This is a genomic window from Limnohabitans parvus II-B4, from assembly GCF_003063455.1.
GTDB lineage: Bacteria > Pseudomonadota > Gammaproteobacteria > Burkholderiales > Burkholderiaceae_C > Limnohabitans_A > Limnohabitans_A parvus.
On record NZ_NESN01000001.1, the window covers coordinates 913829 to 969621 of the forward strand.

Sequence of the window (55793 nt, forward strand, 5' to 3'; positions counted from 1 at the left end):
TCGCTGTGGGTTCGGGCATTGCGTGCGTAGGGGACGAGCGCGTCCACTGGGACCATTCGGATCTCAGGATGATTCATGGGGGTGACCGGTAAAATCGACAGCAAAACGAGAATGTTCTGCCGTGCAAATCAAAGTAGTTCGCGGGGTTCTGGCCCGCAAAAGCCCGACTGAGGCCACAGCATCCGGAGCAGGCTTTACGCCGCTGATTGCTGGGACCTACGAAGTGGGATCAGAAATTCATAGCCGTCTGGAAGTTCTCCGCGAGGGAAAACCGACTGTGTACCTGCCACTTGAAAAGCTGGTGGAGTACGAGGCCGCTGGAGAAATCGAAGTACATCGATAGGAGTCGGACAACAGTCAGTAGACGTCGATGTCATCGACTGTCTTTGACTCTTTCTCAACTTTTTTTCGACTGTTTCCGGGAAGTTTCGAGGTGTCATCGACTGTGAGTGACTGTCATCACTCTCTCTGCGCTCGTTTGTCCACCGTAGATGAAAATGTAGCTGCAAATCGCCGAAATGTTGCAGCGTGTTTTGGCCCCAAAAACCGCGCATTCACGCTTGAACGTCAATAGCGCCGCGCATGACCGCCAAAACACGCTAATTTCCTCTCCTGATCACAGGCCTCACTTTTTCAGTGGCTGCGCCTGCCTGTTGAGCAGATCGGCCACCACCTGCATGTCCCGCTTCCAGCGTCTCCACGCCGTGGTGCGGTCACAGGCAAAGCGCTTGCTGATCTCCACCCAGTCAAAGCGCTTGGCCCGCATCCACACCAGGTGCCGCTCATCGAGCTCGAGCAACTGCACCCAGCGCATCACTTCGAGCATGCGTTCCACGTCCTGAGGGGACGGGGGCGGTAATCGGTACACCTTGTGCGGATCCGGGTAGGCATCACTTGGCAGGATCACGATGGGCCAGGTGCTGGCGTAGCCCTGCACCATCACGCGTGGCAGGCGCCTGGCCGTTCTGGCCGCATCGACAAATCGGTCTGCCACCGTCTCGACTGTCCAAACTTCAACCATGGCCACCTCCCATGGGGTGGCCCTGGCCAAGACTCTGACCGTAGAGCCGCTCGCCAATGCTGCGAATGAGCTGGCGCTCCAGAAAGTCCAGGCGCTCGTCATCATGGGAGATGACCAAGATGTGCTGCTCTCGCCATCCTTGGCGCTTGGTGGCCTCCACATCCATGGGAGTGGCCTGCATGCGTCCAAGGGGCGATGGGTATCGTGCTGGAGGGATCTTCATACCTGCCCTCCAAACGAAATATTCCGGTGCGCCGCTGGGAAACAGTCAAAACCGGAACACATCGTCATTTCGGCCGGTTTTGACAATGTGACTGACGCTTTTGCCGCACTCAAACATCTATGACTCTTATCTGCATACGCGTATACGCGTAAAGAACAAATGTTCAATAGAGTCAGTTGTGTCAGAGAACTGGCCATCAGCTTGATTTTTGAAATATTTTTCATTGGGTTTGTCTCTCAATCGTCGTTGTAGGGATAGGCACGTGAAGGCAGCGAGGTGGGCTGTTTGAGGTCAAGGCCCACGTAGCCGCGCACGCCCATGGAGTTGCGCCACTTCTCCAGACGCCTGGTGAGCAAGGCATCCGAGAACCTGCGCTGTGTGCCCACGTACTCGCCACTGAGTTCGGCCCACTGCTTCCAGTCGTTGAAAAGAGTGGCCGTGAGAGCCTTGTGGCTGGGCCCTTGGTTGCAACGCTCAGCGATCCACCGGCCCATGGCGTCCTCGGCTTCGAAGTACTCCTCGGTGGCCTCGGCCACGCTTTGGGGCTGCTTGAGTCCCAGCTTCTTCCACTGCAAGCAGCCCTCCAGCGCCCAAGCCAAGATGCCGTCACGCTCGGCCAGCAGCTTCTCGGTCAGGAGCGGATCACGCTTTTCTGGAGGGACCGTGATCGTGAAGGGGATCAGGTGCATGCGGCGGCGCATGGCCTCATCGATGTTGCGGATCGCTGGCTTGTGGTTACCGGCAATCAGGAGCTTGAACTGCGGCCTGTAGGTGAAGAAGTCCTGGTGCATCAGGCGGGCCGTGATGTCGTCACCACCCGTAATCGCCTTGATCTTGGACTCGTTCCAGCGCCTGCCCTGCTCGGTCTCAGTGGCCGAAACGAAACGGGCACCGCGCAGACCGGCCAGATCGGTGGGGTGACGATCGGTGCGTGACTCCATGAAGGTGTCCATGGGCGCATTGGCCGCATAGTCGCCCAGCACCGTGGAAATCACGTTCACGAACACCGACTTGCCATTCGCCCCCGTTCCATAGAGGAAAAAAAGCGCGTGGGTGCTCAAGTCGCCCGTGAGGCAATAGCCCACCACGCGCTGCAGATAGTCCTGCAGTTCTTGATCGCTTCCCGTGACGTTGACCAAGAAATTGCGCCAGACCGGGCACTCACCTTGCGGCGTGGCCGTGGTCACCTTGGTCATGCGGCGATCGCGGTCGTGCGGTCCACGCGCGCCAGTGCGCAGGTCCACAATGCCGCCGGGCGTGTTGAGCAGCCAGGCATTGGCATCCCACTCGTCAACGGTGGCGCTTTGCCGGGGGTCAGATCGCACAAGACGCTCTACGGCCGAGATGGTCGCTGCACTGCCCATGCGGGCTTTCATGCGCGGTGTCTCAGCAAACATGGCAGCGCTGCGGCAAACCGTGCGACTCAGATGCATGATGTACAGCTGCTTGTCCACGTTCCAGCGCACGCCATTCCAGACCAACCACTTCGACCAAGGGGCGCAGTATCGCCAGTCCTCAGCGAACTGGTGCGAGAACGCCAAAGCGAGTCCATCTTCGGTGGAATAGTCGATCCCTTCGATGGGCACTGCGATGTCCTGCGAACCGAATTCACGCGCCACTGGCACGCGTTCACCCACGGCCAAAAACCCAGTGATGTCAAAGCCGTCTATCACGGCGTCGGCCACATCCCAGCCTTCTGGCTTTTCTGCGGGCGGCTGCAAGATGACGCATGACTTAGCCCCTGCCTGCAAGATGACCTGTGAGGCCTGGTCGGCGTACAGCCAACCGGGTTTGTCGCGATCCGGCCAGATCAAAACGTGCTTGCCTGCCAGCGGCGTCCAGTCGGTTTTATCAACTGGCGCATTGGCACCGTGCATAGCGGTGGTGGCACACACCCCGAACTCGATCAAAGCCTGGGCACACTTCTCACCTTCAACCAGCACCACCTGCTCGACCTTGAGCATCCCGAGCTGGTTGTACAGCGGGCGCGGCTCAGGGGGTGCCATCTTGCGGCGGCGCACATCCCATGGCCGGAACTCTTTGCGCCCTGGCTCTGGGTCGTAGCGGTAGACCACGGCAATGAGCTTGCCGCTGGCATCCTGGTAGTCCCACTTGGCTGTGGGTGGCCCCAGCTCATCGACCACTGGCGCTGTGGCCTTGCTTGCAGCCACAGCGCTCTGGGGCATGGTCGAAACACGGCCGAGCCAGTCCTTGGCTTTCTCAAGCACTTGAGGGAATTGGGTCTGCACATTGAGGCTGTAGTAGCGAGCGATCAGATCAAAGATGTCTCCACCCTCGCCTGTGGCCCGATCGGTCCACAGCCCAGCCTTGGGGCCAGAAAGCAGTAACTCCAGACTGTCGCCCGGACCGCCCATGACATCGCCCACCAGGTATTTGTTCTGACGGCGTTTGCCTGAGGGCCAGATATCCAACACCAGAAGGGCCAATTGGTCACTCAGGGCTGTACGGATTTCGGCTTTCTCGCGATTGGCGTCGACGGCATCCCCCGCTGCTTTGCGGGCGTTCGAAGTGGGTGCATCGTTGAAATCAAGCATCCGTCCCTCCCTCGTCGAGCGCTGCATTTTTTTCTTCCTGCAACTTTTGGGCATAGGCAAGCTGCCACTGATGCAGCTCACCCAATCTGAAGCGGACCAAGCGATTAACGCAGTAGAACGGCAGCCCCAGGGCTTTGCGTTTTGCGGTCTTGATGAAGTAGTACAGCGGCAAGTTCAGTGCCTTGGATGCACGATTAGCCGTGAGCAGTGGCTCATCGCTGAAGTCGTTATCGCCTGCGGCATGCAGACTCAATGGCGAAGCCAAAGATTCAGGTTCATTCATGAAATAGTCTCCCCTGCAGGTGATCTGGTACACCCGCATCGGTTGGTAGAAGTTGGAATCCGCAGGACGCTGCGTCCTGCGGTGGATTCAGGACAATCGACTCAAAGTCATCTCTATGGCGATTGATCCAGTTGCATGCGAACAGGTGGGTACTTGCTGCGCTCGTGTTCTTGAACCATGGCCTCGACATAGGTCGTGACCACGACATTGATCAGTGCCAGGGCCTCTTGCTGGGTGTAGCTCAACAGTGGTCGGTCCATACCGATCTCACCAGCGGCTTCGCCCAACGGCTTGAGGCACTGCTGCATGGCTGCCAGTTCGGCGTCAGTTGGATCAATCACACCCGGTCCTTTTGGCAAGGTTCCCTCGCGCTCTAGTGCCCGCACACCGGCCGCGTACAGCCGGTGGAAACAGACCTGACAGCGCAGTGAGCAAAAGATCCAGTCGATGGGGTACCGCTTGGGGTGCCCCACCTTGAAGCGAAGATCCACATGACCGAAGCCTTTGGCCTGGCGGGAACACACCCAGCATTTCATGCACAGCCGCCATCACTGCGCCCATGCAGGCCGAGCCTGCGCATTGCCAGGACGGGGTGTGTAAGTGGTCCCCGGCTGGGGGGCTGGTGCCGCCGATGCTGGAGAGGCCATTGCCGGAGCTCCACCGGAGCCCCCACCAGAGCCTCCGCCCATGCCACCATCGCGTTGCAACTTGGCCTGCATCAGCTCTGCGTACTCTTTGTGATCGGGCTCGATCACCAGCCGGATGATGTTGCGGTACTCGCCCTGGCCATCCTTCTCAATACCGATCCGGGCGGAAAATTCGGCACCATCGAGGTCACCGAAGCTGCGGATCTGGCGGGCACGCTGCGCCTCAGGGGAGCCGTCATCAGGGTGGATGTTTCGCGAGCTGTTGAGCACCGCCTTGATGAAGCTGCGGCCCATCTGCGCCCAGGTCGGGCCCTTGTTGGAGTGCAGACCGACATTGCTCCAAATCTTGCGTTTGGCAAACGGGCCGGTGAGCAGCACAAATTCGCAGGACAGGAACACGGCGCCGGTTTCATCCGATGCCGTGGCATAGCCACCCGTCCAGCCCCTGCTGGCATCGTCGTAGCCGCCGGGTTTGATGGCCATCCGCACCAGGGCCTGAGTGCCTTTAGGGATCAAGTTGAACTCGCCTTGCTGGGCATCGGCATCATTGAAGTCACACCATGCACCCGGGGCGCCGTGGGTTGAGGATTGGCCGTAGGTTGCGGCCTGGTTGTAGCTGTCGTGGTTCATTGAAGGTTTTCCTGTTGTGTGGGGTTGCGTTCTGGTTTGTCCGAGTGGCCGTCCGCTCAAAGCTGGACTTCGCCGACCCAGCGGATCTGAAAGGTGGGCTCGGTGATCAGCTCTTTGCGGGCTGGCTGGAAGGCTGCGCGCAGCAGTGGGTGCCAGCGGGCGTAGTCCTGCTCGGCCACCGAGAACTGGACCTGCATGAAGTCCTGCACCCGGTCACCGGCCACCACCATCCGCTCAGCGATCTGGGACAGGTGCTGTTGGTCCCAGACGATTTCCTTGGGGTTTGAGACATCGATCTGCAGGTCACCGTCATCGATGCGGAACCTGGCCGCCTCCTCCTGGCCAAGGCATTCGGCATGGCGGATCTGGTCGGCGTAGCGGATTTCCATCGCTCGGTTGATCCGGCCGCGCATCTGCACCGTCCAGTCGTTGAGCTGCTGCACCGCGTTGCTGAAATGGGCCAGCTGGTCTTTGGGAAGACGGCTGATCTGGCTCACGGAGAGGTCCGGCAGCGCAGCTTGCTGCAATTGCAGGTGGTTCATGCCGCACCTGCCTTTCCGGGGATGCGCTTGGAGGTCGAGACATGTTGGACGCAGTTCTCGAAGGCAATCACGGCGTTGAGGGGGTAGCTCACCCGTTTGCCCAGCTTGAGATAGGTCGGCCCTGTGCCAGTCATACGCCAGCGCTGCAGGGTTTTAGGGCTCATGGCCCATCGGGAGGCCAGGTCAGCCTCGGTCAGCACCAGCTGCTTTGGCATGGTGGATTCAGGGGAAGTAGCGCTCAGGAAAACTGGCGCCTCGAGTGCTGGTGTTGCTAGCAGCATTGGTAACTCCTTTCGAAGAGTTGGGGGACAACGCTGCTATTTCAGGAAATCAATAAAGAACTGATAAGGAACTGAATAAAGAACTTTGGCGATATCTCCAGTTCTTTAATCCCCCAGTTTTTAATCCTGTGTGGCCGTGTTCAGTCTTGCGCCGTATACGATTCGAGGGCACTCATGAGAGGCCCTTGCCAAATGCGCCGTAAACGCCTGGACCTGGCGAAATCAGCTGTGCCCACTGCAAAGATCCCCAAATAAAAAGCGCTTGATCAGAAAAATATCTTTGATTTTTGCTCGATTCATGCATAATGAGACTTTATTTATTGACTCTTGAGTGAAAAAATGCTGATCGAGTTTCGGGTCAAGAACTTCCGCAGTCTGCGTGATGAGCAGGTGCTAAGTCTTGTTGCGTCTAAGGACAAGACCCTGCAAGACACCCACACCCAAGCAACTGGCATCAGCGCAGCACCGGCTCTGCTGCGGAGTGCTGTGGTCTACGGTGCCAACGCGAGCGGGAAATCCAATCTCATCAAAGCACTGCAATACATGCGCGGAGTGGTGACAGAGTCGGCGACAGCGATCCAGCCCGGTCAGACCTTTGCCGTTCAGCCATTTAGACTTGATGCTGACTCTGCCAGCCAGCCCTGTGAATTCGAAATCACATTCCTGCTTGACGGTGTGCGCTATCAATACGGATTTGCCATGACGGCTCAGCGCATCATCAGCGAACACCTGTTGGTTTACAGGGCTTTCAAGCCTCAACGCTGGTTTGAACGCCGCTATGACATCGAAGCTGGCAAGGACGTTTATGACTTCGGTCCAGGCCTCAAGGGCCCCAAGAACCTGTGGGAAGGTGCTACGCGACCGAACTCACTGTTCCTGTCGATGGCCGTTCAACTAAACAGCGAGGCATTACGCCCAGTATTCGATTGGTTTGTGAATCGGCTAGTCATCTTCAACGAACAAAACCAGCTCAATCCACAAATCTCAATCCAGATGCTCAAGCAGGCCGATGGGCGCAAAGAGATATGTAACTTCCTTTCTTCCGCCGACATCAGCATCGCTGACATCGATGTGGAAACTCGCAAGGTGCCGGGACAAGCGGTCCACTTCGATTTGGTGGCTGGAAAAACCGAAGTGCGCACAGAAGAAATGGAGGAGCACAAGCTACGCTTCCATCACATCACCGAACAAGGCAAAGCCGTGTTTGATTTGATGGATGAATCCAACGGTACGCGCAATTTGTTATTTCTTGCAGGCCCCGTGTTGGACATCCTTAGAAAAGGACTGACACTGGTCATCGACGAACTCGATACCAGCCTGCACACTTTGCTGGTTCGCGAAATGGTGCGACTGTTTCACAGCCCGGAAATTAACACCGGTGGCGCGCAGCTGATCTTTACAACTCACGACACCTCATTGCTGGATGCGCCTGATCTGTTCCGGCGTGATCAGGTATGGTTCGTAGAGAAAGACCGCGATCAAACTTCGACATTGGTTGGTTTGTCCGAATTTAGCCCGCGTAAAAACGAAGCGCTGGAGCGTGGCTACCTCATGGGGAGATACGGAGGAGTGCCATTTCTCAGTCATACCCTCGGGCTGAAACTCTGATGGCTCGCGATAACTCACCGAAAGAGCGCCAGAAAAAGCAGCTGGAGCGTAAGCTAGATCGACGCGCGAGTTACGACCGCATCCTGATCGTTTCCGAAGGCAGCAAGACGGAGCCGAACTATTTTCGGGAAATTCGTGCTGCCTATCGTTTGCATACGGCTAATGTTGAAGTCCGTCCTAGCGAATTGGGCACTGCGCCGATTCAAGTTGTGCAATATGCACAGTCGTTATTCGAAGGTGGCGACCGGCACAGGAACATTCAGCGCCGCGCGTTTGAGAAGGTCTACGCAGTTTTTGACCGCGATGATCATGAAAGTTATCACGACGCATTGGCACTAGCGGCCTCATTGGATGGAAACCTCAAGAACGATGCCAAGCAACTGATCCGTTTTCAAGCCATTGCTTCCGTACCCAGTTTTGAGCTTTGGCTCTTGCTGCATTTTGAGGACATTCAGGCTCCGTTACATCGTGACGAAGTAATGCGGCGTCTGAAGACTCACATTCAAGGCTATGACAAAGGTGCGGGCAATGCGTTTGCAATCACAGGTGCACACTTGGCAATCGCCACGCATCGTGCCGAGCAGTTGGCAAGGCGGTTTTCTGCGCACACCGATCCAGAACCATTCACTGCCATTGTCGAATTGGTGAAATTGCTGACAATGCTTCGTGGCTGACCTTGCAGTCATCAGCACCGCAGTTGTTTTGCAAAAACATACGTCATAGTGGCGTTAATCGATATAACCCTTGACGGCGCTGACGCACTACTAGTTCTTCATATGCGTGCAATGGCCCCTCATACCGTGGGTCACCTCGATTAGATGTTTTCAACTTGAAGACATCTATCGGACGCTCACTGCCCAGTCCAGCCTCTCTCATGAGGAACTCGGCAGGCTGCGCTAGGTGACGATGCTTCCAGAGTGCCGCAAAAAGTTTCGCCTGGGCCTCGGTCAAACGAATGGGACCGTGCGGCCAGTCATCCAGGTGCACCCAGGCGAAGTCTTCACTGAAGGGCCCATGGACAGCCACGCTCGGTATGCCATCTTGCGGGACATCGGCTTTTTCGCCTTGGTCCGGATCAAGCAATCTCAATGCCAAACCGTGCAAGGCGAACCGGTCTTCCAGTTGCCACCACTCAGCCGTCCCGGCCAACGGCTCCAGTGGTACCCGCACCAAAGGCCGTGGCGTGATCACCCAGCTTTGACTGCGTGGCTCAGGTCCATGAAAAATCCGCAGCCCATGGCGCTCCACCAAGTCGATACGGCGAGCCAGAACCACCGGCCGCTTCTTATACCGGCCAATGTCCCACACCCCATCGACGATCTGAGTGGTGGTTGCGTGCGGCGAGATGTCCAGTGCGCCGCGCAACTTGCGGATCAACCATTCGTCGTCCAGTCTCCAACTGCGCTGACTGGCCGGATCCAGTGCAAACGGCCCACAGTCCGGGCACTGCACCATGAGCCCTTCATCACTCCTGAAGATCGGACCACGGTACATGCCGCAGAAAGCACAGACGGCATCGCGGCTGTTGACCACCCCAGGCACAACCGCCTTCGCCTGCTTGAGAAGCTCCAGCGCTGCCATTTCCTCATCATGCAGGCTGCTCTCAAAGGATGCGCTGCCCCGAACGAACATCAAAGCGGTCAAGCTGATGGCTTGTTGATTGGGTGTCAGCTCCATTCACACCTCACTCGAACAAGCTGGTAGCTACGGCCTGGGGCTGTTCCTGCTCCCGGTCGGGTTTAAGCACCTGCTGCGCCTTCAGGATGCCAATCTGAACCAAATAGCCCTCGAGTTGGGCACGCAGCTTCTCATCGAACTTGTGCAGGTTCAATCGCCCCTTGCTGGTGATCTCCACACTGACCACCTGACAGCGGCTCTTACCCTGCATCGGGGCCAGATAAAAATTGAGGACAGCAGCCTGAATGGCCCAGCCACGTGCGAGCGGGTTTTCTGCACCGAAGTAGTCCTGCAGCAGGTCCGTCACGCAGCGCTGATCGCTGGCGACACTGGCCGTGCATTCCATTTTGAGTTGCCCGCAACCGCTGACCACGGTCACGCTCTTGACCTGCAGGCCAACGAATCCGTCATCAATCGCCTGCGGAATATTCAGCCCCAAGCGGAGCGTGGACAGGTTCAGGCGTGGCGTCTGGATCCGCTGGGCATCGGCATCCACGCCAAGCAAGTGCCTGGCAAACGCCTCACAGAGCATGGCGTGGTATTTGGCCCCGCCACGGATGATGGTGCGAGCCACGCCGGTGGCCTGAGCGTACTCGAGCACCATGTGAATGTTCGGGCTGCCCACCCGCCGCTGTAACTGACTGCCCTCGAACTCCAACTTGGCCGTGGCCAGGTCCTTGGCATGGATGGAGATCAGCTGCGTGCCGCGCGCCCGGTCCAGCAAATTGACCACGCACACCTCGCCGCACCCCAGCTCCCGCTGGTAGAAGCCTTTGATGGCGTCACCGAATGCGGCGATCGACACCTCGTCACGCTTGATGGTCCGTTTGAGGCCCAGGTCGTGCTGCTGGGCTTGCTGGCCATGGTGGTCCAGGTATTCGATTTCCGCCGCTGCCTCGAACAGTGCCGGGTGGTGGACATACAACCAGAAGGCACGGTGCAGATCGCTCTTGCAGGCAATGAGGCCCACCAGTTCGGCCGGTCGGTCATGGGCAGCTTGGAACATGGCCTGTTTGCCCAGTGGGTGGGCCAGCAGCGTGCAGGCATGCAACCCCGCCACGATGCGGTCTCGCATGGCTACCACAGGGTGCGCCTGAATCAGCCCGATCAGTCGTCTTGAAGTCTGGACCGTGTCGCTCCATGCCCAGCCCTCGGGCATGGGCAAAGCATGGCGCTCGATGAAGGTTTTGAGGGTGTCGTCGACAGGCAGGTTCAGCAATATGTCGGCGTAGGTTTGGTTACGGCTCACGAATATCTCCTTGTTGTTTTTCGTTGGGCAATGAGGCGTCTGAACCCCTGGTCCTTCGTCCTGGGGCTTTTGTGGGTTTTCGCCGGATTGCTGTATAAATATACAGCCTTTCGGAAATCTGTCAAAACCGTCGCTCCAGGCCGCACGGTTGCTGGGAGGTAGCAGAAAAAGTCAGGATTCATGCGGGTTTGTGCTCTCAAGCGCGTTGATGGGCCTCTAAAACAACGACTCGAATTTGGGTGTTTTGGCTACGATTTCCGAGGTCAGATTTGATCAATCAAAGCACCTCGATGAACCACTTCCAAACCCCTGTCCAAGGCAATCCGGCCGAGAAAAGTGGGTATCTCTCCCTCTCGCAAATCGCTCACCTGATCGCACAAGCGGTCGTCGATCAACACCAGGTCCTCACACAGGCGCATAGCAGTTGGGTATATGCGACTGATCGAGACAAGTTCCTCGACTTCCATGCCTACCAGAGCGTCAATGCAAACCCGTCTACCCACATGGAATCACAGCCTTGAAAAACACAGCCCCGCCGATGCGCGACATCCTGCGCACCGGCCAAATATCCGAACAACTCCACGCGCTCCCGAACATGAAAATGCCCGAGCTCTGGGCCTTGTGGGATCAATTTTTTGTGCACCGACCTGCTCGCCCTAATCGCACGCACATCGAGTCACGCTTGATCTACAAGCTGCAAGAGCAGGCCTATGGCGCACTGCCCAGCGGCACCCGCAACATGCTGGCCGACTACGGCGCCCGGTTCTCGAAGATCAAAACCGCTGCCCCATCCACCCGGACACTGCTTCCGGGCACCACACTCTTGCGTGAATTTGATGGCCACAAATACAAGGTCACGGTGCTACCCACTGGTGGCTATGAATTCGACGGTCAGCGGTACAAGAGTTTGTCGGCCATTGCCAAGTTGATCACGGGCACGCAATGGTCCGGACCGGCCTTCTTTGGACTGAAAGGCAAGAAGGCATGAGCGAGACGCAACAAGTCACGCCCAAGCGCTGCGCGGTGTATTGCCGCGTCTCTTCGGACGAACGGCTGGATCAAACCTTCAACTCCATCGATGCACAGCGTGAAGCTGGCGCAGCATTCATCGCCAGTCAGCGCGCCGAGGGCTGGGAACAAGTCGAGGACAACTACGAAGACCCGGGGTTCACCGGCGGCAATATGGACCGCCCGGGCCTCAAGCGCCTGTTGCAAGACATCCAGGACGGCAAGATCGACATCGTGGTGGTCTACAAGATTGACCGGCTTTCGCGGTCACTGGCTGACTTTGCCAAGATGATTCAGCTCTTTGATCGGTACAAGGCCAGCTTCAGCTCCGTCACCCAACAGATCAATTCGGCCACGTCCATGGGACGTCTGATGCTCAACGTGCTGCTGTCTTTCGCTCAATTCGAACGTGAGGTGACCGGCGAGCGCATCCGCGACAAATTCGCTGCCTCCAAGCGCAAAGGCATGTGGATGGGCGGACAAGTGCCTATGGGCTACTGCGTGGACAACCGAAAGTTGGTGGTGGTGCCAGAGGAGGCCGAGGTGGTGCGGCAGATCTTTGACTCCTTTGTTGCAACACGTTCAACCACCCTCATGGTCAAGCAGCTTGTAGAGCAAGGCGTCACGAGCAAGAACGGCAAACCACTGAGCAAGCAGGCTCTTTACACCATCCTGCACAACCGCCTGTACATGGGTGATATTGGGCACAAGGGCGACTTTTATCCGGGCCAACACAAGGCCCTGATTGACCAGTCGCAATGGGACCGTGTGCAAGAGATCATGGCCCAGAACAGCCGGGAGAGAGCTCGCGACACCTTCGGTCAGAAATGCAGGCATGGCTTCTTGCTGCGCGGGATGATGTTCACGGCCGATGGGGACCTCTACCTGCCGATGGCCACCCGCAAGACCAGCGGCAAGCTTTACCGCTACTACGTGGTCAACAAGAACCAAAAGATGGGGGCTGGCACCGTGGAATTTGCCAATCTGCCTGCCGCTGGCATAGAGAAATCCGTGATGGAGAAGGTGCTCGAGGTACTGCGATCCGGCCAGATGGTCCACAAATGCTGGGAGCAGGTGTGCAGCCTCAACCCCAAGCTGACCGAACCTGAAGCCATGGTGCTGTTCTTCAGAAACACGGCTGGCATATGGGATCAGTTGGCCACGCAAGCCAAACAAGACATCGTGCGCACGCTGATCAAGCGCATCACCGTTGCCCCGGAAGGCCTGCATGTGGACTGGCGATTTGAGGCCTGGGGCGCACTGATCGGCCTTCCGCCAAAGAACCTGGCCGGATATGAACAACTGGAATATGACCTGCGTGAATTGGAGATTGCATGAATAACGCACAGTCGGTGGGCAACAGCGTGGCCAGCACCCCAAATCATGTGGAGTTCAGCACGTTCATCCCACTGAAGTTCGTCAAACGCGGTGGCCGCAGCGTTGTTGAGCCTCCGAAAAACGTCGCCCAAGTGATCAAAGACCAAGCCCTGCTACCAGACACCAAACTGGTTGAAGGGCTCACACGGGCCTTTTACTGGCAGCGGCTCATCGACGAGGGTATCGTGCGCAGTGGCGTTGATATTGCACGGCAGGAAGGCCTGGATCAGGCCACAGTCAATGAATGCATGCGCTTGACGCTGCTGGATCCCAAAATCATCGATAGCATCCTTCAAGGCACCCAGCCCAAGGGGCTGAACCTGCACTGGTTCACCAAACACACCATTCCGGCCCTGTGGAGTGAGCAGCTCGCAAAGTTTCAGGCCATCGCCGAAAGCCAATGAGTCGGTGAGTTGGTGTGCCGAGGATCCGGGCGACGTCCTGCACCTTCAAATTCACGCGCGAAGCGAATGCACCAGTAGAAACGGCCCCGAAGGGCCGTACATCCGAGCAAGTCAGATCACTTCTTTTTGTTCACGGCAGCTTTGAAGGCTGCACCTGCGCTGAACTTGGGCACGGTGGCCGCTGCAATCTTGAGCTTCTCGCCAGTGCGGGGGTTCTTGCCAGTGCGGGCAGCGCGCTTTGCAGCCTTGAAGGTGCCAAAGCCAATCAGCTGGACGTCCTGCTTCTTGGCCACCGTCTTGACGATGGTGTCGATCACGGCATTCAGGGCACGGGTGGCACCAGCTTTGGACATTTCGGTTTCTTTGACCAATGCTTCGATCAATTCGGCCTTGTTCATTCAGTTACTCCTCGGTATTGAATTAACACTTTTGACAAATCAAGCTTCAGCAGGCTCGCCCAGCTTGGCGGCGACTGCACGCTTGCCCAATTTTCTGACGGCAGCAATGGCTGCCAGCTGGCTGGCCCGGGGCTTTGTTTTGCCCGTTTCCCAGTGATACACGCTCTGGGCGGACACGCCCAACAGCTTGCCCATTTCAGCGGCGCTGATGTTCAGTTTTTTGCGCAGTGCAGCAAAACCAGCCACGCGGAAACGACGCGAGGTGCCAGACTCCTCATCTGTTTTCTCGGCAGCTTTGACACGGACCGCACCCTTGCCCTGTTTCTTGATCTGCGCTTCCAGACCGGCAATCCGACGCTTGAGGGCAGCAATTTCGCTGCGGTATTGTGTCGAAGCCTTCTTCAAGGCTTGAGTCTCCGCTCGGACTTCCTTCTTGGCGAGTCGGCTGATTTCGCTTTTGAGTTGATCGGCAAAGGTGGTCATATGGGGTAACTTTTCTGAGAAGGTAGTTGACATTACGATGCTGTTACCAAGTTTGCAGCAGCGGTTCAAACAATGTTCAAATAGCACTATCTTGACATGACCTTCCGGGAAACTTGTCCAAATCTGGCAACTTAAAGCCGACCGCCTCATGGTACCCACCACGAAGAATCTTCCGTCGGACATGCCGTAATCTTTTGTTACGATTCCCGAATGCGCCTGTTACACCTTTCTGACATCCATTTCCGCGAGCCGGAGTGCCTCCAGCCAGACACCGATGTCAACAAGCCTACTCGGACAAGATTGCTAGCCGACATCGTAGGTCTTTGCCGCGAAAAGCATGTAGATGCCATTCTAGTTGGCGGTGATATTGCGTTCAAAGCGCACCCAGATGAATTCGCAACCGCCACGATTTGGCTAAAAGACCTCGCGGACCGAACCGGCTGTCGCCAGGATCGCATCTATGTCGTGCCAGGGAATCATGATGTGGACCGGTCGGTTTGCAGGAATTCGCGGGCTGTGGCCAATGCTCAGGGTGCGATTGTCGGCGCATCGCGTGAGAACATGGAGACGGAATTGAGGGCGCAATTGCGAGATGCCGATGCCGGCCCCGCGCTTTTCAAACCACTGGCCGCGTACAACGTGTTCGCATCGCCGTTCGCGGGCTACGTCAGTCCGAGCAAGCCGTTCTGGACTTCCAACCTGGACGACGTCCTCGGCGGCGGAGTGACTCTGCGCCTTCACGGACTGACGTCCACTATCATTTCTGGACTTGAAGATCGCGATACCGTACCTGGCAGGCTATATCTCAGCCCCATGCAGACGGTGCTGGACCCGGAAGCTGACGTTCTCAACCTAGTGATGGCGCACCATCCTCCTCATTGGTTTATCGACCATGAAGAGGTAGAAGATGCCGTAAACGACAAAGCGCCATTGCAGTTTTTTGGCCATGCGCATCGTCAACGCTGCACGCAGACTCCATCCTACGTGCGCTTTTGTGCAGGAGCGCTGCATCCTGATCGCGGTGAGCGCGACTACCGCCCTGGTTACAACCTGATCGATTTAGAAGTGATCGGCGCGGCCCAGGACCGTGTCGTGCGAGTTCAAGCTCACGTCCGACAGTGGCAACAGAACCCGGACCGCTTCATCGCTGTGCAAACAGCAGGGGGCCAAGATGTTTGGGAGTCGAACATTCTGTTTCCAAGTCACGCAACGCGCGTCGTTAACACTGCTGAAGCGTGCCAAGCTGCTGCGGCAGCTTCCTCCGCCGTCCCGGCAGAGCCGCAGCCAATGGCATCGCCCGAGGAGGTCGCTATGAGCAGCCCGAGTACAAAGGACCTAGTATTCCGGTTCTTCAGTTTGGAAGATAGCAAGAAGCGCGATCTTCTACTTAGACTCGAACTCATCACCGAGGATGACCTGAAACTCAGCGACGAGGAACTTTACAACGGCGCTTTGAGACTTGCTGCTCAACGAAGCCAGCTGAAAAATCTGGCATACGAGATTGAATTACTCAAACAACAGAACTGACACCCGAGCCGAGGAAGACCATATGAAAGCTGAATTTTTACGCTGGTACGAAGCTGTCTCACTGCAATTGGACCCTGACGTGGTCGACTCTCGCTTGCTCGCCGTCAAAGACCTCGCCAAGTCAGTAACGCCCGATGAACTGGAAGCTCTGATTCGAGCTGCATTTCGATCAAAACAATCAACCGCCGCCATGACGGGGGCCATCCGCACAAAGTTAGCTAGCGGAGATGGTGTGCTTGGGGATGAGGAGTTTGGACTACTGGCTGCTGCAGTCTTAACCTATGTTCTTCGTGCAAACGACAATTCGTCGGCATTGGCCGCCGCAATGGTTAGCACGGCATCCTTTTACGGCCTGCGAACACTGCGGCAACCAATGGACATCTCGGGTCTAGCAACCACCGCCCGCACTGCACTTGCCCAGAGCACCCGACGACGACCCGTAATGCGCATGTCCGCTATCCCATCGCTGACTGTCGATCCGGAAAAAGCTGTCGCGACCGAAGACTCCGATGAAGCACTTCAGCTATTGGCGGCTGCGTGTTCAGAGGCCATCAAAGCACTGGCAGATCGACAAACTGAGTTCGAAAAGCTGACGCAGCGTTACATTAGTATCCAGGACGAGGAACTAAACATGCTCTGGTGGCTCCAGGGTGGGCACAGCCACACACTTGGCCAATCATTTGCCGACATACCACGCGACCAGCGGCCAATCGTATTGGCCTGCGAACTGGCCGAGGCAACGTTCGCTATCCCCGGCGCGGCATCAGTCCAGTCCTTGCTGACAAGGGCCGGAATAGACTATCTGGAACCGCTGACCATAGCTGCTGCCGTTCAGTCCTTACCAACCAAGTGGCTCAGGGACGTTTGCCCTGTTGAGCTTGAGGCCAGAATTTCCCCTGTAACAACGCCACTTCATGAAGCTTTCAAACGTCGGCTTGAGGTCGATGGGGACAGTTGGATTCCTAGCTGGGCGTCGGTTTGTGAGATTGATTCGGGTGCAAAGCTCAGTCCTTTACAGTTGGCTGATCTCTGCTATTGCGAGCAACTTGTCCTCCGCAAGTAGTTATGGAAACACCTGCATTGAAAGATGGCGCCGCTGACCGGTGCTCGAACCCTGACTGCCGCGTCGCGCAAGATGGACGCTGCATAGAAGGATTCGGTAACAAAGCGGAATGCCCTCAATTCGGCAAGCTCCAAATCGTGCAGATGAAGGACGTCGCGGACAGTAGCTTGGCGTCCATGCATGGTGTGGCAATGCCAGCTTCGACAACATTGACAGTTGAAGAAGCAGACAACGTCATCAAGAAACGTGAAGCCCGCGTCATTGCAATAACTGGCCCGTTTGACGCAGGCAAGACCAGTCTCATTGCGGGCCTATACGATCTCTTCAACTTAGGCCCAGTTGGAAGTGTGGCGTTTGGACAATCCTATTCGCTTCAGGCTTTCGAGGAGGCTGCACATGACTCTCGCGCTACATCACGCAGGGAATCTCCCGAAACGAACCGCACTCCTAGGGGTGAAGTCCGTTTCTATCACTTTGAACTGTTCGACAGCTCCACAGGCGCATCCCCATCGGTGCTCCTGGGTGATCGCGCAGGAGAAGAGTATCTTGAAACCCGGAGCAATACAGATTTGGCCAAGGGATTCCCAGAGTTACCTAGAGCAGATGTTTTAACGATACTCATCGATGGACAGCGGATGCTGGACGCTGGCCAACGCCACAATGTGCGCTCTGAGGCTCGCCAGACCATCCAGGCCTTCGTGGAAGCGGATGTGGTGAGAGATACGCAATGCCTGGCCGTTGTACTGACCAAGCTTGATGCCGTTCGCAAATCTGAAGATAGTGGCAGCCAGGCAATGCATGATTTTGCAATTCTCGTGGAGAAATTGCGCTCAACATTCGGTATGAGATTCACTGCCATCGAGTCGTTTGCAGTGGCCGCACAACCGAAATCCGATGGAGCCAAACAGGGCGAAGGCTTAGAAAAACTACTCGCCTATTGGATGATGGAACCTCGTCGCTACCAGCCTACGCAAGTCACAGTTGAGTCAACACAGACCGATCGCTACTTTGCCTTGCTGCCCATACCCCAAGTCGGAGGTATCAAGTGACCGATCAATCAGTCGTCGTCATGGGGCTACCCGAGTCTGGGAAAACCACCTTCTTAGCTGCGCTGTGGCATTTGGTCAGCGAAGACGAAGTGGCCTGTAAGCTGAAGTATGTGACCTTGAAGGCTGGCAATGTAGACCATCTTCACGAGATCGCATCCCGCTGGCGCGAGGCCAAGAAGCAGGAACGCACATCGGTTTCCGGAGACAAGATCGTCTCGATGGTTCTGAAGACCGAACGGGGCGAGCCACAAACGATCACATTTCCCGACGTTGCCGGTGAGGCCTTCCAGCAAATGTGGGAGCGGCGTGAATGTGACGAGGCGGTGGCTGAATGGCTCAAGGCACCAGGCGTGCTTCTCTTCGTCCATGCCGACAAGATCGTCACTCCGAGGTGGGTTGTCGTCGAGAAAATTTTGGCAGAAGCCTTGGATGTTGAGCGAGAAACGAAGGAAGTCATCGACTGGTCGCCAGGTCTGGCGCCGACTCAAGTCCAACTGACGGATCTGTTGCAACTGTTGCAGTCAGCCCCCCTAAACGTCGGCCCTCGTCGCTTGGCGATCATTCTGTCCGCTTGGGATAAAGCGGCAAAGCTTGAACTCACACCAGAGACGTACCTGGCAAAGAAACTACCCATGCTTAGCCAGTTTCTAAAGCACGGACTCAACCCTCTTTGGGAGTTACGCGTATACGGAATCAGCGCCCAAGGTGGCGAATACGACGATAAGAACAGCTCATTGCCTGAGGCCAAACGACTTCGTGAAGTGAGCTTACCATCCGAACGGATCCAGGTAGTCTATGCAAATAACACGTCACACGATCTGACGGAACCCCTTCAATGGCTATTGATGCAGTCTCCCCCTTGAACATCACACTCCATCAATCGCTGCACGGATATTCGGGCGGTCATCGGCAACTTGCATGTTCCACCAAGCTTTCGCAAGACGATGCGAAATTGGTGCTGACGATGAGCGACGTTTCTGGGTCGGGGATAGCCTCCGAGGACAACAGCTACTTGACCGGCTACCCGCTCAAGGATGTTGCTATGTATGCTCTGGCAAAAACTTGGTCAGCGCCGGAGATGCCTCGGCCTGGTTGTGTTTGGACCCACACCATCTACATCGAATTTGCTGATTTAGCCACCATCATTGCGCCTTCACGATTGACTAAGTTATTCAATCGACCGGAATCGACAGGTTGGTCCAGTTACGGCGTGCCAACGTCCATGAACGTTTTGGACTTCAACGAGCAGGAACTTAGATTGTCATTGTCGGGCGAGCAATGGTTAGCCTCCGTTCTGAAGGCGCTGTATGACTCCCCGCGCGAACGTGTGGCGACAAAGCGTGACCCATCCGTTTCTGTTGATACGCTTACATTGCAGATCTGGAATCAACAATGGCCACGTCTACGCCGTTCGTTTCGTTTCTGTACTTTGACAACCAAGGACAGGTCCGCTCTCGGGGCCCCGTTTGACTTGCAAGTGTTACCCAATGAAGAATTGGCAGGTCGGATGCGGCATGCGGGAGTACTGACGACGATGCCATTGTCTGATGTACACCAACCCGATTGGCTAATAACACTGCTCGACGACGTGCGACAACCCAACCTCGGTGGACTTCGAGAAACCCTCAAAAAACTTGGTGCAGATACGCTTGGTGGCCGAGAAGCGATGCCAACACTCTGTATGTTCCATCGTGCCACCAGTCGTTCGTCTTCACCAGAAGACTTGCAGCAAGCGATAGCTATGCTGGACAAGCCGGGGCCTCTCGCCCGATCAGACGCAGCACGCGCTCTACTCGTTGAGCACATCCTGACCGTGTTAGGAGACGCAGATGACCTCACTGTGACGTTCCTTTGGGAAAATTGGCAATTCCTCGATACCAAGCGGCTTTGCGGTGGCGATAGTCAGTTGGCGCTCAAGCTTTGGCGCAGATTCCCTGAACGACTGCTGATGGCATTGTGCGGTGACAGCCCGGAGAAGGCGAACTGGGCAGCTGCGGTAATCAGTTCCTTGAACGCGAAAGATCTTGTTGAGGCATGGCCAGACACAGATGTGCCGCTGAGCTTCGTGCTTGCCATCCACCTCGAGCTTCTCGATATGCCAGCTTTCTGGAAACGTCTAACAGTTCAGTCATCTAGCGATTTACATGGGATCGAGTTGTCTGATAAAGCCGTGAGCGCGCTAATTAGTGGGATGGAGCGAAGCTCTGCTATGAGCATTGCTGTTCAGTGGCTAGGTCCGCTACGCGTGCTGAACGTATTGCAGACTCGGACACAGCATACGGATTGGACACCCAACGACCTGCGGTGGATTTCTTATTGCGTCAGAGACACATCCATTGTCGCGGAGTTTCTCAGTCGAACTCAAGCGCCATCCGTACAGGTCGTACAAGCACTCGCTCACGAACTGAATCCGGACAGTGTGCCGAACCAGTACGGAGACGACCCATGGTTCACGACCTTGCAGAATCTCAAGGAGATGCATGGGTCTATACCAATGGGCTTGGCAGCCTATGGATTCGCTCGCGCGTTGGGCTGGAGTTCACGCAGCGTCGCCGAGTTACTGCAGATGACGTTTGAGCAGCTTCATAGTGCAGTGTCTGACTCTAGACTGAACGACGAAGCATGGAAATTGATTGAACAACGACTGTCGTGGGTCCCAGAAGACATGCGGGGGAATCGAGGGAAAAGATTAATAAAAATAGTGGCCGAGGTATTCGTGGCTCGACGACTCTGGCCATTTGCGTTCGCTTGGATGGCAAGCAACACGGATCTTTACATTGCTTTGTTGGAAGAGGCTGCTGATCGATGGGGCGGAAAGCGCTTCTTAAGGAGCGTCGAGAAATCGCTTGAGAACGCGGACGCTGCCACCGAGGCCAGACGAGAACTGATCCACAGGTTCTTGCGTCAGGATCGCCTATTGTGATGTGACATACCGGCCATGCGCTAGGCTCGTTCGGGATTACAGAGCTAGATGGCCAAGGGGTGGGTGAACTTGTACAAGACTGCTCCGTGCTTCAGACTTATTCGAACTGGGAAGTTTAAATCCATGCCCCCGTTTGCAGCGGTTCCGTCCGTCATCTCGCTGATGCCGATGGGCTGCCCTATGCGGCATTCCGATCACTCGCGACTGGCAGGTAGGCTTCTATGGCTGGTCGGCGTAAATTCCAGCATCACGAGTACAAGGTATTCTGAACAAATACCCCGAACAATTTCAGCCCACTCGAAGCCATGAACAAAAAATCGAAGGCGCTCAAAGCCCTGCTCGAAAAATTATCCAAAGGGCTGCCTGAAGTTCCAAAACAGGCTGAGCACATCCCAGCCCCGAAGATACGTAAGAAGAAGAAACTCAACACTAATGACAAGTGGCGTTCATTGCTGTGGAGTATTGACACTGCTGAAGCGCATGGTTCCAAAGCTGTAGAAGGACTGATGCAAGCACTTGCTCGGATAGTACAGGCCGAAATTCTTCAGGGATTGCTATTCGACGCTCGACCACACCGAACAGCTCCTGACTGCCCTGAATTACTACTGTGGGATTCATCAACCCCGGTCAGGGAAGACGGTTCTACGATGAAAAATTTACTCCGTCACGAATCTGGTGAGGTGTCGCTCGATTTAGCTTATTCAGCGGTTATTCCGCAGCCGTGGGAACGGTGGAGATTGGCCCGCGCGTTTCAAAACCTCGGCCCCACAGGCAAACACGGCAATTGGCGTCAAACCGACAATACACGCGCCGTCGTTTGGCTACCGTGGCCGTTAACGTGGATCGATAATGGAAACCATACGGCGATGGCGGCAATAGTGACGCATGGCGGAACAGTTCAGGTTTCAGAATCGCTCAACGCCAAGGACCTGTTGCTGGCCGTCTACAGCGACGGCGAAAACTGGGTCAGGATCGATAACGGCGAAATCATCGAACCTGTCCGATCTTTGGCAATGGCGGGAATTTTCGAGATCGGTCGGCGTCTCGTGGGGGCTAAAAGACCGGACCACTCGACATAAATCGCTTCTCCAGCCTCCTCATAATCCAGCAACAGTAGGAGTTTGACAACAAGGGAATAGGTCCCATTTCGGACCCGGGGTACCCTAATCGCGCTCGGCGCACGGGTAGTTCTCTATCCGGATCAGGTCCAGATTTCGGTCAATGTATCGGCACGTTCTGTGCTCCTAAAAGGCTTCCTGCAATCGGATTCCAAGCCGACAAAGTCCCCAAAAAACCGCCAACGAAGCCCAGACAGCGTCGCACGTGTTACAGAACATCGATCCGTCGTACCACCAAAGGACACAAAAGAAACCTAGTCAATCATGAGGAGCAAGATTCACATCAAACTGCCGGGCTGCAACCCGCATGAATCCTAGGTTCGTCTCTTGGTGCGACCAAGAGAAAACGTAGAAAGAGAGAATTTCGGGTAGAGAAAACGAATACTTTCCCGAATTTCTGGCCATCCACGGCCAAGAGACTTTTTCAGGAATGGCGCCAACACTGAGCCGTAGCGCGATGCGCGAACGGCATAGAGAGCCGTTCGCGGGTGATGAATGGTAGAAAAGTTAATCATGAACAGAACCAAGTGATTGGTCCCGGGCACCAGCCTCTATTTCGCCTCAATAGTACGAGGTAGTGAATCAGCGGCAAAAAACACTTGATTGAGCCAGGGGGTCAATCTAGGGTTGCATCGCCCCAACGGCGCTGCCAGCTTGCGGCCACGTTCTGGCCCTTGCGAGCTGACGGGCTTCGGCTGGTCGGCATTAAGGGACTTGACATGGTAAGGTTTATTCCTTACCATGCGTGCTGCATTAGGAGTATTGCCATGCCTGCTGTCCACGAAGTGGCCACGATCACCTCGAAGGGGCAAATCACCTTGCCCAAGCCTATCCGTCAAGCCCTCGGGGTGGACTACGGGGGGAAAGTTGCATTTGATCTGCGCGGATCCCAGGTGGTGGTCACCCGCGTGGAAGAGTCGTCCCATGATGATCCGGCCATCAGCTGCTTCTTGAATCTGCTGGAGGCAGACATCCGCACCGGCAAGCACCTGACCAGCTTGCCAGACGACCTAACGCAAGCCATGTTGGCAACTCTGCGCCAGCCGACCGATCTGAGAGCCGATATTGACGGCGAAGTGGCGCTGTGATTCAGCGCCATGGGTGGACGCTGCTGTTCCACGAGTGCCTCACAGAGCAGCTGCAAAAGCTGCATACCGCAACCGAGCGAGCCAAGCAGCAAGACCCCGCAGGCTATGAGTCCAACGCGAACTTCCGGCTGTTTGCTGCGCTGTCAAAGTTAATTTTTGACGCTGTGCCCAGTGATCCTAATCGCGAGGAGTATCGACAAGGCAACACCATGGGCAGCGCGTTTCGTCATTGGCGACGCGCGAAGATCGGTCGGCGGTTTCGGTTGTTTTTTCGATTTGATTCGAAGTCCCGGATCATCATTTTTGCCTGGGTCAATGACGAGAATACCTTGCGCTCATCAGGCAGCAAGAGTGACCCTTACGCTGTTTTCCAGAGGATGCTGAAACAAGGTCACCCACCTGACGACTGGGCGGCCCTCGTGTCCAGCAGCCGGACCGACTGGAAATCGTAGCCTCACAACGCTTTCGTCTGTGCAACCTCACAGACCTTTTCTTTGTGTGTCCCTCGACTTATCGGCAAAAACACGCGTGAATGCAGCTCCGTCCTTACAAGGAGCATGCACCATGCGAACTACCCTGACCGAAACCGAGCTTGCTGCCCGATGGTCCGTTAGCCCAAAAACTCTTCAAAGGTGGCGAGCCCTTCAGCTTGGACCGGAGTATTTGAAGATTGGCATGAAGATCCAGTACACGCTTGCGGCAATAGAAAATTATGAAAATCCCGCTAGGCCAATGAGAATTGCAGAAATCGTGGAATTTCTACTGTCTGTATACGGGCCTGATCGACAATGAATATCACTGACCGCATTAGATGCTCCGTTCATCGTCGAAACGACCTCGTGTTTCGTCCTGCTGACTTCATGAGATTTGGCAGTGAAACATCGGTCAGGCGCGCGATCAAGAAGCTGACCAACATTGGCGTACTGGTGCGACTTGGCGTGGGCATTTATGCCAAGGCCAAACCTAGCGTGATTTCAGGCAAACCTATCCCAGTTCAGCCTCTCGAGGTGCTCGGCCCACAAGCATTGACCAAACTCGGCGTACGTCTGGGCCAATCGCTTCAGACTGCAGCGTACAACTCTGGCCGAACTGTCCAGGTCCCTACGGGTGTCGTCGTTAACATTGGCAAACAACGAATCAGCCGCAAAATTGGATTCAACGGTAGGTTCCTGCAATATGAGCGCGCAACCTAAAGCGCGGAAGGAGCTTTGAACATGAAATGTCCTGTATGCGGCGCAGCGGAATTGATTCGCGACACTAGGGATATGCCCTACGCCTACAAGGGTGCATCCACCACCATCAAGGGAGTTACGGGCGATTTTTGTCCTGCATGCGATGAAGCGGTTTTGGAAGCGGCTGAATCAACTCGTACTAATAAATTAATGATGCAATTCAACAAGGAAATCAATGCGGCGTACGAAGCTGATGAGGGGGCTCTGACCATAGCCCAGCTCACTCAGATCAAAAAATCAGCACCAAAGGCCATGAATGCTATCGCTGCTGATAGCACAGCGCAAAATCAGGTCCTGCCCATACCAGCCGTTGAGCAGGTGGATGACCTCCACCTGTCTCATGCTGACCAAGAGGCATTTGCCAAAGCTTTGCTATCACCTGAACCCCCAAATGCCGCGCTAAAAAATGCCACAGCAAAAGCCAATGAGTTTTTTGGCTAATTGACGATCAGGGCTCACAGGCCTTTCATCTGAGCGGCACAGGCTTCCAAGGTCCGCTGACGGGCCAAGATTGCAAAGAACAGCCGCAGGGTGTTGAAGGCATCCACATCAGCCCGGTGGGCCTTCCCTACGAACTGCAACTTGTAGCGTGCCATGGCTTTGGACAGCCCACCCTGCTGAACTTTGCCGGTTGGCGTTCGAGCCAAAGACAGCAACGTGGCCCAGGTCTTGACGTCAATCCAGCGCCGACCGAAGTGAGGAAAAACAACTTGCGCACGCGCAAAAGCCTCCAACAGATCAGTGGAGTCACCACCACCCCATGTGACCGGGTTGACGAACACCGCATGCTCGTTAAGCAGCTCGCCCAGCTCAGCCGCGCATTGCGCCAGGCTCACACCAGCCTGGCAATCCTCATCGGTGATGCCTGTCAGTTGCGTGATGAACTCGCTGATGGGTTCATCCACTTTCAAGTTCCAGCACCGGACCACGTACTCTTGCTGGATCTGTGCGGCGCTGCCAATGGCCACGCCGACTTGGATGATGGTGCCGCTGGGCTGGTTGTACTCCAGATCCAGTGCGACATAGCGCTGCGTGTCAATCAAGGGCTGCGGCGTGGCGGTCATGTTGGGGCTGCTTGTCGTGGGAAATGCTGACCCGCCTACGTTACCAGCTTCGGTGGGCGGCAACCCATCAACTTTGCTACAGCAGTTGCCGACTTGTACCGATCAGCTTGCCATGTCACTGGGCAGATGTCCGGATGAGCCATGGCCCTCGATCTGAGATGATGCGAGCTTATGAGCCATGTGCCAATCATTCATGTGCCCTCTGCTGAATCAGGCAAACCGGCAACGGCAATTCGGCGCTGTGCGATTTATGCACGCGTCTCGGTCAGCAGCAAAGACAACCGCACCCAATTGACCTCGCTACAAGCGCAAGTGCAGGCTTGTGAGAGCTACATCCAATCCCAACGCGGCATGGGATGGGAGTTGGTGGCCCCGCCCTATATCGATGACGGCTACTCCGGCGGAAATCTTGATCGCCCTGCCTTAATTCAACTCATGCTGGATGTTGAAGCCAAGAAGTTTGATGCTGTGATCGTGCAACGCCTCGATCGCCTGTGCCGCAGTGTTAGAGACATCTGCGATCTTCTGCCCACATTTAGCATGACCAAAACCTCTTTGGTCAGCTTGACACAGGCATTTGACAGTGAGACCCCCACGGGCAAACTCACCTTGCACCTGCTGACCACGTTTGGTCAATTCGAGCGGGAACTGGCGGGCGAACGGGTCCGTGACAAATTCGCCATCACACGTGCCAGTGGCCGATGGCAACGCAGTGGCATACCGCTGGGCTACACCCTCTCTGATCAACAAGAGCTGCAGGTCAATGCCACCGAGGCGGCCGTGGTGCGCGATATTTTTCAGCGCTATCTGGTCGCCGATTCAATGACCCAACTTCTTGAGGATCTCAGCGCTCTGGACTACCGGACCAAGATCCACATCAGCCGAAATGGCAATCAGCATGGAGGCAAACACTTCGATCGCAATACGCTCAATCAGTTGCTCAAGAATCGGGCATACGTTGGTGAAGTCTTCTATAAAGACGAGTGGCACCCTGGCAAGCACGAACCCATCATTGATCGCGCACTCTGGGATCAAGTTCAGGCCATCAGAAATCAACGCGCCCGGCGCACAGGTAGACTTACTGGAAACCGATATGTAGAAGATTTCCCATTGGCTGGTTTGGTTTTTTGGTACGACGGCAGTGCCTACACCATGTATGAGTCCAGCAACCGCAAAGGGCAACGCTATCGATATTACAAGGCACCCAAAACCACTTTAGGCCAAACCGATAACTCTGGCCCCGTGACGCTGCCGACTCATGAATTGCACCAGGTGGTCATTGATCACCTGCGAGAGCGATTTAAAGATCCACAGCCATGGCTCGATGATCTGCCCGAAGAATGGAAAAGCTGGCCCGAGTTTGATCCCGAACATGTCAAAGCCAGCTTGAGCAAACTGGACAAACCATGGCGTTATTTCATCCCACAAATGGTTGCCGACGTGATCAGACAGTTGGTCGGCCGCGTAGTTCTCTATCCGGATCAGGTCCAAATTTCGATCAATGTACAGACGCTTTCTCTGCTCCTGAAAAGCTTCCTGCACTCGGATTCCGAGCCGAAAAAGGCCTCAAAACCCCGCCGACGCCGCCCAGACAGCGTCGCAAGCGTCACAAAACAGCGACCTCTCGTACCACCAAAGAAAACAAAAGAAACCTAGTCAATCATGAGGACCAAGATTCACATCAAACTACCGAGCTGCAACCCGCATGAATCCTAGGTTCGTCTCTTGGTGCGACCAAGAGAAAACGTAGAAACAGAGAATTTCGGGCAGAGAAAACGAGTACTTTTTCGGATTTTTGGCCATCCACGGCCAAGAGACATTTTCAGGAATGGCGCTAACACTGGGCTGCAGCGCGGTGCGCGAACGGCGTAGAGAGCAGTTCGCGCGTGATAAATGGTAGGGCGTGACAGACTTGAACTGTCGACCAAAGGATTCCGGTTTGTGTGACTTTCGCCACTCCCTGGACTATGCCTTCACCATATTGATTGCTCAACTTAGGCGGGTGCCGTCTAGTCTCTACACGTTCAAAGTGCTTTCGCACTAAGCTTCGCTCGGCATTGCCGTATGTGTTGCCACACTTAGGTTTCACCGAATTTGACACCATCCCTTACACAGTTTCCACGCGTAAGGCACATTTGAAAAATATGAGTCCTCTGCTCTAACCAACTGAGCTAACGCCCCTCAAAAGTGGATTGTACGTGGGTCGGTTTTTGGGGCGAAAAACATCCCAAAAAGCGGGCTCAAAACAGTCAAAAAGTGTGTAGCTGGTGTGTAGTGTTTTTCGCACCAGATTTTCTCACGCAACCTATTGATTTATATAGGTATTTTACGAATATAAGAACATTTTAAATAGATTATGAGAAGTTTAATAATTAAAATATCGTTATTAATCAACAACTTACAACGACGTTTTTTTGGTGTGTAGCAAAGTGTGTAGTAATTTGAAAATTTAATAGTTAAAAATTTCTTCGAAAATCGCGCTGCAAAGCATCACTACCGCTCACGCCTTTTCGCGCATTCCTGCCCTACTTCGATGATGATCTTACACGCCTCAATCAGCTCTATCAAAGCCACCTGCCCAACAACGCTCCAACATACTCTTTTGGCAACATATGTCCCGCGTTTGGAACAATTGTCACGTCAATGCCCAACAGTTCACCAAACGTGGTCACATTGGCTGGATTGCTCTGCCAATCCTCTGATCCGACATGAACTTGACATTGTTTAGGGACTGGAAAACTCCCTGCCCTCGCAAGCTCTAAAAGCTTGTCGGCACGCGGCGGGATGAAGTTCATTTGCGTTTCTTCATTACCGAACTCACCGACGATTGGTGACAGCAGAATCACACGACCAACATAGGGCGGTAGCTGAGCCTGTGCATGAAGAAACAAATACGCACCGAATGAATTGGCGATCACACGAGCATCTTCATGCCAAAGCTCGCGCTCTAAGTCGCTGGCAACAGCATCAACCTGTTGTTGAAAGCCGAGCTTTTTGAAATCACCAAACAACTCTCTACCCAACACGGAGCATCCACGCTCAGTCAGTGCATGACCAAGCCCAGTGTGCAATCGCCCACCCATTCCGGTTAAGTAGTAGACAGTCTGTGCCATCTCAAATACGCACCAGACCAACACGCAGACCCAAGCGGTCTCTAAATTCGTTGGGAATGTCTTGCCAATGCTCGACAAGCAAATCTACAAGCTGACGGCCATTGATCAGGCCGATGCGAGGGAAGCCAACTTCAACCGCTACATCGGATGCCGACGCTTGAAAGTCTGCAGTTGTGATGAATGCACCTTGCCCACCAACAGGAATGGCCGTGCGAAGTTGTTTGACAACATTTGCGTTGATTTTTGAACCACGCTTATACCGCTTAGCCTGCACAAACACCTTCACCTTTGCAAGGTTGGCAACATTCAAAATTCCTGTGGCATCCACACCACCATCACCAGTCTTGCCAGTCACTTCACTTTCTTCAAAGCCAATTGCAGTCAGCAAATGGCCAACGAGGATTTCGAACTCTTTGTCGTTGAGCTCCAACACACGCTCTAAAACAGATTCATACGGATCGTAGTGGGTATCACGCTTTGCTGGCACGTGACCTTCAGCCTTTACAGTGGTGAGGAACTCGTCGGTCTGAGAAACCGCAAATACCGTCAACGACGATCGAATGGTGTTTTGGAATGGGACTGAGAAACTGCTACGACTGAGCTTCTCGCTTGCCCACTGGACACTACGTCGATGCGGATACGGACAGCCATCAGATGGATTCTGCTCGAACCAGTATCCCTTCGGAGAAATTCGTCCGTAGTACAACCATTCTGTATCGGACGAGGGTGTGATCACGTAGTCACCTTCCTTCATCTCCAACAAAAACCTACCTACCTGACCTACCTGTTGCCCAACTACCAAATTACTGGTTTCAGTAGGGTGTGCTTTCCTATAGATCGATGAGAGTTCATCCTTGTTGGATACGTTCGCAAGCGACTCCTCAATTTCATAGCCTATGCCGATGAAACCGCCTTTGACGAAGTGATTGGCATAGGTGCCGTATTCAGCACGTATGCACCAGATGTTGCTCATTTTTTTCCTTCTCGCATTTAGGCAACAGCACGTTGCCGAACGTCTGCCATCACAGCAAACAGCTCCGTCACTTTTGCAGGACTGAATACGCTATCCGGTCCAGTAGCGGCAATGTCAGTAAACGGCGCTTCATACAGTCGATCGTCTGTCATCGCGCCATCATGCGTGAGATGGTCAACGATCAGACGAACAAAGGCTAACTGTTTGGCGTTTGCAGTGGTATCGCTCAAAAATCCAGCCATAGCCTCGTTGGCGGCGTCACGCTCAAGCCCAACTAGCGAACGAATGAAAAGACCAAGCCCTTTAGCTTCGCCCTTTGCTTGCTCGATCAATTGAGCATTGCCATCGGCTTGCTGGAGCAAGATTTTTTCCAACTCGTCCAAATCTGTTTGCGTGACAGGCAAGTTCTTACGGAGCTTGACGTAGGAAAGATGGTCATTGTGTGACCGCAGGAAATCACGTGTCTTCGCTTTGAATCTCTCAAAGTCAATGCCAGTAGCACCGAATGGCAAATTCACTGGCGAACTCTCGCCAACTTCATCCTCAAAGTCTGTATAGACAATTTCGCGCTTGGTCTTCTCAATCAACTTGAGCAACATGCGTAGTTGTTTGCGCACATGTTCCAGCGTACCTACAGTAACGTCTTGCCACCACTCGTCGGTTGCAACAGCTTGGATAAGTGGCATTTGAGCGCGAACCGCTGGAATGTTCGCTTGCAACTCCAGCGCATTCATCACCCGTTGCATGACGGTCTTCACTTTGTCATCGACGGCAAGTGTCTGCAAGACATTAAGTTGGGCGTTGAGAACCATAAAGTCAAAACGCTTGGCTTCTTCCTCGCTATCCACTAATTGCGATGGCAAGTCTGCAACATGTTCGGCAAGCTCCTGCACTTCGCTGGCTGTCAGCTTTGACCAAACATTTTTTGCGCTGTACTTCTCAACGTATTTACGTTTAGGACGAACAATGATGTTGTCAAGCGTCATACCTGCGACGATCTCATGCAGATAGGTTGCCGTTTGCACACGTAACTCATCTTCCTGCTCGCGTCGGTCATCCGTCGGCTTTGGCCTGTTGGGACTGTCAATGTCTGTGATGAGCTGGACACGCATGTTGAACAAACGGGTGTCCAAACTGTCCGCCTTACGTCCTTCAGCCGCATTCGGGTTTTGGTTGAAGTACTCGAAGTTCTGGCAGAAATCGAAGATGCAGAAATGCGTTTTGTGCTTGCGCGGGCCATACACGTCATTGCAAAGACGAGTCCCGCGTCCAATCATTTGCCAGAATTTGGTCTTACTGTGCACTTGCTTGAAGAACACCAAGTTCAAAATTTCAGGCACATCAATGCCTGTATCCAACATGTCCACACTGATGGCTATGTGTGGCTCACTTTCTTTTAGCGAGAAGCTGTCGATTAGGCTCTGAGCGTATTCAGTTTTGAACGTGATGACACGAGCGAACTTGCCGTTGTACTGCGGGTAATTGATGTTGAACCGGTCAGCAATGAACTCGGCGTGGTCATTGTTCTTTGCGAAGATGATGGTCTTACCCAATCTGTCGCCGCTCGCCACCTTTTCTCCATTCAGCATAAGGTGAGCTAAAACGCGGTCAACTGTGTCGGCGTTAAAGAGCCACGCATTGATGGCGGCGCTACTGACCTCGTTGGGCGCACCTGCATCACCCCATTCCAACTCATCCCACTGCGCCTTTTCTTCTTCGCTCAGTTCATCGTATTTGATGCCTTCGCGCTGGAACTTCAACGGCACTGAAATGGCTAACGGCGGTACGAGGTACTTGTCTTTAATCGCTTCTTCAATGCCGTACGCAAACGTAGGAACGCCACGCTCCAAGTGGAACATGCGATATGTGTTGTGATCGACTTCATCTTTTGGCGTTGCGGTCAAGCCGACCAAGTAGGAGTCGAAGTAGTTGAAGATTGCGCCGTACTTCGCATAAATGCTTCTGTGCGCTTCATCTACTACAACTAAATCGAAGTGGCCGATGCCGAATTTCCGCTTGTCTTCTTTGCTGTTGTTGATGAGATTCAGCATCGTTGGGTACGTGCTGACATAGACGCGACCATTAGCATCTGCACCATCTAGCAGGTTGACGATGCCAACGTTTGGCAAGTGCTTGGCGAATTCCCGCGTAGCTTGCTTGACCAGTGAAATTCGATCAGCAAGGAAGAGAATACGCTTTGCGTAATTGGCACGCATCATCAAATCGACAAGCGCGATGACAGTTCTCGTCTTACCTGCCCCTGTCGCCATCACAATTAAACTGCGACGAACGTTGTGTTGCTCAATCGCCTCCGCAATGCTTCGTATGGCTTGATGCTGGTACGTGCGGCTAGCAATGTCTTCATTAATCTTCGTGCTTGACAGTGACAGCCGACTAGTTCGCCGTTGCATCAACAGTTCAAGCTCATCTCGCGTGTGGAATCCCTGCACGTTGCGCGGAGGAGCTTGCGTGTCGTCCCAAAACCAATGTTCATAACCGTTGGTGTAGTAGATGACGGGACGGCGCTTGAATTTACTTTCCAAACAGTCAGCGTAGAGCTTGGCTTGTTGCTGTCCCACTTTTGGATCGCGTCGTGTGCGCTTGGCTTCCACAACAGCTAGTGGCAAGCCATCTTTACCCCAAAGCACATAGTCCACATAGCCCACGCCTGCACCATTCGGCATGCCCTGCACTTCGTATTCTTTGTCTTCAAGCTTGTCGAGTGCAAATCCAGCCTCATTCAGCAGAAGGTCAATGAAGTAGTCGCGTGTCTGCTCTTCGTTGTAGTCGTGTGTGTCTTTGACCGCAGAGTTTGCCGCACGAATCTTTGCGATCTCTTCTTTGTATTTTGAGATTTCATCTCGCAATGTGCTGTTTTCTGCCTCTTTCTGCTTGAGAGCTTGGTCTGCCTTCTCAAGCTGTGCCAGCGGGACGGCGGCCTCATTGCGCGACACCGGCAACAGGCTTGCGTTGAATTGCAAAGCAGGATCAGGCCGCGCCTTCTCGCCATAAGTCCTTGCTAGCCAATAGGCAATGTGGAAAAGCTCAACAATCAACGTGTTGGCTTCGTGCGGCTTGATGCCCTTACCGTGTGCGGCTTTGTTACCAATGCTGATGATGGCCGTTGCCTTCGCAAAGATGGCGTCACCAGCGCTATTCCTAAAGCACGGCTCGTACACCCGCGCGCCCAAATTCTCATCGTATGAACGGTATGTGGAGTCATACCGGTACAACCAGCCGACGATCTGCTCTAACGCGATGCGGCCATAAAAACACGCCGCACGAACATCGCTATTTACATATCCTTCTGCCTTCACACACGTATCGTGTATGGAGAACCACTCACGCTGTAGGAAGGCAAAGTTGCTCATATCAATTCACCGCAAATATTTCGTTGCTTACAACCGAGTCAATTAACTGTGTGGCCTTAAGGAGCCCCTCTTTGTGCAAGTCTTTAATTTTTTCCGCCTTTGTAAGCATGCCCACAATTCTTAATTGCTCGGTTATTGGCGGCAAAGGAATCTCTAATGACTTGAGCATCTCCCGTGTTATCACCGCTTGTGCGGCGCCTTGCGACTTCCCTCTCAATGTCTGAATATTTGACTTCAAAAAGTAATATAAAAATATATTATTCAACTCGGTAGAATTTGCACGTACTGCGGCAACAGATCGCCCAATAGCACATCTAAAAGACGAATAATTTATCTTGCCAGCAGTAGCTCCCACCACACATACTAAGGTGTCGTCTTTCTCTGCAATTTTCAAAGGATTCGTTGTCCACTCTTCAACGGTTGGACTGCGCTCGCCAAACTCCCCCGCCTTAACAAATATTGTCCCAACTCCATCTTTATTGCATTCCTCACCTAGCGGCGCTTGCCCCATTACAACTTCTATGTAATCCCCCAACTTTTTAAGTTGCCATTTCATTTCAAAATCCCTTCGAAGTCAGCTAGTTCAGCTCGAATTCTTTCATCTATGACCTTTAACTCAGCAATGATTTGAATTGGTGGTGTGTGATCTATTTTTGTTTCAATGACTTTTTTGTATTTGCCTAAACTCAAATCGTATTCTTCCGAAACAATTTCCTCCTTCGAAACTAAGAAGCTTTGCTCAAATCGTGTCCTATTTTTCTCTTCACCAGCTCGCTCATTCCAACGTTTTATAACATCTGGCAAATTATTTTTTATATGCTCTTCTGACGAAAGTGGCGCAGTTGGTTTGGTTCCTAATTTTTCGATGTTCAGTAATGGTTGCCGCTTGTCGTCCAAACTCCAACCATCAGCGTTCATATCGTAGAACCAGACTGAGTCTGTGCCGCCGCTGTTCGTTTTAGTAAAAAACAGAATGGCCGTGCTGACACCTGCATAAGGCTTAAATACACCACTCGGCAAAGACACCACTCCATCCAGCTTTTGCTCTTCGACTAATATTCTTCGAATTTCTTTGTTAGCTTTGTTGGTCTTAAACAAAACACTATCCGGTACGATGACTGCCGCACGCCCACCTGGTTTCAACAACTTGAGAAAGAGCGCCAAAAACAAAAGCTCGGTGCTTTTCGTTTTCACAACGGACAGCAAATCCTTTGCAGTTCCTTCGTAATCCAAACTGCCGGCAAAGGGCGGGTTGGCAAGGATCAGGCTGTATTTTTCGTCTTCAACTGCAAAGTCTTGTGACAGCGAATCCCTGTAAGTGATGTTGGGGTTCTCAACGCCGTGCAACATCATGTTCATACTGCCAATGCGGAGCATGGTCGTATCGAAGTCATAAGCATTGAACATGCCGTTGTGGAAGTGCTGTCGAGCCTTTACATCAGCAAAAATCTCACTTCTGTTCTCGCGCAGGTACTCACCTGCCGCAACCAAAAATCCACATGTCCCGCCAGCAGGATCACAGATGATGTCTGTCGCTGTTGGCTCGACCATCTCCACCATCATTTTGATGATATGGCGTGGTGTGCGGAACTGACCGTTCTGGCCTGCGCTGGCGATCTTGCCAAGCATGTACTCGTAGAGGTCGCCCTTTGTGTCTCTGTCCTCCATTGGAATTTGATCCAACAGGTCGACGACCTTTGCAAGCAAAGCAGGCGTAGGGATGGTAAATCGCGCCCCTTGCATCTGCTTGGCATAGGTGCTGTTGTCGCCGCCCACATCACGCAAAAAGGGAAATACATGTTCACTGACCACATTGAACATCTCTTGCGGAGCCATGTTTTTCAAGCGGCTCCAACGCATGTCCTCGTACCTACACCCTTTAGGATCGGTTCCTGTAGGAAATATGGTGCGCTCCATCGGCTTACCTAGCCGAACGCTTTTGTTCTCTTCCAGCGTGTGCAGTTCATCCAGCCTGCGCAGAAACAGCAGGTATGTGATCTGTTCCAGCACTTCGAGTGGGTTGGCAATACCGCCCGACCAAAAGCTATCCCACACACGGTCAACTTGCGATCTCAATTCACCTGTCAGCATCTTCTTCTCGTTTCTTCGCTCAATTAGGGAACACTTTGGATGCACTAGCGGCAACAAAGCGTTCAGCATTCTTTAAATGGCGCAGAGCAACAATTGTCACAGTACGCCGCTGGTCGGTTGTAGCGGAGGTCTTTACGCCTTCCTTCAACCCCTTTGCAATCGGCAAGCCTGCGCGGATAGCCATATCAGCGATGGACACCTTTTTGCCAGTCACCAGCTTTTCCGCATCTGCTCGCCTCTTTTCCACCAGCATAGCGTAGGCATGTGCCATTCCCTGCTGGCTCCATTTCCTGCCAAGCTTGTACGTGGCGGAGCTTGACTGCACACGCACCCCTTTTGGTGTCTTCGGCACAAGCTTGTCGATCAGCGCACCAAACCTCCGTTTGATACCCACATTCGTCCAATTCAGCGGCACCACCAGATTGATGGCCTCTGTCGAATTGAACGGGGCGATTTGATCAACTGTGCTCGCAATTAGAAGAGTGTACTGAGTGCGCGGCTCAGCAAAGTGATCTACGTGCGAATTCCACCAACTTTTGAAGTCGGTCGAACGCACATCTCCTAAGTCAGCATGGATGGCCGCCAGTGCAGGCGTGGCCCGTTCGGCATACGCATCGTTCAGTTGCAAAAACCTGTACCACCAGAAGAACGGGCTGGCGGTGACGGACTTCGGCGGCTTTGCATCGTCATACGCGCCGCGCCCGAAGGTCGGATAGCTCTTCGTTGCAAAAGTTCTAGCTGTGCTTGCCTTTGTTACGCCTTCGGACGCCATAAAACACTAACACTTTCATTTTTTCAGAAGTCGTAAGTGTAACAAATATTACATCAAATAGACAATACATGTACTGACATTTTTCAGTATTACTAGGAGATAGATATGGCCATCAAAAGACATGTCACAAAACCCATCACGTATTACGCATATGCAACTTTTAAAGCAAAAGCGGCATTTAAAATTAATGCCATCAACGAGGTACACGCCGAAAATTTGGCGGCACAAATAATATGCAATGCCGATATTAGCAAAGATAATATATACAGGTGCGATGACATTCACATTTTTAAGATACTCAAAGGCAACTAATTACATACGCAAAGGATATGCAATGAAAAATAATTATTCCGCACTTAAAAAAATCATTGAAACGCTAATTTATAAAAATCTTATTTACTCAATTAAAGACACGATTGCTAGCAAAGATGCAGATTTTATTATCGGCGATTTCCCATACTGGCAGACTGATTGCAATATCATCAAATCAAGCAAAAGGCCATATTCATATATACATGATGCTAAATGTATTGTGCCAGGCTACGTAAAGGCTGCGATTGAATTTGAAACCAAGTTTCAGAAGAAGGTATTAGATAGGTATGGGCTAGTGCTTTCCTCAGTTCTGCACATTAGGTGCAGAGATGGAGCTGATCACCTGTCGATTGAGGATGAAGAGGACTTCAACCGTTTGAAAGACATTGAAGTGCCTTTCCTCTTCATCAATACTGACGAAGAAGCAAGTCGCGCACAGCAGTTCGTTGATGACTTCGACGAGCTGGTATTTCTCCATGCACTTGAGTGCTAAACGAGCTCTACAGCATTCCGAAGCATGTTGTCATTGGCATCAATGTAGACAGCAGTTGTACTGACGTTCCTGTGCCCCATCAATCGCATCAGCACACGCAATCCAACACCTTGCGATGCGATTGTTGTGGCATAGGTTCTTCGTCCACTATGCGAGCTAGCCCCATCAATGCCTGCCGCTTTGTAGATGTTCAAAAAGTGCTGTGTCAGCGTATTAGCAGTGAACCCTCTGCGAGGGCTCTTCTGCGTTGTGAACAATGCCCGCTCTTTATCGTCAACACGGATCGTTTGGATATAGTTTGCAAGTTCAGCTTTCAGCTTTGAACTGACAAAAACAGTACGCGGATGCTTGCCTTTTGTTTGTTCAGCCGTCAGTCGAATTTCGCTTTTGATTTTTTCGTTGATGTCTAATACATGACCAACGGTAAGTGATGCAATTTCACCCACCCGCATTCCACTGTAATGACTGATTAGTACAAGTGCACGGTCGCGTACGCCAAATTTTTTCTCGCCCACACAGTTGAGAACTTGCTGAATTTCGTTTTCGCTCAATGTTTTTGCTTGCGACATTTTGACCTTTCGGGCTAATCAAATAAATTAGCTGTTTAAAGCATAAATTCAGCAGTTACAAATGAGCAACCTACTTGCAAACACCCGTCCATTCCTTCGGGTCATTGAGCAATTCCCATATAAATCAATGGCTTAACTTCGAAATCACATATTTCAGCAGTTTTCTTTGGTTTTTAGTCGCTTGATCCATTGCTTTTTCGCTAAAAATGCAATCTCGTCAAAAATCTCCTACAAGCTTGTTTTCTAGCTTGTAGCTACCCTTGTATCCATGCCGCTTTTTTTCTGCACTACAGGGGATTTAAAGCGCTATCTCTCTACCGTTTGTTTCGCTAGAAAAACTGGTTAAAATTTTCATATTATGAAATATTGTTGACATATATGTGGTATTTTGATACGATTGCATAAATAAGTTATACAAACAAGGTTAAGGTTACACGCCGATGGAACTGTGTTGCTAAATCCGCTCTCTACGTGTTGTAGCGGTAAAGAAGGTGCTACTTGTTGCACTGATTCATTGCACTACCCCGCAAGGGATGCTTTAAATGCCCTCCGTCATAGGAGGGAACGTTTGCAATGTCTTAATAGTTGATGCCACGCAATAACATGCGTCAAAAGTGAGTGGGAACACCAAGCTTGCTATGCAAGTACCCCACAAAGTACAGAGACTGCCGCTACATAAGCACTCTGCGCTTGCGTAAATGGACTGCACATAAAAGGAGATCGCAATACCTGCCTGATCTGGCCACAAAGCCAGTTGTGTATATGTAGACGAACCCTCAGTAAATGAGACTATCCAAGCTGGTCAGGCTTGGATATTTTTCCTAGTAAATGACCTTAAATAATTAAATTAATAAAAGGCAATTGAAGATTTTGCGAAAGCCCAGCTTGAGCAACTAATCTTCAATTGCAGTTTGCGCTAGCAAACTCGCATCATGCATGTAAGGAGCAATATGAGTTTTACAAAAGAACTATTTGAACAAACAGCACAAGCCCTACCAGAAATAACTACTAGAACTTTTAGCAAATACTGCGGAAAAAGTGAAGGATATTATGGAAGCATAAGGGCACAAAACGTAGAAATTTCAACCAATAGCTTAGTCTATCTGGCAGAGATATTGCAATACAGGAATTCCATTGCACCAAGCAAAGCCCTTAATTCAGTTATCTCAACCATTGTTGGAGAAATATCCAAGCGAATTCAATCCATCGAAGTTGAAAACATTGAAGTTCGCAAAATGATCATCCAATCTATTGTAAAAACAAATATGGAAAGTGACAGATGCTGCAGCGCACCACCAATCGTTATTGCATGAGTCTATTGAAATAAAAGTCAATCTGGCCGTTGCGATTATGCGATCTATGTCTTTTCGGTTGCTCTTTGCATTTGTCGAAAATAAATTAAATGCACTCGTTCAACAAACAGGAGAAAGAAATGAGTGCATTGAACAATTTGAAGCTGGTCACTGCTAAACGTGCAGCCACCCAAACGCCAGTACAGCAACGCAGGAACAAGCTCTGCGCAAAGCTGTTTGAGCAGATGCAGTTAGCGCAAGCGCAAGCCGAAGGTCGGGTGTACGCACCTACGAAGTTCAAAACGTTTAAAAACGAAGAGACTGGCGAACGCCGCAGTATCGAAACAGCAAAGAAGCTCAAGCAATGGTGGTGGACCGCTGCAGATGGCAAGCTAAACCTGTCAATTCGTTACGGTGCAAAGGTCATCGAAATCAGCAAGGGCAAGAACGCAATCGAACTTGCGGGCGTGAACGAACTGGTGCCCACGCTTGAGATCGTCAAGCAAGCTGTAGCTGACGGAAGTTTGGATGCACAGATTGAGGCTGTCAGCAATAAGCTACGCAGTAGCTTCAGAAAGTGAACCAGCTTGAACACTGCGCTAGCTAGCGCAGTGTTCACACTCCTTGCGCCTGCGTAAATACAGGACAAGGAGTTTTTTATGAAGATTGCAGAAATTGAATCCGCAACGGCATCCAAACCATTGTCACCGGATCAAGCAAGAATTGATGCGTTGAAGGTGCAGAAGGCGGCTGCGACACAGCGATTAAAGCAGGAACGAGATCGCCAAAAGCGTCAAAAGGCGGTGCAACAACTTTCCGGTCTTAACAGCCCCACTAGCACCGTATAAACGTCATATACAGCGTCTTTTTTATTTCCTTTAATGAGACGGATTAGACGGAGGCCTTCGCCCCGCTGTAGGGCGTGCATCGCAAGTCGGATCGGACGAGATCAGTACTCACTTGTCAGCATCAAAACCCAATACTCACCTGCCCAGCAGCCATAGAGGGTGATTGCAGTAAGTGGGAAATCTGTGTACTCAATTTTCTGCTTTGCCAGAACCCTACCGTTGACATCCTCAATTGATACAGATGCCGAATGGTTTGTTTTTGTGAGTTTCAGACAAGTGAACCAATCCTTGTTGCCATCTACACCGCTCAAATGTGATGCGTACACATCAAACAACCAAAAGCACTCTGCGGCTTCAGCAAGGTAGCGTGAGCCTTCTGTAAGCAAGACTGTGCGTGTCAATCTTGCTAACTGATCACAACCTGTAAATTGTTTCAGCGTTGTGAGCAATTCATTTTCTTCAACCATTTCTGTGTTCCTTTAAGTGTGAACACAGTATTAGTTCAAAGCATCAAATGGACAACCTGAGCCCCGCCAATTTGGCGGTTTATACGTTAAGGTAAGCCACCCAATGCTTTGTATAAATCATCGTAAACACACTCTCTCACTTGCCTGTCAAAAGCATTTCTATCAGCTTCTGATTCAATTAATTCAGAAACCGTTCTTGCGTATTTTGTATCGCGCCAAAGATGATCACTCAAAATATCAAAGATGTGGTGATCTATCGCTACATCAGCAAAGAAAAAATTTCTTTTTCCCAAATCGTATTCAACATTAAGTAGTCTCTTAGTCAATGAGCTCACCAATTCTTTTTGTAGAACAGAGTATTTGTCCATCACTATTCTTGCTCCTTCCAGCCTCTATCACGCCCAAGTGACATTGATGCCCAGTGTTCCTCAAGTGCTTCTTTTGGAATCTGTGCAATATTGGGTGTCATACGACGACGAGATACCCAATCTTCATCGTAGTGATTCCAACCTGCTTCAGTTTGTGGATAGTCTGAGAATTTTGGGAATGGGTTTGTATTTGAGTTATTCATTACTTGATCTTCAAATAAGTGATTTTTAAATTCCAATATTTTGTTGACTCATTCTTCGTCTACAAAAAATCTACCTATATTCTCATCAGCGTACTGAATTGCTTGATCCTTTGAATCGAAGAACTCAGGTTCATCATCAATAACTTCTACAAGATACAAACTATCTACTGATGTTATTTGTATTGGATTGATTTCGTAGTCATATTGGGAGGCGTATGTCGCTACGTGTTCACCGTAATGATGTACCCAATATTGAGCATTACTTTGAATTTTTTCAAAATCAATGCTATTTAAATTCTCAATTTTTTGAAGGAGCTGTTGATCAATATCCGTATCATTTGAAATGATCGCCCGTATTTTTTTATTTCCCAACAATACTTTTATCTGCTCTAAAGACGGTTTTGCCATTATTTGTCCTTCTTTGATGAAGCTTTTTTTGATGCTGGTTTTCTTGTCAGCAACTCCGCTTTTTTCTTTGCTTGTGCTGACTGATAGATTTCTTCAACAGTTGAAGTTGAAGCAATTCTTCGTCGTGTTTCTTGCCCACGCAATTGCTCTGTTGCTTCAATTACTTTCAAATGACTGTAGTGACGTTCAATCATCTGAACACTAGTACCCATCTGCTCAGATAGCGTGTGAATTGGCACTTTGTCATACGTTAATGCTAACGTTGCGTATGTGTGACGGAAACTGTAGAACACACGGTTCTGTTCTGTCTTTGGGTCGTATAGCAAGTTGTGCTCTTCCAAGTACCGCTCAAACATATGTTGAAAGGCAGAGCTTACGTCCTGCTTCTTTTCTTTTGTACGCAATACAAAGTCATCGTTGTTAGGTGTCACAACATCTTTGAACGGGTCAATGATATTATTTCTAACGCCATACATACGACGAGCAATTCGCTCCAGCACTTTGACTGTTGGCTGTCTGCCAACAATTTCACGTGTACCAGTCTTACCTGTAACAATTAACTCAACACCCCTGTTTAGATCAGTCAGAACAATCTCTTCTTTTTCACCGTCATCTCCAACGACGAACTCACCTGTGTGCGTTTGTTTTGGATTCATAGTGAACTTGATCTGTTTCCATTTCAAATTCATCAGCTCTTTGCCAGGTCTTGCTCCTGTATCAATTAGCATCTCAGAGTAGTCGCGCATTATTTGACGCATCTCTTTGCTGTGTGCGTTACGAGCTCGCTCTATCCACGCTTCAAAGTTATTAATGACAGCCTGTATCTCTGTCAATGTGAAGGCTGGGTGACGTGTACTCTTCCTGCCTTTCGCCTCAAGTTTTGGGCGATTGAGATCAGTTAAGAAGTTGCGCAGAACTGCCTCATCCAACACCATGTTCAGTGCGGCGTTTTGACTGAGCATCGTGCTTTTACTCGGTGCTCTCTCCATCATCCGTATTCGCTCAGCATCCAAATAATCCAGCGCCGTACTGTCTATGTTTGTGATGAGTCTGTTACCCAAAATTGGAATCAGGTATTCGTTGATGATGCGAATGTAGTCTTTGTACGAAACTTTGCCATCACCATTTGCAAGCTTCTGTTCCATACGCTGAACAGCAAGTTTGGCAACATCTCTGAATTTGCGTGTGATGACAGGGAGGTTGTCACGCTTACGAATCTCAGCCGTAATTCGCAACTCTTTTGCTACCTCTTTTGCGTCCTTCAATTTCCGTTCTTTTGTTGACGCTCGTTGCCAAACACCACCCACCTTGTAGCGGCACTGCCAAATTGAGCTTCGCTCACGCCTGTACACGACGAGCTCACCCTCAGTAACAATGTGCGTTGTCTCTTTTTTTGCGGACATAACGCAACTATATGGTCAAAGCAAAAAAAGAACAACCAATTGAGTGTGTAGTGTTTTTCTAGCGAAGCGCACCCATCTACTCAATAGACAATTGCCCCCCAATTGGTCTGCTGGACAGCTTGCCTTGCTGACAAAACTACCGACTGCTTTTCTGCCGCCGTCATTAGGCTAGACAGCTCATTTGCAGAATTTGCTGGATCAATCAATTTTTTCAACAATGGATTTGATGTACCAACTGCCAATTCATTGAAGACGTGCATAACGTTGTCCTCTAGTGCTTCTGCACTCTTCGATCGACCTTTCAACACATCCAACACAAGTAGATATTCCAAATATATAGATGGAATATCCAACTTATTCCGATGCCTCCAAATTTTCAGTATTCGAATTTCATCAGTCCTACCTGATGACGAAATATCATTAATGTGCTTTTGTATGTTGGTCTGTTTGTATGACCCTGTTTTGGCAGTGTAGATGGAATGATCGTTTGTATTGCCTGACAACTTTCTTGCTGGAGTGACGTCAACCTCCAAGCCATTCATGTTGATTCGAATCGACACGTTCTGCGCTCGAACGCCGCTGTAGTTTTTCCGCAGATATGTTTCAAGCGATTCATAGCATTTTTTCAGACCACCATCGTTTCTGTGGCAATCATTGGTCAGCGATACCAATATGTCTACGTCAGATGACAATGAAATAGCTGTACCCTTTGCGTACGAACCTGAATTTGCGGCAGACAGATAGCATGTCTGCGCCCAACTTTTCAAATTGGCTTTCAGATTCGCTAGATCTTGCGAGTACAAACTGAGATCCCTAGCTCTGTAGGTATCCAGCAATTTGTACAGGTATTCATTTGGCGTCATAGCTGGTTGTCATCAAGCTGGTCAAAACATCATTAAGCAGTCTGCCTAAAAAATTCACCACTACTGTGTTCGGCCTGTTGGCTATCGAGTTCATAACATCGTGTGGAATCGACGCAGGTCTAGCAACTATCACTATAGGAATTTGTGAGCTTGCTCGTCTCTGAAATATTTCTTCAATGCTGCCCCCTGCTGTATCCCAATCAACTAGATAGAGATTAGCCACCGAAAGACTTTCAAGCGTACTCAACGGAACGTGTGCAATGTTTTTTTCGTTGAACAACTTGGAGGACTTAAGGGCATGCGATAGCTTGGCAAAGTTTTCAGCATCAGAAATGACTGCAATTTTCCGTTTCCATAATCCATATCCCAGCCGAATTGCCAACGGCATCACACCAAAGAAGATGCTGATCACCTTGTAGGCGAAACCTAAAACTACCAATATCGATCCAATGCCACCAAAAATGGCAAACAGCGAATGGTTGAAAAATTCTGCGACCAATTTGTACCCAGCAGTCACTTCTTCCATGCTATCTATCCTCCTTCCCGTAGGTTAACCGTACTGAAATTAAAAAAAAAGCCACCCGAAGGTGGCTTTTAGAGGGTTGGTAGGGCGTGACAGACTTGAACTGTCGACCAAAGGATTCCGCTTTGTGTGACTTTCGCCACTCGCTGGACTTTGTCTTCACCATATTGATTGCTCAACTTAGGCGGGTGCCGTTAAGTCTCTACACGTTCAAAGTGCTTTCGCACTAAGCTTCGCTCGGCATTGCCATATGTGTTGCCACACTTAGGTTTCACCGAATTTGACACCATCCCTTATGCAGTTTCCACGCGTAAGGCACATTTGAAAAATATGAGTCCTCTGCTCTAACCAACTGAGCTAACGCCCCTCAAAAACAGATTGTACGTGGGTCCTTTTTTGCGACAAGAACAGCCCAAAAAGCAGGTCCAAATCGGTCAAAAAGTGTGTAGCTGGTGTGTAGTGTTTTTCGCACCATTTTTACTCACGTAACCTATTGATTTATATAGGTATTTTACGAATATGAGAACTTTTTGAATAGATTATGAGTCCTCTGCTCTAACCAACTGAGCTAACGCCCCAACCGAAGCCGTGATTGTAGTGGCCCGATCGGCTGCTTATTTGGACTGGCTCAGCGCGTTGCTGACCAAGCGGGAGGTGATGTTGACGATCTGGATCATCCGGTCGTAGGGCATGCGGGTCGGGCCGATCACGCCCAAGGTGCCCACAATTTGACCATCGACCTCATAAGGCGAACTGACGACCGACAGCTCCTGCATGGGCACGATCTGGCTTTCGCCTCCTATATAGATGCGCACGCCTTCGGCCTGGCTGGACACATCCAAAAGGCGCATGAGCTGGGTTTTTTGCTCAAAAAGGTCAAACGCCCGGCGCAAATGGCCCATGTCGCTGGAAAAATCGCTCACCGACAGCAAGTTGCGCTCACCGGCAATCACCACTTCGTTCTGGTCTTCGGCCAGCGCCTCGGTGCTGACCTGAACGGCGGCTTGCATGAGCGTGGCGATTTCGCTTTGCAGGCTCACCAGCTCTTGCTGCACCCGGCTGCGCACCTGCTCAATGGCCATACCGGCGTAGTGGGAGTTGAGGAAATTCGAGGTTTCCAGCAACTGGCTTTGGGAGTAGTCCGTCTCCGTCAACAAGATCCTGTTTTGAACATCGCCCTCCGGGGAAACAATGATCACCAACAAACGGCGCTCGGACAATCGCAAAAACTCGATGTGGCGAAACACGGACGGTCTGCGCGGTGTCATGACCACGCCCACAAAATGCGACAAGTTGGACAACAGATTGGCGGCGCTGGCGATCACCTTTTGCGGCTGATCAGGCGTGAGCGCAGGCGTTTCAAGACCATCGCGCTGCACCGTGAGCATGGTGTCCACAAACAGGCGATAGCCCCGACTGGTCGGGATGCGCCCGGCCGAGGTGTGTGGGCTGGCGATCAAGCCCAACTCTTCCAGGTCGGACATCACATTGCGGATGGTGGCGGGGGACAGATCCAGACCCGAGGCTTTGGAGAGCGTGCGAGAGCCCACGGGTTGGCCGTCCGCGATATAGCGTTCCACCAGCGCTTTGAGCAATAACTTGGCACGATCATCTAGCATCTGGTCATTTTAATGATGTAATTTGTGCATGAGATCCAAATTCCGTCACGTTGCGCTCTTTGGCAAGTACCACACCACCGCCCATGGCGGGGGGCTAGAGAGTTCGCGACGGGTTTTGGACGATGTGGCCCAGTTCCTCACTCGGCAAGGCTGCGATGTCGTGCTGGACAAGGAAACCGCCCTGCACACCGGCCTGAACCAGTACCCCATGCTGGACATGGCCGAAATCGGCAAACAGTGCGATTTGGGTTTGGTGATTGGCGGCGACGGCACCATGCTGGGCATTGGCCGCCAAATGGCACGTTACGCCCTGCCCCTGATCGGCATCAACCAAGGCCGCCTCGGCTTCATCACCGACATCCCCATCCAAAGCTACCAAGATGTGCTGCAGCCCATGCTGCAAGGCAATTACCAGACAGAAGACCGCAGCTTGCTGCAAGCGCACGTGGTGCGTGACCAACGCAGCGTGTTCAGCGCACTGGCCATGAACGACGTGGTCGTCAACCGGGGCGGCACTTCGGGCATGGTGGAGCTGCGCGTAGAGGTCGACGGCCGCTTTGTGGCCACCCAGCGCGCCGACGGCCTGATCATCGCCACACCCACGGGCTCAACCGCCTACTCACTGTCGGTCGGCGGCCCCTTGATGCACCCCTCCATTGGCGGCTGGGTCATGGCACCCATCGCACCGCACACGCTGTCCAATCGCCCGATCGTGCTGCCCGAATCGTCCGAGATCAGCATCGAAATCGTGGCTGGACGCTATGTCAGCGCCAATTTCGACATGCAATCGCTGGCCGAGCTGATGCTGGGCGACCGAATCACGGTGCAACGCTCGGAGCACAAAGTGCGCTTTTTGCACCCCGCAGGCTGGAACTACTTTGACACCTTGCGCAAGAAGATGCATTGGAATGAGGGCGTTTAAGCCGTGGCACTGACGCACATCACCCTGCGCGATTTTGTGATCGTGCGCGAACTGGAACTGGACCTGAGCACAGGCTTCAGCGTATTGACTGGTGAAACCGGCGCAGGCAAGTCCATCCTGATCGATGCCCTGCAACTGGCCTTAGGTGCCCGATCCGAATCGGGTGTGGTGCGCGAAGGTGCCAACCGCTGTGAGGTCTGTGCCGAGTTCGAGCCGACGATCGCCATCCAGGCCTGGCTCGAAGCCGCCGGGTTTGACGCCAGCGCCGAATTGCTGCTGCGCCGGACTGTAGACACTGCCGGCAAAAGCCGCGCCTGGATCAACGGCAGCCCGGCCACCGCCACACAACTGCGCGAACTGGGCGAACAGCTGCTGGACATCCATGGCCAGCACGCCTGGCAAAGCCTGACCCGTCCTGACGCCGTGCGCGGCCTACTCGACGCCTACGCAGGCACCGATATCCGCCCGCTCAAAGCCGCCTGGCAAGTTTGGCGACAAGCCCAACAAGCCCTCGCCGACGCGAGCCAAGCGCAAAGCACATTGGCCAACGAACGCGAGCGGCTGGCTTGGCAAATTGGCGAGCTGGAAAAGCTCAACCCCCAAGCGGGCGAATGGCAAGACCTGAGCACCCAGCACAGCCGCTTGGCCAATGCGCAAGCCCTGATCGAGGCAGCCAACCTGAGCACCGCGTTGCTGGAAGGCAAAGATCACGAGGCCGCGGGGGGGGCGCTCAGCCAGTTGTCCCGCGCCATCCAGACGCTGCAATCCTTGGGGCAGTTTGAACCCGAGTTCAATGAACTGGCCGACCTGCTGACCTCAGCCCAAGCCCAGGCCGAAGACGTGGCCCACAGCCTGCACGGCTATTTGCGCAAGACCGATCTGGACCCAGCGCACCTGGCTCAGCTCGACGAACGCATGGGCCTGTGGCTGTCGCTGGCACGCCGCTACAAAAAAACGCCCGATGAACTGCCCTTGACCCTGCAAACCTGGCACCAAGAATTGGCCCAACTCGATGCCGCAGCCGATCTGGACAGCCTGCGAAAAGCCGAGCAAGCCGCACAAACCGCCTGCATGCAAGAAGCCAAAGCGGTCTCGCGCCAACGCCAAAAAGCCGCCAAACCACTGGCCCAAGCCGTCAGCAACGCCATGCAGCAACTGGGCATGCAAGGTGGCCGTTTTGAAGTGCAACTGCAGGCGCTGGATGCGCCTGCGCAGCATGGCCTCGAAGAAGTCAGCTTTTTGGTCGCCGGACACGAAGGCAGCACGCCGCGCCCCGTGGGCAAAGTGGCTTCTGGTGGTGAACTCTCTCGCATCGCACTGGCCATTGCGGTCACCACCAGCGAGCTGGGTGAGGCGGGCACCCTGATTTTTGACGAGGTCGATTCGGGCGTTGGCGGCGCGGTGGCCGAAACCGTGGGCCGATTGATGAAACAGCTGGGCCTGCACCGCCAAGTGCTGGCGGTCACCCACCTGCCCCAAGTGGCCGCCTGCGCCGACCACCACTTGCTGGTCAGCAAAGCCGCGGTCAACGGCCAGGTCAGCAGCCAAGTGCGCACCGTCAGCGGCGAAGAGCGTGTGAGCGAAATTGCACGCATGCTGGGCGGTGAAAAACTGTCGGCCACCACCTTGGCCCACGCCAGAGAAATGCTGGGCGATGCCCCTTTGAAACCCGCAGGCCGCAAAACCACCCAAAGCTGAGCATGGACATCATTCTGATCACCGGCATGTCCGGCTCCGGCAAATCGGTCGCGCTGCACGCCCTCGAGGACGCTGGCTACTACTGCGTCGACAACTTGCCACCCGAGTTGCTGATCCCCTTTGTCAAGCTCGAAGAACAGCAAAAAGAACAGCGCCTGGCCATTGCCATCGACGTGCGCAGCGCCAACTCCTTGCACCTGATGCCTGAGCAAATGGCCTTGCTGCGCGACATGGGCATGACGGTGAAATCGGTGTTTCTGGACGCCACCTCCGACACCTTGCAGCGCCGCTATTCCGAGTCGCGGCGCAAACACCCGCTGTCGGGCGGCAGCAAACCTCAAAGTGACAAAGCTCTTTTTGAGACCATCGAGTTCGAGCGCGAACTGTTGGCCGATTTGCGCGAACGCGCCCACGTCATCGACACCAGCTTGCTGCGCTCGGCGCAACTGCAGACTTACATCAAAACCCTGGTCAGCGCCCCGGTGGCGCAGCTGACCCTGGTGTTTGAGTCGTTCGGTTTCAAACGCGGCATTCCCACAGATGCCGACTACGTTTTTGACATCCGCATGCTGCCCAACCCGCACTATGAAAGCGCACTGAAGCCATTGACGGGTCGCGACGCTCCAGTGCAAGACTATTTGCGGCAATCCGAAGAGTTTGTGCAAATGCAGCTGCAGATCGAGGGGTTTCTCAGGCAGTGGATTCCCGCCATCGAGCGTGATCACCGCAGCTATGTCACGGTGGCCATCGGTTGCACTGGCGGACAACACCGTTCGGTCTTCATGGTCGAGCAGCTGGCACAAAGCTTTGGCACGCGCTGGCTCACACTCAAACGGCACCGGGAACTGGACGCGATTTAAGTGCTTTGGGCTGTTGCGTCAAGCCACGCACCGCCCAATACAAGCAGCCTGGACCCCGGGTCTTCGCCCGGGGTGACAAGTTCATCTGTCCACCCGCACACTGCCTACGTCACCTGCCACCTGCCACCTGCCACCTGCCACCTGCCACCTGCCACCTGCCACCTGCCACCTGCCACCTGTCACCTGTCACCTGTCACCTGTCACCTGTCACCTGTCACCTGTCACCTGTCACCTGTCACCTGTCACCTGTCACCTGTCACCTGTCACCTGTCACCTGTCACCTGTCACCTGTCACCTGTCACCTGTCACACGTCACACGTCACCCTGCAGCCCGTCACCCTGCCCACTGTCATCCCGCACTTGATGCGGGATCCATGTCTTTCACGCCCCCGCCAACAAAACCCGAATCGGCGCTGGCAAACCCATGTCAGGCCAAGCGTCTGCATCTACCCACTGACCTTCACAAGCAGGGCAGGATGTTCCTGAGCCAAGCATCCGCACCGGGTGCAAATGCAGGTCTCGGTGCGTCAGCACATGCTTCCAGGCTTCGATGTAGAGGGGGTCTTTGCCTTGTGCCCAGGCGGCCAGCAAATCATCTTCTGAATCAAACACCGGCAAACTGAACAAGCCTGCCCAGATGCCTTTGTCGGGGCGCTTTTGCAGCCACACCTGCCCCCGTGCGTTGACCGCCCACAACAACCACAGCGTGGCACTGCTGCGCTTGAGTTTGCGGGTCTTGACGGGATACGCCAGCGGTTCTCCCTGCGCTTTGGCCTGGCACAGGCCACTGACGGGGCACGCTTGGCACTGCACCTTCCGCGGCAAACACACAGTAGCACCCAGATCCATCAAGGCCTGGGTGTAACGCGGCATGTCGACCGGTTTTTCAGGCAACAGGTTTTGCGCCAATCCCCACAAAATGCGCTCGTTTTTGGCCACCGCCAGGTCATCGCCATAGCCCAGCACACGGGTCAACACGCGCTTGACATTGCCGTCCAGAATCGCGGCGCGCTCCTGAAAGCAAAACGCCGCAATCGCGGCGGCGGTCGAACGGCCAATGCCGGGCAAGGTCTGCAGGTCTTCTGCACGCCGGGGAAACGCCCCGCCAAAACGCGCCATCACCTCTTGCGCGCATTTGTGCAAATTGCGCGCACGGCTGTAATAACCCAAGCCGCTCCACAGCGCCAGCACATCGTCTTGCAAGGCGGCCGCCAAAGCAGCCACATCCGGAAACCGCACTAGAAACCGGGGAAAGTAATCGAGCACCGTGCTCACTTGCGTTTGCTGCAGCATGATCTCAGACAACCAGACGCGGTAAGGGTCCTGGGTGTTTTGCCACGGCAGGCTCTGGCGGCCGTGCTGGCGCTGCCAATCCACCATGCGGCGGGCAAAACCTTCGGGCAAATCATGGAGAGGACGGGTCAAGGCTTCTGACATTGGGGGCAATAAAAGGTGGTGCGCTGGCCTTGCAGCATGGACCGGATCGGGGCGCCGCACGCACGGCAAGACTCGCCAGCGCGGCCATAAACGGCCGCTTCGAGCTGAAAGTAACCCGTGCGGCCTTCGGCATTGACAAAATCTTTCAAAGAACTGCCCCCTTGTTCCACAGCACGGGTCAGCACCTGAACGATGGCGGCATGCAGCTTCGCCACACGCGGCCGGGACAAACGCGCCGCTTTCGTGGTTGGGCGGATACCGGCCATGAACAAAGCCTCGGACGCATAAATATTGCCCACGCCCACCACCACATCGCCCGCCAGCAGCACTTGCTTGATGGCGGACTGGCGCTTTTTCAGGGCATCGGCAAAGGCAGCGACATCAAACTGGCCATTCAAGGGTTCTACACCCAGTCGGCCCAATAACTTTTGCGCTTCAGGCGAATCCTCCGAAGGCGTCCAGACCACCGCGCCAAAGCGACGCGGGTCGTGCAAGCGCAGCACACCCCGGTCGGTCACCAGATCCATGTGGTCATGCGGCCCGACTTCGGGCTGAACGGGGGCGAAATTCAGGCTGCCCGACATGCCCAGGTGCACCAGCAGCAAGCCTTGATCCAGATCGAGCAACAGGTATTTGCCTCGGCGGCGAACACCCAACACCTGTCTACCCACCAAGCTTTGAGGTGCCACCCCCAAAGGCCAACGCAAGGGCTTGCCCATGCGCAAATCCACAATTTTGGCGGCAGCAATCCGGTCTGCAAAACTGCGACGGGTCACTTCAACTTCTGGGAGTTCAGGCATGCATTCATCTGGCGCCAAGGCAGGGAATCTGCCCCCGGCGCACGGGTTCAAAAGGTGGCTGGATTATGATGGGCTCCATGAAATTCTGGTTTCGACTTGCTGTCTTGTCCTCGTGCGTCATCGGTGCTTGGGCTCAGCCTGCAGCCCCCAAAGCAGAGGCCATGCCCAAACAATCCGCACTGGATGCGGTTTTGTTTTACCAAATTCTGCTGGGTGAATTGAACACACGCCAAGGCTCGCCTGGCAGCGGTTTTTCGATCATGCTCGACGCCGCACGCAAAACCCGCGACCCGGCCTTGTTCCAGCGCGCCGTCGACATCGCGCTGCAAGCCCGATCAGGCGATGCTGCATTGCAAGCAGCGCAAACCTGGAAAAAAGAAATTCCTTCCGCCATTGAAGCCAGCCGTTACGTGCTGCAAATTTTGCTGGCGCTCAACCGAATCGAAGAAGCCGGTAAAGCATTGACGGTCTCCATCCATGAACTGTCTTTGGAGCAGCAATCTGCCGCCATTGCCTCGGTGCCTCGCCTGTTTGGCGTGGTTCAAGACAAAACACTGGCGTCTGGCGTGGTCGAAAAAGCCCTGGCGCAAGCGCTCACCCAATCGCAAACATCGGCCTCAGCCTGGACCACCATCGGCCGCATGCGCCGTGATGCAGGACAAATCACCGCGGCGGTCGAGGCATCCGTCAAAGGACACGCCGCCGACCCCAAGGCCCCCTGATTTTGGCCCTGAGCTTGATGGTCTCCGACAACAGCACCCTCAAGCCCATGCTTGAGGCGGCCATGAAAACAGATGTCGCGCCTGAGCTGCGTCTGGGCTACGCCCGCACCTTGGTCTCCTTGCAGCTCTACCCTGACGCCATCAGGCAACTGGTGGTGCTCAACACCAAACACCCCGAATTTGCCGAAGGCTGGCTGATCCACGGCCTGGTGCTGCAAGAAAACAACCAGCTGCCTGAAGCTGAAAAACGCCTAGAACAGTATGTGCGCGTGGTGGCCCAGAGCAAGACACCCGAGCACCAGGCCGGGCTCGCAGAAGCCTTGTTGTCGCTGGCGCAAATCGCCCAAAAGAGCGGACAACTGGAACGCGCCAAACAATGGCTAGCCCAAATGCCAGCAGGGGCCGACCCCATCAAACTCGCCAGCCGACAAGCTGATCTGCTGGCCCAACAAGGGCGCATGGACGAAGCACGCGATGTGCTGGCCCAGGTCAAGCCCGCCAATGCCGAGCAAGCCCAACGCAAAATTTTGGCGCAATCCTATTGGCTGCGCGAACACCGAGAAGCCCAAGCCGCCTACACACTGGTCAAGGCGGCCATGGAACGCCATGCCGACAACAACGAACTGTTGTCAGAGTTGGCACTCATCTGCGAAAAACTCAAACGCTTTGACGAAATGGAGCTGTTGCTGCGCCAACTCATGGCCAAGGCACCGCAAGAAGCACACGCCTTCAATGCCTTGGGCTACTCGCTGGCAGACCGCAACATCCGCTTAAATGAAGCCCGTCAGTTGATCGAGAAAGCCGTGCAGCTGTCCCCTCAGGACGCCTACATTCAGGACAGTCTGGCTTGGGTGATTTTTCGCCAAGGCCAACACCAGGAAGCCTTGCGGATTTTGCAAACGGCCTACAAATCCAAGCCCGATGCGGAGATAGCCGCCCATTTGGGTGAAGTGCTCTGGACCATCGGCCAAACGCGTGATGCCGGCACCATCTGGCGTGAAGGTCTGCTGCTCAAAGCCGACAACGAAACGCTGATCGAAACCCTCAAACGCTTCAACTTCAAGCCATGACGCCACACGCGTCACAGCGCCGTGCATGGTTGAGCATTTGCGGCCTGGGTCTGCTGACTTTGGCAGGCTGTGCCACCCCCCGCCCCCCAGCAGCCGACACAGCTGCCTTCTGGTCCGGCCGCTTGGCACTGCAACTGCAAAGCACACCCCCCCAAAACTGGAGCGTCAGCTTTGAACTCCAAGGATCCGCCGAACAAGGCCAAATGGTCTTGCTCAGCCCCATTGGCACCAGTTTGGCGCGCCTGAGCTGGACGCCCCAAACTGCATGGCTGGAACAAGGCCAGGACAAGACCGAAAGCAGCAGCCTGCAAAGCCTGAGCCAGCGCCTGACGGGCACAGACTTGCCCATTGCCGCCCTGTTTGAATGGCTGGCAGGCAAAGCCGCCGATGCGCCTGGGTGGCAAGTGGACTTGTCTGCACACCCGCAAGGCCGCCTGACGGCGCGCAGAAGCACGCCCGCACCCGAAGCTGTTTTGCGCATCCTGCTCGACCGCTGACCAGACGGGCCAGGCGCTGGCGATAATCTCCCCATGAAACAGCTGCACGACGTACCCGCACCGGCCAAACTCAACCTGTTTTTGCACATCACAGGCCAGCGCCCTGACGGCTACCACCTGCTGCAATCGGTGTTCATGCTCATCGATTGGTGCGACACCCTTCACTTCGACAAGCGTCCGAGCGGGGCCATCAGCCGTGAAGACCTGACCGTGCCACTGCCCGAAGACGACCTGATCACCCGAGCAGCCAAACTGCTGCAACAGCACACGGGCTGCACACAGGGCGTGCACATCGCGGTCGAAAAACACATCCCCGCGCAAGCCGGCATGGGCGGCGGCTCCTCTGACGCAGCCACGTGTCTGCTGGCTCTCAACCAGCTTTGGGACTTGAAACTGGGCCTGCCCGCGCTCGAAAAACTGGGGCTGCAACTGGGTGCGGATGTGCCCTTCTTCTTGCGTGGACACAACGCCTGGGTAGAGGGTGTGGGCGAGAAAATCACCCCCATTTCCTTGCCTTCGGCCCAGTTTTGGGTCATCAAACCACCCAGCGGAATTGAAACAGCGCAAATTTTTAAGCATCCAGACCTTCAAAGGGCCACAAAGCCTGCTACAATTTCGGTCTTCGCTGCAGAGCCATATGACTTCGGTCACAATGATCTGCAACCCATCGCTGAAGCGATATGCCCTGAGGTTTCACAAGCACGCCAAGTGCTTTCCAACACAGGCATGAGCGGCAAAATGACGGGTTCTGGCAGTGCAGTGTTCGCACATTGCACAACAGGCACAACGCTCAGTCCGGTCCCAGACCACTGGCAAGTGCGCAAATGCAGCAATATGGAAGTTCATCCTTTAAAAGGTTGGGCATCCAGCGAAAGTTGATCGGTAGATCGCTGTTTCAGCGGTAAACCCGTGTAGGGGAGTCGCCAAGTTGGTTAAGGCACCGGATTTTGATTCCGGCATTCGAAGGTTCGAGTCCTTCTTCCCCTGCCAAATACGTTCACTCGTACAGGCCCTTTTTTCTGATCGCTGGAATGCACATGCAGCCTGCTTCACTCCCCCCCGAATTCATGCTGTTCACCGGCAATGCCAACCCTGTTTTGGCTGCCGAAATTGCCCGTTGCTTGGGCACACAGCTCGGCTCCGTCGATGTGGGCCGCTTCTCTGACGGTGAAGTCACCGTCGAATTGAAGCAAAACGTCCGTGCCCGCGAAGTGTTTGTGGTCCAGTCCACCTGCGCACCGACCAACGAAAACCTGATGGAATTGCTGATCATGGTCGACGCGTTCAAACGCGCATCGGCTGGCCGCATCAGCGCCGTCATCCCTTATTTTGGTTACGCCCGCCAGGACCGTCGCCCACGTTCAACCCGTGTGCCGATCTCTGCCAAAGTGGTGGCCAACATGCTGCAAGCCGTTGGCGTTGACCGCGTCCTGACCATGGACTTGCACGCCGACCAGATTCAAGGCTTCTTTGACATCCCGGTCGACAACATCTACGCATCCCCCGTGTTGCTGGGTGACCTGCGCCAGAAAAATTACGAAGACCTGATCGTCGTGTCGCCAGACGTCGGCGGTGTGGTGCGCGCTCGCGCCCTGGCCAAGCAGCTCGGTTGCGACCTGGCCATCATCGACAAGCGTCGCCCCAAAGCCAACGTGTCTGAAGTCATGCACGTCATCGGCGAGATCGAAGGCCGCAACTGCGTGATCATGGACGACATGATCGACACCGCAGGCACCTTGGTCAAAGCAGCAGAAGTGCTCAAAGAGCGCGGCGCGAAAAAAGTTTACGCCTACTGCACACACCCGATTTTTTCGGGCCCGGCCATCGACCGCATCGCCAAGGGCGAAGCACTCGACGAAGTCGTGGTCACCAACACCATCCCGCTGTCGGCCGAAGCCGCAGCGTGTTCCAAGATTCGCCAACTGTCCGTGGCTCCGCTGATCGCCGAAACGATCAACCGGATTGCGCATGGAGAGTCGGTGATGAGCCTGTTCTCCGATCAAGCCTGATCGGAAAAAGGCCAACAGCGGCCAGCCGTCATAGTGGACTGGCTGGCTTTTTTGAGTCAGGGTCGCACTGGTCGCGGTGGACCCTAGAAGGAGTAATGTATGAAATTTGTCGCTTTTGAGCGCGCTAAGCAGGGCACGGGTGCGAGCCGCCGTCTCCGCAATTCCGGTCGCACACCTGGCATCGTTTACGGTTCCACATCGGCCCCCCAACTCATCGAGCTGGACCACAACGCTTTGTGGCACGCCCTGAAAAAAGAAGCTTTCCACGCCTCGATCCTCGAGATGGAATTCAACGGTCAAACCAGCCAAGTGCTGTTGCGTGACTACCAAATGCACCCCTACAAGCAATTGGTGCAACACATCGACTTCCAGCGCGTCGATGCCAACACCACTTTGCACATGAAAGTGCCCATGCACTTCAGCGGCGAAGAAGAGTCCGAAGCCGTCAAGACCGACAAGTGCACTGTCACTCACGTCGTGACTGAACTCGAAGTGGCTTGCTTGCCTGCCAGCCTGCCCGAATTCATCGCGGTGGACCTGAAGGGTCTGACCATGGGCAAATCCCTGCACCTGAACGACATCACCTTGCCTGCTGGCTGCAAAGCCATCACCCACGGCAAGAAAAACCCGGTCCTCGTGT

Annotated in this window: 62 protein-coding genes and 1 tRNA gene (2 of these 63 running past the window's edge); 31 read left to right on the forward strand and 32 right to left on the reverse strand. The window is 53.5% G+C overall.

Annotated features, from left to right (window positions below; genetic code table 11):
* The 9 genes from B9Z37_RS04305 to B9Z37_RS04345 all read right to left on the reverse strand — a co-directional run.
* Positions 1–77: the 5' end (the start) of a site-specific DNA-methyltransferase gene (locus B9Z37_RS04305; RefSeq protein ID WP_108311757.1), read on the reverse strand. It extends 1183 nt beyond the left edge of the window; only the first 77 of its 1260 coding nucleotides appear in the window; the start codon lies at positions 75–77; its stop codon lies off the left edge, out of view.
* Positions 78–625: 548 nt separating this feature from the next.
* Positions 626–1021 carry a DUF6362 family protein gene (locus tag B9Z37_RS04310; RefSeq protein ID WP_108311758.1) on the reverse strand — a complete coding sequence of 132 codons (396 nt, stop codon included), beginning with the start codon at positions 1019–1021 and terminating at the stop codon, positions 626–628.
* Positions 1014–1244 carry a hypothetical protein gene (locus B9Z37_RS04315; protein WP_108311759.1) on the reverse strand — a complete coding sequence of 77 codons (231 nt, stop codon included), beginning with the start codon at positions 1242–1244 and terminating at the stop codon, positions 1014–1016. Before B9Z37_RS04315 ends, B9Z37_RS04310 begins: the two co-directional genes overlap by 8 nt.
* A gap of 236 nt (positions 1245–1480) precedes the next feature.
* On the reverse strand, positions 1481–3799 hold the full coding sequence (locus B9Z37_RS04320; RefSeq protein WP_108311760.1) for a phage/plasmid primase, P4 family: 2319 nt from the start codon (positions 3797–3799) through the stop codon (positions 1481–1483).
* The gene (locus B9Z37_RS04325) at positions 3792–4082 is read right to left on the reverse strand and encodes a hypothetical protein (protein WP_108311761.1); all 291 of its coding nucleotides are present in this window, start codon (positions 4080–4082) and stop codon (positions 3792–3794) included. Before B9Z37_RS04325 ends, B9Z37_RS04320 begins: the two co-directional genes overlap by 8 nt.
* Positions 4083–4195: 113 nt before the next feature.
* A complete protein-coding gene (locus tag B9Z37_RS14305) occupies positions 4196–4423 on the reverse strand; it encodes a DUF6511 domain-containing protein (protein WP_146179704.1) in 228 nt (75 codons plus the stop codon).
* 207 nt (positions 4424–4630) lie between these two features.
* The gene (locus tag B9Z37_RS04335) at positions 4631–5359 is read right to left on the reverse strand and encodes a hypothetical protein (protein WP_240606611.1); all 729 of its coding nucleotides are present in this window, start codon (positions 5357–5359) and stop codon (positions 4631–4633) included.
* Positions 5360–5415: 56 nt separating this feature from the next.
* On the reverse strand, positions 5416–5901 hold the full coding sequence (locus B9Z37_RS04340) for a hypothetical protein (protein ID WP_108311763.1): 486 nt from the start codon (positions 5899–5901) through the stop codon (positions 5416–5418).
* Positions 5898–6116 (reverse strand): helix-turn-helix transcriptional regulator, encoded by a 219-nt coding sequence (locus tag B9Z37_RS04345; protein WP_108311764.1) that lies wholly within the window; start codon positions 6114–6116, stop codon positions 5898–5900. The genes B9Z37_RS04340 and B9Z37_RS04345 overlap by 4 nt, the downstream gene beginning before the upstream one ends.
* A 405-nt stretch (positions 6117–6521) precedes the next feature.
* On the opposite strand from B9Z37_RS04345, the gene B9Z37_RS04350 reads away from it, so the two are divergent.
* Together B9Z37_RS04350 and B9Z37_RS04355 are read left to right on the forward strand one after the other, a co-directional pair.
* Positions 6522–7790 (forward strand): AAA family ATPase, encoded by a 1269-nt coding sequence (locus tag B9Z37_RS04350; RefSeq protein WP_108311765.1) that lies wholly within the window; start codon positions 6522–6524, stop codon positions 7788–7790.
* Positions 7790–8464: an RloB family protein gene (locus tag B9Z37_RS04355; RefSeq protein ID WP_108311766.1), complete on the forward strand. Its 675-nt coding sequence runs from the start codon at positions 7790–7792 to the stop codon at positions 8462–8464. Before B9Z37_RS04350 ends, B9Z37_RS04355 begins: the two co-directional genes overlap by 1 nt.
* A 43-nt stretch (positions 8465–8507) precedes the next feature.
* Here B9Z37_RS04355 and B9Z37_RS04360 read toward each other — a convergent pair whose 3' ends face one another.
* The 3 genes from B9Z37_RS04360 to B9Z37_RS14565 all read right to left on the reverse strand — a co-directional run bounded on the left by B9Z37_RS04360 (position 8508) and on the right by B9Z37_RS14565 (position 11183).
* A complete protein-coding gene (locus B9Z37_RS04360; protein WP_108311767.1) occupies positions 8508–9467 on the reverse strand; it encodes a hypothetical protein in 960 nt (319 codons plus the stop codon).
* A gap of 7 nt (positions 9468–9474) precedes the next feature.
* A complete protein-coding gene (locus tag B9Z37_RS04365; protein WP_108311768.1) occupies positions 9475–10716 on the reverse strand; it encodes a hypothetical protein in 1242 nt (413 codons plus the stop codon).
* Positions 10717–10979: 263 nt separating this feature from the next.
* Positions 10980–11183, reverse strand: coding sequence for a hypothetical protein (locus B9Z37_RS14565; protein ID WP_108311769.1), 204 nt, complete (start codon positions 11181–11183; stop codon positions 10980–10982).
* Between the two features lie 50 nt (positions 11184–11233).
* Between B9Z37_RS14565 and B9Z37_RS04375 the strand changes: the two genes are divergently transcribed.
* From B9Z37_RS04375 to B9Z37_RS04385, 3 genes are read left to right on the forward strand one after another with little or no spacing between them, the layout of a single operon-like run.
* A complete protein-coding gene (locus B9Z37_RS04375) occupies positions 11234–11704 on the forward strand; it encodes a DUF2924 domain-containing protein (protein ID WP_276308849.1) in 471 nt (156 codons plus the stop codon).
* Positions 11701–13062, forward strand: a complete 1362-nt coding sequence (locus B9Z37_RS04380; protein ID WP_108311771.1) for a recombinase family protein — start codon at positions 11701–11703, stop codon at positions 13060–13062. Before B9Z37_RS04375 ends, B9Z37_RS04380 begins: the two co-directional genes overlap by 4 nt.
* The gene (locus B9Z37_RS04385; RefSeq protein ID WP_108311772.1) at positions 13059–13505 is read left to right on the forward strand and encodes a hypothetical protein; all 447 of its coding nucleotides are present in this window, start codon (positions 13059–13061) and stop codon (positions 13503–13505) included. The genes B9Z37_RS04380 and B9Z37_RS04385 overlap by 4 nt, the downstream gene beginning before the upstream one ends.
* 116 nt (positions 13506–13621) lie before the next feature.
* On the opposite strand, the gene B9Z37_RS04390 is transcribed toward B9Z37_RS04385, so the two are convergent.
* Both B9Z37_RS04390 and B9Z37_RS04395 read right to left on the reverse strand, forming a co-directional pair.
* Entirely contained in the window at positions 13622–13903 is a 282-nt protein-coding gene (locus tag B9Z37_RS04390; protein WP_108311773.1) for an HU family DNA-binding protein, read from the reverse strand.
* 39 nt (positions 13904–13942) lie between these two features.
* On the reverse strand, positions 13943–14386 hold the full coding sequence (locus B9Z37_RS04395; protein ID WP_108311774.1) for a helix-turn-helix domain-containing protein: 444 nt from the start codon (positions 14384–14386) through the stop codon (positions 13943–13945).
* Positions 14387–14596: 210 nt separating this feature from the next.
* On the opposite strand from B9Z37_RS04395, the gene B9Z37_RS04400 reads away from it, so the two are divergent.
* The 10 genes from B9Z37_RS04400 to B9Z37_RS14625 all read left to right on the forward strand — a co-directional run bounded on the left by B9Z37_RS04400 (position 14597) and on the right by B9Z37_RS14625 (position 24827).
* A complete protein-coding gene (locus B9Z37_RS04400) occupies positions 14597–15913 on the forward strand; it encodes a metallophosphoesterase (protein WP_108311775.1) in 1317 nt (438 codons plus the stop codon).
* A 22-nt stretch (positions 15914–15935) separates the two neighbouring features.
* Positions 15936–16976 carry a GTPase-associated system all-helical protein GASH gene (locus B9Z37_RS04405; RefSeq protein WP_108311776.1) on the forward strand — a complete coding sequence of 347 codons (1041 nt, stop codon included), beginning with the start codon at positions 15936–15938 and terminating at the stop codon, positions 16974–16976.
* Between the two features lie 2 nt (positions 16977–16978).
* Entirely contained in the window at positions 16979–18025 is a 1047-nt protein-coding gene (locus B9Z37_RS04410; RefSeq protein ID WP_108311777.1) for a TRAFAC clade GTPase domain-containing protein, read from the forward strand.
* Positions 18022–18888 (forward strand): TRAFAC clade GTPase domain-containing protein, encoded by an 867-nt coding sequence (locus B9Z37_RS04415; RefSeq protein WP_205872540.1) that lies wholly within the window; start codon positions 18022–18024, stop codon positions 18886–18888. The genes B9Z37_RS04410 and B9Z37_RS04415 overlap by 4 nt, the downstream gene beginning before the upstream one ends.
* Positions 18885–20948, forward strand: coding sequence for a GAP1-N1 domain-containing protein (locus B9Z37_RS04420; RefSeq protein ID WP_108311778.1), 2064 nt, complete (start codon positions 18885–18887; stop codon positions 20946–20948). Before B9Z37_RS04415 ends, B9Z37_RS04420 begins: the two co-directional genes overlap by 4 nt.
* Positions 20949–21253: 305 nt before the next feature.
* Complete coding sequence (locus B9Z37_RS04425; RefSeq protein ID WP_108311779.1) at positions 21254–22027, forward strand: DUF6710 family protein; 774 nt, start codon at positions 21254–21256, stop codon at positions 22025–22027.
* A gap of 806 nt (positions 22028–22833) precedes the next feature.
* Positions 22834–23154: a type II toxin-antitoxin system PrlF family antitoxin gene (locus B9Z37_RS04430; protein ID WP_108311780.1), complete on the forward strand. Its 321-nt coding sequence runs from the start codon at positions 22834–22836 to the stop codon at positions 23152–23154.
* On the forward strand, positions 23154–23606 hold the full coding sequence (locus B9Z37_RS04435; RefSeq protein ID WP_108311905.1) for a type II toxin-antitoxin system YhaV family toxin: 453 nt from the start codon (positions 23154–23156) through the stop codon (positions 23604–23606). Before B9Z37_RS04430 ends, B9Z37_RS04435 begins: the two co-directional genes overlap by 1 nt.
* 336 nt (positions 23607–23942) lie before the next feature.
* On the forward strand, positions 23943–24347 hold the full coding sequence (locus tag B9Z37_RS04445; protein ID WP_108311782.1) for a DUF6088 family protein: 405 nt from the start codon (positions 23943–23945) through the stop codon (positions 24345–24347).
* A 21-nt stretch (positions 24348–24368) separates the two neighbouring features.
* A complete protein-coding gene (locus B9Z37_RS14625; RefSeq protein ID WP_108311783.1) occupies positions 24369–24827 on the forward strand; it encodes a type II toxin-antitoxin system MqsA family antitoxin in 459 nt (152 codons plus the stop codon).
* Positions 24828–24841: 14 nt separating this feature from the next.
* Here the strand turns inward: B9Z37_RS14625 and B9Z37_RS04455 are convergent, their stop codons facing one another.
* Positions 24842–25450 carry a 3'-5' exonuclease gene (locus B9Z37_RS04455; protein ID WP_108311784.1) on the reverse strand — a complete coding sequence of 203 codons (609 nt, stop codon included), beginning with the start codon at positions 25448–25450 and terminating at the stop codon, positions 24842–24844.
* Between the two features lie 171 nt (positions 25451–25621).
* Here B9Z37_RS04455 and B9Z37_RS04460 point away from each other — a divergent pair, with 171 nt between their 5' ends.
* Positions 25622–27106 (forward strand): recombinase family protein, encoded by a 1485-nt coding sequence (locus B9Z37_RS04460; RefSeq protein WP_108311785.1) that lies wholly within the window; start codon positions 25622–25624, stop codon positions 27104–27106.
* 908 nt (positions 27107–28014) lie between these two features.
* On the opposite strand, the gene B9Z37_RS04465 is transcribed toward B9Z37_RS04460, so the two are convergent.
* The 6 genes from B9Z37_RS04465 to B9Z37_RS04490 form a co-directional block, all read right to left on the reverse strand.
* A complete protein-coding gene (locus B9Z37_RS04465; protein ID WP_167394318.1) occupies positions 28015–28476 on the reverse strand; it encodes an alpha/beta fold hydrolase in 462 nt (153 codons plus the stop codon).
* A gap of 88 nt (positions 28477–28564) precedes the next feature.
* Positions 28565–29536: a restriction endonuclease gene (locus B9Z37_RS04470; RefSeq protein ID WP_108311787.1), complete on the reverse strand. Its 972-nt coding sequence runs from the start codon at positions 29534–29536 to the stop codon at positions 28565–28567.
* A 17-nt stretch (positions 29537–29553) separates the two neighbouring features.
* Positions 29554–32907 (reverse strand): DEAD/DEAH box helicase family protein, encoded by a 3354-nt coding sequence (locus B9Z37_RS04475; RefSeq protein ID WP_108311788.1) that lies wholly within the window; start codon positions 32905–32907, stop codon positions 29554–29556.
* A 1-nt stretch (position 32908) separates the two neighbouring features.
* Positions 32909–33463 (reverse strand): restriction endonuclease subunit S, encoded by a 555-nt coding sequence (locus B9Z37_RS04480; protein ID WP_108311789.1) that lies wholly within the window; start codon positions 33461–33463, stop codon positions 32909–32911.
* Positions 33460–34998 (reverse strand): type I restriction-modification system subunit M, encoded by a 1539-nt coding sequence (locus B9Z37_RS04485; protein ID WP_108311790.1) that lies wholly within the window; start codon positions 34996–34998, stop codon positions 33460–33462. The genes B9Z37_RS04480 and B9Z37_RS04485 overlap by 4 nt, the downstream gene beginning before the upstream one ends.
* A 19-nt stretch (positions 34999–35017) precedes the next feature.
* Positions 35018–35770: a hypothetical protein gene (locus B9Z37_RS04490; RefSeq protein ID WP_108311791.1), complete on the reverse strand. Its 753-nt coding sequence runs from the start codon at positions 35768–35770 to the stop codon at positions 35018–35020.
* A 105-nt stretch (positions 35771–35875) separates the two neighbouring features.
* Here B9Z37_RS04490 and B9Z37_RS04495 point away from each other — a divergent pair, with 105 nt between their 5' ends.
* Positions 35876–36082: a hypothetical protein gene (locus B9Z37_RS04495; RefSeq protein WP_108311792.1), complete on the forward strand. Its 207-nt coding sequence runs from the start codon at positions 35876–35878 to the stop codon at positions 36080–36082.
* A 22-nt stretch (positions 36083–36104) separates the two neighbouring features.
* A complete protein-coding gene (locus tag B9Z37_RS04500; RefSeq protein ID WP_108311793.1) occupies positions 36105–36575 on the forward strand; it encodes a hypothetical protein in 471 nt (156 codons plus the stop codon).
* On the opposite strand, the gene B9Z37_RS04505 is transcribed toward B9Z37_RS04500, so the two are convergent.
* Complete coding sequence (locus B9Z37_RS04505) at positions 36572–37144, reverse strand: tyrosine-type recombinase/integrase (protein ID WP_108311794.1); 573 nt, start codon at positions 37142–37144, stop codon at positions 36572–36574. The genes B9Z37_RS04500 and B9Z37_RS04505 overlap by 4 nt on opposite strands.
* A gap of 950 nt (positions 37145–38094) precedes the next feature.
* Here B9Z37_RS04505 and B9Z37_RS14310 point away from each other — a divergent pair.
* The 3 genes from B9Z37_RS14310 (at position 38095) to B9Z37_RS04515 (ending at position 39284) form a co-directional block, all read left to right on the forward strand.
* Positions 38095–38457 (forward strand): hypothetical protein, encoded by a 363-nt coding sequence (locus B9Z37_RS14310; protein WP_146179705.1) that lies wholly within the window; start codon positions 38095–38097, stop codon positions 38455–38457.
* A gap of 119 nt (positions 38458–38576) precedes the next feature.
* Positions 38577–39017, forward strand: a complete 441-nt coding sequence (locus B9Z37_RS04510; RefSeq protein ID WP_108311906.1) for a DUF6641 family protein — start codon at positions 38577–38579, stop codon at positions 39015–39017.
* 78 nt (positions 39018–39095) lie between these two features.
* Positions 39096–39284, forward strand: coding sequence for a hypothetical protein (locus B9Z37_RS04515; protein WP_108311795.1), 189 nt, complete (start codon positions 39096–39098; stop codon positions 39282–39284).
* 101 nt (positions 39285–39385) lie between these two features.
* On the opposite strand, the gene B9Z37_RS04520 is transcribed toward B9Z37_RS04515, so the two are convergent.
* The 8 genes from B9Z37_RS04520 to hrcA all read right to left on the reverse strand — a co-directional run bounded on the left by B9Z37_RS04520 (position 39386) and on the right by hrcA (position 45138).
* Positions 39386–39751 (reverse strand): DUF6876 family protein, encoded by a 366-nt coding sequence (locus B9Z37_RS04520; RefSeq protein ID WP_108311796.1) that lies wholly within the window; start codon positions 39749–39751, stop codon positions 39386–39388.
* 86 nt (positions 39752–39837) lie between these two features.
* Positions 39838–40119: a hypothetical protein gene (locus B9Z37_RS14315; RefSeq protein WP_146179706.1), complete on the reverse strand. Its 282-nt coding sequence runs from the start codon at positions 40117–40119 to the stop codon at positions 39838–39840.
* A gap of 2 nt (positions 40120–40121) precedes the next feature.
* Positions 40122–40358, reverse strand: coding sequence for a hypothetical protein (locus tag B9Z37_RS14320; protein ID WP_146179707.1), 237 nt, complete (start codon positions 40356–40358; stop codon positions 40122–40124).
* Between the two features lie 12 nt (positions 40359–40370).
* Positions 40371–40730 (reverse strand): hypothetical protein, encoded by a 360-nt coding sequence (locus tag B9Z37_RS04525; protein WP_108311797.1) that lies wholly within the window; start codon positions 40728–40730, stop codon positions 40371–40373.
* Complete coding sequence (locus tag B9Z37_RS04530; RefSeq protein ID WP_108311798.1) at positions 40730–42133, reverse strand: tyrosine-type recombinase/integrase; 1404 nt, start codon at positions 42131–42133, stop codon at positions 40730–40732. Before B9Z37_RS04530 ends, B9Z37_RS04525 begins: the two co-directional genes overlap by 1 nt.
* Positions 42134–42213: 80 nt before the next feature.
* A complete protein-coding gene (locus tag B9Z37_RS04535; RefSeq protein WP_108311799.1) occupies positions 42214–42996 on the reverse strand; it encodes a nucleotidyltransferase domain-containing protein in 783 nt (260 codons plus the stop codon).
* On the reverse strand, positions 42983–43522 hold the full coding sequence (locus B9Z37_RS04540) for a hypothetical protein (RefSeq protein ID WP_108311800.1): 540 nt from the start codon (positions 43520–43522) through the stop codon (positions 42983–42985). Before B9Z37_RS04540 ends, B9Z37_RS04535 begins: the two co-directional genes overlap by 14 nt.
* 611 nt (positions 43523–44133) lie before the next feature.
* Positions 44134–45138: a heat-inducible transcriptional repressor HrcA gene (hrcA, locus tag B9Z37_RS04545; protein WP_108311801.1), complete on the reverse strand. Its 1005-nt coding sequence runs from the start codon at positions 45136–45138 to the stop codon at positions 44134–44136.
* Between the two features lie 28 nt (positions 45139–45166).
* Between hrcA and B9Z37_RS04550 the strand changes: the two genes are divergently transcribed.
* The 3 genes from B9Z37_RS04550 to rapZ are packed head-to-tail and all read left to right on the forward strand — an operon-like array spanning position 45167 to position 48618.
* Positions 45167–46060 carry an NAD kinase gene (locus B9Z37_RS04550; RefSeq protein ID WP_108311802.1) on the forward strand — a complete coding sequence of 298 codons (894 nt, stop codon included), beginning with the start codon at positions 45167–45169 and terminating at the stop codon, positions 46058–46060.
* 3 nt (positions 46061–46063) lie between these two features.
* Positions 46064–47758: a DNA repair protein RecN gene (gene recN, locus B9Z37_RS04555; protein ID WP_108311803.1), complete on the forward strand. Its 1695-nt coding sequence runs from the start codon at positions 46064–46066 to the stop codon at positions 47756–47758.
* Entirely contained in the window at positions 47755–48618 is an 864-nt protein-coding gene (rapZ, locus tag B9Z37_RS04560) for an RNase adapter RapZ (protein ID WP_108311804.1), read from the forward strand. The genes recN and rapZ overlap by 4 nt, the downstream gene beginning before the upstream one ends.
* Positions 48619–48999: 381 nt before the next feature.
* On the opposite strand, the gene mutY is transcribed toward rapZ, so the two are convergent.
* Both mutY and mutM read right to left on the reverse strand, forming a co-directional pair.
* Complete coding sequence (gene mutY / locus B9Z37_RS04570) at positions 49000–50055, reverse strand: A/G-specific adenine glycosylase (RefSeq protein WP_108311806.1); 1056 nt, start codon at positions 50053–50055, stop codon at positions 49000–49002.
* A complete protein-coding gene (mutM, locus tag B9Z37_RS04575; RefSeq protein ID WP_108311907.1) occupies positions 50040–50855 on the reverse strand; it encodes a bifunctional DNA-formamidopyrimidine glycosylase/DNA-(apurinic or apyrimidinic site) lyase in 816 nt (271 codons plus the stop codon). Before mutM ends, mutY begins: the two co-directional genes overlap by 16 nt.
* 161 nt (positions 50856–51016) lie before the next feature.
* On the opposite strand from mutM, the gene B9Z37_RS14630 reads away from it, so the two are divergent.
* The 7 genes from B9Z37_RS14630 to B9Z37_RS04605 form a co-directional block, all read left to right on the forward strand.
* Positions 51017–51577, forward strand: a complete 561-nt coding sequence (locus tag B9Z37_RS14630) for a tetratricopeptide repeat protein (protein ID WP_240606612.1) — start codon at positions 51017–51019, stop codon at positions 51575–51577.
* Between the two features lie 62 nt (positions 51578–51639).
* Entirely contained in the window at positions 51640–52647 is a 1008-nt protein-coding gene (locus tag B9Z37_RS14635; RefSeq protein WP_240606613.1) for a tetratricopeptide repeat protein, read from the forward strand.
* Complete coding sequence (locus B9Z37_RS04585) at positions 52644–53144, forward strand: lipoprotein insertase outer membrane protein LolB (RefSeq protein ID WP_108311807.1); 501 nt, start codon at positions 52644–52646, stop codon at positions 53142–53144. Before B9Z37_RS14635 ends, B9Z37_RS04585 begins: the two co-directional genes overlap by 4 nt.
* Positions 53145–53177: 33 nt before the next feature.
* Positions 53178–54023 (forward strand): 4-(cytidine 5'-diphospho)-2-C-methyl-D-erythritol kinase, encoded by an 846-nt coding sequence (gene ispE, locus B9Z37_RS04590; protein WP_108311808.1) that lies wholly within the window; start codon positions 53178–53180, stop codon positions 54021–54023.
* Between the two features lie 34 nt (positions 54024–54057).
* Positions 54058–54134, forward strand: a tRNA-Gln gene (locus tag B9Z37_RS04595).
* 41 nt (positions 54135–54175) lie between these two features.
* Positions 54176–55153, forward strand: a complete 978-nt coding sequence (locus B9Z37_RS04600) for a ribose-phosphate pyrophosphokinase (protein ID WP_276308851.1) — start codon at positions 54176–54178, stop codon at positions 55151–55153.
* 99 nt (positions 55154–55252) lie between these two features.
* Positions 55253–55793 carry the 5' portion of a 50S ribosomal protein L25/general stress protein Ctc gene (locus B9Z37_RS04605; RefSeq protein ID WP_108311809.1) on the forward strand. It continues 89 nt past the right edge of the window, so only the first 541 of its 630 coding nucleotides appear in the window; its start codon is at positions 55253–55255; the stop codon falls past the right edge of the window.

Bases quoted from the DNA above. Each gene is read 5' to 3' on its own strand.
- B9Z37_RS04540 (WP_108311800.1), bottom strand. From the start codon at position 43,522: ATGGAAGAAGTGACTGCTGGGTACAAATTGGTCGCAGAATTTTTCAAC.
- B9Z37_RS14630 (WP_240606612.1), top strand. From the start codon at position 51,017: ATGCCCAAACAATCCGCACTGGATGCGGTTTTGTTTTACCAAATTCTG.
- B9Z37_RS04340 (WP_108311763.1), bottom strand. From the start codon at position 5,901: ATGAACCACCTGCAATTGCAGCAAGCTGCGCTGCCGGACCTCTCCGTG.
- B9Z37_RS04310 (WP_108311758.1), bottom strand. From the start codon at position 1,021: ATGGTTGAAGTTTGGACAGTCGAGACGGTGGCAGACCGATTTGTCGAT.
- B9Z37_RS04550 (WP_108311802.1), top strand. From the start codon at position 45,167: ATGAGATCCAAATTCCGTCACGTTGCGCTCTTTGGCAAGTACCACACC.
- B9Z37_RS04325 (WP_108311761.1), bottom strand. From the start codon at position 4,082: ATGAATGAACCTGAATCTTTGGCTTCGCCATTGAGTCTGCATGCCGCA.
- B9Z37_RS04600 (WP_276308851.1), top strand. From the start codon at position 54,176: ATGCACATGCAGCCTGCTTCACTCCCCCCCGAATTCATGCTGTTCACC.
- B9Z37_RS04385 (WP_108311772.1), top strand. From the start codon at position 13,059: ATGAATAACGCACAGTCGGTGGGCAACAGCGTGGCCAGCACCCCAAAT.
- B9Z37_RS14635 (WP_240606613.1), top strand. From the start codon at position 51,640: ATGAAAACAGATGTCGCGCCTGAGCTGCGTCTGGGCTACGCCCGCACC.
- B9Z37_RS04355 (WP_108311766.1), top strand. From the start codon at position 7,790: ATGGCTCGCGATAACTCACCGAAAGAGCGCCAGAAAAAGCAGCTGGAG.
- B9Z37_RS04460 (WP_108311785.1), top strand. From the start codon at position 25,622: ATGAGCCATGTGCCAATCATTCATGTGCCCTCTGCTGAATCAGGCAAA.
- B9Z37_RS04495 (WP_108311792.1), top strand. From the start codon at position 35,876: ATGGCCATCAAAAGACATGTCACAAAACCCATCACGTATTACGCATAT.
- B9Z37_RS04425 (WP_108311779.1), top strand. From the start codon at position 21,254: ATGAACAAAAAATCGAAGGCGCTCAAAGCCCTGCTCGAAAAATTATCC.
- ispE (WP_108311808.1), top strand. From the start codon at position 53,178: ATGAAACAGCTGCACGACGTACCCGCACCGGCCAAACTCAACCTGTTT.
- B9Z37_RS04455 (WP_108311784.1), bottom strand. From the start codon at position 25,450: ATGACCGCCACGCCGCAGCCCTTGATTGACACGCAGCGCTATGTCGCA.
- B9Z37_RS04405 (WP_108311776.1), top strand. From the start codon at position 15,936: ATGAAAGCTGAATTTTTACGCTGGTACGAAGCTGTCTCACTGCAATTG.
- B9Z37_RS14565 (WP_108311769.1), bottom strand. From the start codon at position 11,183: ATGGAAGTCGAGGAACTTGTCTCGATCAGTCGCATATACCCAACTGCT.
- B9Z37_RS04315 (WP_108311759.1), bottom strand. From the start codon at position 1,244: ATGAAGATCCCTCCAGCACGATACCCATCGCCCCTTGGACGCATGCAG.
- B9Z37_RS04490 (WP_108311791.1), bottom strand. From the start codon at position 35,770: ATGGCGTCCGAAGGCGTAACAAAGGCAAGCACAGCTAGAACTTTTGCA.
- B9Z37_RS04380 (WP_108311771.1), top strand. From the start codon at position 11,701: ATGAGCGAGACGCAACAAGTCACGCCCAAGCGCTGCGCGGTGTATTGC.
- B9Z37_RS04410 (WP_108311777.1), top strand. From the start codon at position 16,979: ATGGAAACACCTGCATTGAAAGATGGCGCCGCTGACCGGTGCTCGAAC.
- B9Z37_RS14310 (WP_146179705.1), top strand. From the start codon at position 38,095: ATGAGTTTTACAAAAGAACTATTTGAACAAACAGCACAAGCCCTACCA.
- B9Z37_RS04400 (WP_108311775.1), top strand. From the start codon at position 14,597: ATGCGCCTGTTACACCTTTCTGACATCCATTTCCGCGAGCCGGAGTGC.
- hrcA (WP_108311801.1), bottom strand. From the start codon at position 45,138: ATGCTAGATGATCGTGCCAAGTTATTGCTCAAAGCGCTGGTGGAACGC.
- B9Z37_RS04525 (WP_108311797.1), bottom strand. From the start codon at position 40,730: ATGGCAAAACCGTCTTTAGAGCAGATAAAAGTATTGTTGGGAAATAAA.
- B9Z37_RS04485 (WP_108311790.1), bottom strand. From the start codon at position 34,998: ATGCTGACAGGTGAATTGAGATCGCAAGTTGACCGTGTGTGGGATAGC.
- B9Z37_RS04530 (WP_108311798.1), bottom strand. From the start codon at position 42,133: ATGTCCGCAAAAAAAGAGACAACGCACATTGTTACTGAGGGTGAGCTC.
- B9Z37_RS04390 (WP_108311773.1), bottom strand. From the start codon at position 13,903: ATGAACAAGGCCGAATTGATCGAAGCATTGGTCAAAGAAACCGAAATG.
- B9Z37_RS04320 (WP_108311760.1), bottom strand. From the start codon at position 3,799: ATGCTTGATTTCAACGATGCACCCACTTCGAACGCCCGCAAAGCAGCG.
- B9Z37_RS04360 (WP_108311767.1), bottom strand. From the start codon at position 9,467: ATGGAGCTGACACCCAATCAACAAGCCATCAGCTTGACCGCTTTGATG.
- B9Z37_RS04510 (WP_108311906.1), top strand. From the start codon at position 38,577: ATGAGTGCATTGAACAATTTGAAGCTGGTCACTGCTAAACGTGCAGCC.
- B9Z37_RS04445 (WP_108311782.1), top strand. From the start codon at position 23,943: ATGAATATCACTGACCGCATTAGATGCTCCGTTCATCGTCGAAACGAC.
- B9Z37_RS04350 (WP_108311765.1), top strand. From the start codon at position 6,522: ATGCTGATCGAGTTTCGGGTCAAGAACTTCCGCAGTCTGCGTGATGAG.
- mutM (WP_108311907.1), bottom strand. From the start codon at position 50,855: ATGCCTGAACTCCCAGAAGTTGAAGTGACCCGTCGCAGTTTTGCAGAC.
- B9Z37_RS04470 (WP_108311787.1), bottom strand. From the start codon at position 29,536: ATGAGCAACATCTGGTGCATACGTGCTGAATACGGCACCTATGCCAAT.
- B9Z37_RS14315 (WP_146179706.1), bottom strand. From the start codon at position 40,119: ATGGACAAATACTCTGTTCTACAAAAAGAATTGGTGAGCTCATTGACT.
- B9Z37_RS04505 (WP_108311794.1), bottom strand. From the start codon at position 37,144: ATGTCGCAAGCAAAAACATTGAGCGAAAACGAAATTCAGCAAGTTCTC.
- B9Z37_RS04430 (WP_108311780.1), top strand. From the start codon at position 22,834: ATGCCTGCTGTCCACGAAGTGGCCACGATCACCTCGAAGGGGCAAATC.
- B9Z37_RS04335 (WP_240606611.1), bottom strand. From the start codon at position 5,359: ATGAACCACGACAGCTACAACCAGGCCGCAACCTACGGCCAATCCTCA.
- B9Z37_RS04475 (WP_108311788.1), bottom strand. From the start codon at position 32,907: ATGAGCAACTTTGCCTTCCTACAGCGTGAGTGGTTCTCCATACACGAT.
- mutY (WP_108311806.1), bottom strand. From the start codon at position 50,055: ATGTCAGAAGCCTTGACCCGTCCTCTCCATGATTTGCCCGAAGGTTTT.
- B9Z37_RS04395 (WP_108311774.1), bottom strand. From the start codon at position 14,386: ATGACCACCTTTGCCGATCAACTCAAAAGCGAAATCAGCCGACTCGCC.
- B9Z37_RS04535 (WP_108311799.1), bottom strand. From the start codon at position 42,996: ATGACGCCAAATGAATACCTGTACAAATTGCTGGATACCTACAGAGCT.
- B9Z37_RS14625 (WP_108311783.1), top strand. From the start codon at position 24,369: ATGAAATGTCCTGTATGCGGCGCAGCGGAATTGATTCGCGACACTAGG.
- B9Z37_RS04480 (WP_108311789.1), bottom strand. From the start codon at position 33,463: ATGAAATGGCAACTTAAAAAGTTGGGGGATTACATAGAAGTTGTAATG.
- B9Z37_RS04520 (WP_108311796.1), bottom strand. From the start codon at position 39,751: ATGGTTGAAGAAAATGAATTGCTCACAACGCTGAAACAATTTACAGGT.
- B9Z37_RS04345 (WP_108311764.1), bottom strand. From the start codon at position 6,116: ATGCCAAAGCAGCTGGTGCTGACCGAGGCTGACCTGGCCTCCCGATGG.
- B9Z37_RS04585 (WP_108311807.1), top strand. From the start codon at position 52,644: ATGACGCCACACGCGTCACAGCGCCGTGCATGGTTGAGCATTTGCGGC.
- B9Z37_RS04500 (WP_108311793.1), top strand. From the start codon at position 36,105: ATGAAAAATAATTATTCCGCACTTAAAAAAATCATTGAAACGCTAATT.
- B9Z37_RS04515 (WP_108311795.1), top strand. From the start codon at position 39,096: ATGAAGATTGCAGAAATTGAATCCGCAACGGCATCCAAACCATTGTCA.